The organism is Desulfacinum infernum DSM 9756 (assembly GCF_900129305.1).
Lineage (GTDB): Bacteria > Desulfobacterota > Syntrophobacteria > Syntrophobacterales > DSM-9756 > Desulfacinum > Desulfacinum infernum.
In genome coordinates, this window is record NZ_FQVB01000006.1 from 115,344 (window position 1) to 170,715 (window position 55,372).

Annotated in this window: 58 protein-coding genes, 1 tRNA gene and 1 pseudogene (2 of these 60 only partly in view); 28 read left to right on the forward strand and 32 right to left on the reverse strand. The window is 62.4% G+C overall.

The window, feature by feature from the left end:
• From BUB04_RS03530 to BUB04_RS03545, 4 genes are all read right to left on the reverse strand, one after another.
• A protein-coding gene (locus BUB04_RS03530) for a hypothetical protein (protein WP_143156335.1) crosses the window boundary here: on the reverse strand, positions 1 to 415 show its 5' portion. It extends 275 nt beyond the left edge of the window; only the first 415 of its 690 coding nucleotides appear in the window; the start codon lies at positions 413 to 415; the stop codon falls past the left edge of the window.
• Between the two features lie 409 nt (positions 416 to 824).
• Positions 825 to 1,886 carry a hypothetical protein gene (locus BUB04_RS03535; RefSeq protein WP_218588358.1) on the reverse strand — a complete coding sequence of 354 codons (1,062 nt, stop codon included), beginning with the start codon at positions 1,884 to 1,886 and terminating at the stop codon, positions 825 to 827.
• Between the two features lie 421 nt (positions 1,887 to 2,307).
• Positions 2,308 to 2,904 (reverse strand): MarC family protein, encoded by a 597-nt coding sequence (locus BUB04_RS03540; protein WP_073037000.1) that lies wholly within the window; start codon positions 2,902 to 2,904, stop codon positions 2,308 to 2,310.
• Between the two features lie 49 nt (positions 2,905 to 2,953).
• Positions 2,954 to 3,271: a hypothetical protein gene (locus BUB04_RS03545; protein ID WP_073037002.1), complete on the reverse strand. Its 318-nt coding sequence runs from the start codon at positions 3,269 to 3,271 to the stop codon at positions 2,954 to 2,956.
• Positions 3,272 to 3,551: 280 nt separating this feature from the next.
• Here BUB04_RS03545 and BUB04_RS20235 point away from each other — a divergent pair.
• The 7 genes and pseudogenes from BUB04_RS20235 to BUB04_RS03580 all read left to right on the forward strand — a co-directional run.
• Positions 3,552 to 4,286 (forward strand): annotated as a pseudogene (locus BUB04_RS20235) (mechanosensitive ion channel family protein); the annotation flags it as partial.
• Positions 4,287 to 4,645: 359 nt separating this feature from the next.
• Complete coding sequence (locus BUB04_RS03555; protein ID WP_073037004.1) at positions 4,646 to 5,740, forward strand: sulfurtransferase; 1,095 nt, start codon at positions 4,646 to 4,648, stop codon at positions 5,738 to 5,740.
• A 6-nt stretch (positions 5,741 to 5,746) separates the two neighbouring features.
• The gene (locus BUB04_RS03560; RefSeq protein ID WP_084076095.1) at positions 5,747 to 6,301 is read left to right on the forward strand and encodes a YeeE/YedE thiosulfate transporter family protein; all 555 of its coding nucleotides are present in this window, start codon (positions 5,747 to 5,749) and stop codon (positions 6,299 to 6,301) included.
• Positions 6,298 to 6,840, forward strand: a complete 543-nt coding sequence (locus tag BUB04_RS03565; protein ID WP_073037005.1) for a YeeE/YedE thiosulfate transporter family protein — start codon at positions 6,298 to 6,300, stop codon at positions 6,838 to 6,840. Before BUB04_RS03560 ends, BUB04_RS03565 begins: the two co-directional genes overlap by 4 nt.
• Positions 6,833 to 7,459 (forward strand): hypothetical protein, encoded by a 627-nt coding sequence (locus tag BUB04_RS03570; protein ID WP_073037007.1) that lies wholly within the window; start codon positions 6,833 to 6,835, stop codon positions 7,457 to 7,459. The genes BUB04_RS03565 and BUB04_RS03570 overlap by 8 nt, the downstream gene beginning before the upstream one ends.
• A 95-nt stretch (positions 7,460 to 7,554) precedes the next feature.
• Positions 7,555 to 7,776, forward strand: a complete 222-nt coding sequence (locus BUB04_RS03575; protein WP_073037009.1) for a hypothetical protein — start codon at positions 7,555 to 7,557, stop codon at positions 7,774 to 7,776.
• A gap of 3 nt (positions 7,777 to 7,779) precedes the next feature.
• Positions 7,780 to 8,037 carry a type II toxin-antitoxin system RelE family toxin gene (locus BUB04_RS03580; protein ID WP_073037011.1) on the forward strand — a complete coding sequence of 86 codons (258 nt, stop codon included), beginning with the start codon at positions 7,780 to 7,782 and terminating at the stop codon, positions 8,035 to 8,037.
• Between the two features lie 205 nt (positions 8,038 to 8,242).
• On the opposite strand, the gene BUB04_RS03585 is transcribed toward BUB04_RS03580, so the two are convergent.
• The 4 genes from BUB04_RS03585 to BUB04_RS03600 form a co-directional block, all read right to left on the reverse strand.
• Positions 8,243 to 8,554 (reverse strand): hypothetical protein, encoded by a 312-nt coding sequence (locus BUB04_RS03585; RefSeq protein WP_073037013.1) that lies wholly within the window; start codon positions 8,552 to 8,554, stop codon positions 8,243 to 8,245.
• Between the two features lie 27 nt (positions 8,555 to 8,581).
• Positions 8,582 to 10,276 carry an ABC transporter permease gene (locus tag BUB04_RS03590; protein ID WP_073037015.1) on the reverse strand — a complete coding sequence of 565 codons (1,695 nt, stop codon included), beginning with the start codon at positions 10,274 to 10,276 and terminating at the stop codon, positions 8,582 to 8,584.
• The gene (locus tag BUB04_RS03595; protein WP_073037017.1) at positions 10,273 to 11,361 is read right to left on the reverse strand and encodes an ABC transporter ATP-binding protein; all 1,089 of its coding nucleotides are present in this window, start codon (positions 11,359 to 11,361) and stop codon (positions 10,273 to 10,275) included. Before BUB04_RS03595 ends, BUB04_RS03590 begins: the two co-directional genes overlap by 4 nt.
• Before the next feature lie 67 nt (positions 11,362 to 11,428).
• A complete protein-coding gene (locus BUB04_RS03600; protein WP_073037020.1) occupies positions 11,429 to 12,427 on the reverse strand; it encodes an ABC transporter substrate-binding protein in 999 nt (332 codons plus the stop codon).
• A 379-nt stretch (positions 12,428 to 12,806) separates the two neighbouring features.
• Here BUB04_RS03600 and BUB04_RS03605 point away from each other — a divergent pair, with 379 nt between their 5' ends.
• On the forward strand, positions 12,807 to 14,045 hold the full coding sequence (locus tag BUB04_RS03605) for a cation:proton antiporter (protein ID WP_073037022.1): 1,239 nt from the start codon (positions 12,807 to 12,809) through the stop codon (positions 14,043 to 14,045).
• A 592-nt stretch (positions 14,046 to 14,637) separates the two neighbouring features.
• Complete coding sequence (locus BUB04_RS03610; protein WP_073037024.1) at positions 14,638 to 15,888, forward strand: MFS transporter; 1,251 nt, start codon at positions 14,638 to 14,640, stop codon at positions 15,886 to 15,888.
• Positions 15,889 to 16,303: 415 nt separating this feature from the next.
• Here BUB04_RS03610 and BUB04_RS03615 read toward each other — a convergent pair whose 3' ends face one another.
• Positions 16,304 to 16,990, reverse strand: a complete 687-nt coding sequence (locus BUB04_RS03615) for a thermonuclease family protein (protein WP_073037026.1) — start codon at positions 16,988 to 16,990, stop codon at positions 16,304 to 16,306.
• Between the two features lie 188 nt (positions 16,991 to 17,178).
• On the opposite strand from BUB04_RS03615, the gene BUB04_RS03620 reads away from it, so the two are divergent.
• From BUB04_RS03620 to BUB04_RS03655, 6 genes are all read left to right on the forward strand, one after another.
• Positions 17,179 to 17,679: a hydrogenase maturation protease gene (locus BUB04_RS03620; protein ID WP_073037028.1), complete on the forward strand. Its 501-nt coding sequence runs from the start codon at positions 17,179 to 17,181 to the stop codon at positions 17,677 to 17,679.
• Between the two features lie 163 nt (positions 17,680 to 17,842).
• Positions 17,843 to 20,893, forward strand: coding sequence for an FAD-dependent oxidoreductase (locus BUB04_RS20045; protein WP_281246576.1), 3,051 nt, complete (start codon positions 17,843 to 17,845; stop codon positions 20,891 to 20,893).
• A 278-nt stretch (positions 20,894 to 21,171) separates the two neighbouring features.
• Positions 21,172 to 21,603 (forward strand): hydrogenase iron-sulfur subunit, encoded by a 432-nt coding sequence (locus BUB04_RS19775; protein WP_245795116.1) that lies wholly within the window; start codon positions 21,172 to 21,174, stop codon positions 21,601 to 21,603.
• Positions 21,604 to 21,646: 43 nt separating this feature from the next.
• Positions 21,647 to 22,759 carry a Coenzyme F420 hydrogenase/dehydrogenase, beta subunit C-terminal domain gene (locus BUB04_RS03645; RefSeq protein ID WP_073037038.1) on the forward strand — a complete coding sequence of 371 codons (1,113 nt, stop codon included), beginning with the start codon at positions 21,647 to 21,649 and terminating at the stop codon, positions 22,757 to 22,759.
• 6 nt (positions 22,760 to 22,765) lie between these two features.
• Positions 22,766 to 23,704, forward strand: coding sequence for an NADH-quinone oxidoreductase subunit B family protein (locus tag BUB04_RS03650; RefSeq protein ID WP_073037040.1), 939 nt, complete (start codon positions 22,766 to 22,768; stop codon positions 23,702 to 23,704).
• 3 nt (positions 23,705 to 23,707) lie between these two features.
• On the forward strand, positions 23,708 to 25,162 hold the full coding sequence (locus BUB04_RS03655) for a Ni/Fe hydrogenase subunit alpha (protein WP_084076104.1): 1,455 nt from the start codon (positions 23,708 to 23,710) through the stop codon (positions 25,160 to 25,162).
• A gap of 68 nt (positions 25,163 to 25,230) precedes the next feature.
• On the opposite strand, the gene glpK is transcribed toward BUB04_RS03655, so the two are convergent.
• The 3 genes from glpK to glpA form a co-directional block, all read right to left on the reverse strand.
• Complete coding sequence (gene glpK / locus BUB04_RS03660; RefSeq protein ID WP_073037044.1) at positions 25,231 to 26,742, reverse strand: glycerol kinase GlpK; 1,512 nt, start codon at positions 26,740 to 26,742, stop codon at positions 25,231 to 25,233.
• A 174-nt stretch (positions 26,743 to 26,916) separates the two neighbouring features.
• Complete coding sequence (gene glpB, locus BUB04_RS03665) at positions 26,917 to 28,200, reverse strand: glycerol-3-phosphate dehydrogenase subunit GlpB (protein ID WP_073037046.1); 1,284 nt, start codon at positions 28,198 to 28,200, stop codon at positions 26,917 to 26,919.
• Positions 28,197 to 29,774: an anaerobic glycerol-3-phosphate dehydrogenase subunit GlpA gene (glpA, locus tag BUB04_RS03670; protein WP_073037048.1), complete on the reverse strand. Its 1,578-nt coding sequence runs from the start codon at positions 29,772 to 29,774 to the stop codon at positions 28,197 to 28,199. The genes glpB and glpA overlap by 4 nt, the downstream gene beginning before the upstream one ends.
• A 259-nt stretch (positions 29,775 to 30,033) precedes the next feature.
• Between glpA and BUB04_RS03675 the strand changes: the two genes are divergently transcribed.
• From BUB04_RS03675 to BUB04_RS03730, 12 genes are all read left to right on the forward strand, one after another.
• Positions 30,034 to 30,849, forward strand: coding sequence for a DeoR/GlpR family DNA-binding transcription regulator (locus tag BUB04_RS03675; RefSeq protein WP_084076107.1), 816 nt, complete (start codon positions 30,034 to 30,036; stop codon positions 30,847 to 30,849).
• 213 nt (positions 30,850 to 31,062) lie between these two features.
• A complete protein-coding gene (locus BUB04_RS03680) occupies positions 31,063 to 32,166 on the forward strand; it encodes an ABC transporter ATP-binding protein (RefSeq protein ID WP_073037049.1) in 1,104 nt (367 codons plus the stop codon).
• 15 nt (positions 32,167 to 32,181) lie between these two features.
• On the forward strand, positions 32,182 to 33,267 hold the full coding sequence (locus BUB04_RS03685) for an ABC transporter ATP-binding protein (protein ID WP_073037051.1): 1,086 nt from the start codon (positions 32,182 to 32,184) through the stop codon (positions 33,265 to 33,267).
• A gap of 166 nt (positions 33,268 to 33,433) precedes the next feature.
• Positions 33,434 to 34,306, forward strand: coding sequence for a carbohydrate ABC transporter permease (locus tag BUB04_RS03690; protein ID WP_073037053.1), 873 nt, complete (start codon positions 33,434 to 33,436; stop codon positions 34,304 to 34,306).
• Positions 34,303 to 35,106: a carbohydrate ABC transporter permease gene (locus BUB04_RS03695; protein WP_073037055.1), complete on the forward strand. Its 804-nt coding sequence runs from the start codon at positions 34,303 to 34,305 to the stop codon at positions 35,104 to 35,106. The genes BUB04_RS03690 and BUB04_RS03695 overlap by 4 nt, the downstream gene beginning before the upstream one ends.
• Positions 35,107 to 35,203: 97 nt before the next feature.
• Positions 35,204 to 35,476: a DUF2160 domain-containing protein gene (locus BUB04_RS03700; protein ID WP_073037142.1), complete on the forward strand. Its 273-nt coding sequence runs from the start codon at positions 35,204 to 35,206 to the stop codon at positions 35,474 to 35,476.
• Positions 35,477 to 35,642: 166 nt separating this feature from the next.
• A complete protein-coding gene (locus BUB04_RS03705; protein ID WP_143156341.1) occupies positions 35,643 to 37,340 on the forward strand; it encodes an ABC transporter substrate-binding protein in 1,698 nt (565 codons plus the stop codon).
• 518 nt (positions 37,341 to 37,858) lie between these two features.
• Positions 37,859 to 37,935, forward strand: a tRNA-His gene (locus BUB04_RS03710).
• A gap of 236 nt (positions 37,936 to 38,171) precedes the next feature.
• Positions 38,172 to 39,200, forward strand: coding sequence for a potassium channel family protein (locus tag BUB04_RS03715; RefSeq protein WP_073037058.1), 1,029 nt, complete (start codon positions 38,172 to 38,174; stop codon positions 39,198 to 39,200).
• 190 nt (positions 39,201 to 39,390) lie between these two features.
• The gene (locus BUB04_RS03720; RefSeq protein ID WP_073037060.1) at positions 39,391 to 40,569 is read left to right on the forward strand and encodes an acetyl-CoA C-acetyltransferase; all 1,179 of its coding nucleotides are present in this window, start codon (positions 39,391 to 39,393) and stop codon (positions 40,567 to 40,569) included.
• 38 nt (positions 40,570 to 40,607) lie between these two features.
• Entirely contained in the window at positions 40,608 to 41,399 is a 792-nt protein-coding gene (locus BUB04_RS03725; protein WP_073037062.1) for an enoyl-CoA hydratase-related protein, read from the forward strand.
• Between the two features lie 54 nt (positions 41,400 to 41,453).
• Positions 41,454 to 42,602 carry an acyl-CoA dehydrogenase gene (locus BUB04_RS03730; RefSeq protein ID WP_073037063.1) on the forward strand — a complete coding sequence of 383 codons (1,149 nt, stop codon included), beginning with the start codon at positions 41,454 to 41,456 and terminating at the stop codon, positions 42,600 to 42,602.
• A gap of 138 nt (positions 42,603 to 42,740) precedes the next feature.
• Here the strand turns inward: BUB04_RS03730 and BUB04_RS03735 are convergent, their stop codons facing one another.
• Positions 42,741 to 42,932 (reverse strand): hypothetical protein, encoded by a 192-nt coding sequence (locus BUB04_RS03735; RefSeq protein ID WP_073037065.1) that lies wholly within the window; start codon positions 42,930 to 42,932, stop codon positions 42,741 to 42,743.
• Between the two features lie 180 nt (positions 42,933 to 43,112).
• Entirely contained in the window at positions 43,113 to 45,167 is a 2,055-nt protein-coding gene (fusA, locus tag BUB04_RS03740) for an elongation factor G (RefSeq protein ID WP_073037067.1), read from the reverse strand.
• Positions 45,168 to 45,336: 169 nt separating this feature from the next.
• Here fusA and BUB04_RS03745 point away from each other — a divergent pair, with 169 nt between their 5' ends.
• Positions 45,337 to 45,552, forward strand: a complete 216-nt coding sequence (locus BUB04_RS03745) for a hypothetical protein (RefSeq protein WP_073037069.1) — start codon at positions 45,337 to 45,339, stop codon at positions 45,550 to 45,552.
• A 100-nt stretch (positions 45,553 to 45,652) separates the two neighbouring features.
• Here the strand turns inward: BUB04_RS03745 and rplQ are convergent, their stop codons facing one another.
• The 18 genes from rplQ to rplE all read right to left on the reverse strand — a co-directional run.
• Positions 45,653 to 46,135 carry a 50S ribosomal protein L17 gene (gene rplQ, locus BUB04_RS03750; protein WP_073037071.1) on the reverse strand — a complete coding sequence of 161 codons (483 nt, stop codon included), beginning with the start codon at positions 46,133 to 46,135 and terminating at the stop codon, positions 45,653 to 45,655.
• A 2-nt stretch (positions 46,136 to 46,137) separates the two neighbouring features.
• A complete protein-coding gene (locus BUB04_RS03755) occupies positions 46,138 to 47,148 on the reverse strand; it encodes a DNA-directed RNA polymerase subunit alpha (RefSeq protein ID WP_073037072.1) in 1,011 nt (336 codons plus the stop codon).
• Between the two features lie 126 nt (positions 47,149 to 47,274).
• Positions 47,275 to 47,901 carry a 30S ribosomal protein S4 gene (gene rpsD, locus BUB04_RS03760; RefSeq protein WP_073037144.1) on the reverse strand — a complete coding sequence of 209 codons (627 nt, stop codon included), beginning with the start codon at positions 47,899 to 47,901 and terminating at the stop codon, positions 47,275 to 47,277.
• A gap of 83 nt (positions 47,902 to 47,984) precedes the next feature.
• The gene (gene rpsK / locus BUB04_RS03765; RefSeq protein WP_073037074.1) at positions 47,985 to 48,377 is read right to left on the reverse strand and encodes a 30S ribosomal protein S11; all 393 of its coding nucleotides are present in this window, start codon (positions 48,375 to 48,377) and stop codon (positions 47,985 to 47,987) included.
• A 19-nt stretch (positions 48,378 to 48,396) separates the two neighbouring features.
• On the reverse strand, positions 48,397 to 48,768 hold the full coding sequence (rpsM, locus tag BUB04_RS03770; protein ID WP_073037076.1) for a 30S ribosomal protein S13: 372 nt from the start codon (positions 48,766 to 48,768) through the stop codon (positions 48,397 to 48,399).
• A gap of 15 nt (positions 48,769 to 48,783) precedes the next feature.
• Positions 48,784 to 48,897, reverse strand: coding sequence for a 50S ribosomal protein L36 (gene rpmJ, locus BUB04_RS03775; RefSeq protein WP_073037078.1), 114 nt, complete (start codon positions 48,895 to 48,897; stop codon positions 48,784 to 48,786).
• A 38-nt stretch (positions 48,898 to 48,935) separates the two neighbouring features.
• Complete coding sequence (gene infA / locus BUB04_RS03780; protein WP_073037079.1) at positions 48,936 to 49,157, reverse strand: translation initiation factor IF-1; 222 nt, start codon at positions 49,155 to 49,157, stop codon at positions 48,936 to 48,938.
• Between the two features lie 88 nt (positions 49,158 to 49,245).
• Positions 49,246 to 49,998, reverse strand: coding sequence for a type I methionyl aminopeptidase (gene map, locus BUB04_RS03785; RefSeq protein ID WP_073037081.1), 753 nt, complete (start codon positions 49,996 to 49,998; stop codon positions 49,246 to 49,248).
• An 8-nt stretch (positions 49,999 to 50,006) separates the two neighbouring features.
• On the reverse strand, positions 50,007 to 50,648 hold the full coding sequence (locus BUB04_RS03790; RefSeq protein ID WP_073037082.1) for an adenylate kinase: 642 nt from the start codon (positions 50,646 to 50,648) through the stop codon (positions 50,007 to 50,009).
• A 110-nt stretch (positions 50,649 to 50,758) separates the two neighbouring features.
• Positions 50,759 to 52,066 carry a preprotein translocase subunit SecY gene (gene secY / locus BUB04_RS03795; protein ID WP_073037084.1) on the reverse strand — a complete coding sequence of 436 codons (1,308 nt, stop codon included), beginning with the start codon at positions 52,064 to 52,066 and terminating at the stop codon, positions 50,759 to 50,761.
• An 18-nt stretch (positions 52,067 to 52,084) separates the two neighbouring features.
• Complete coding sequence (gene rplO, locus BUB04_RS03800; RefSeq protein ID WP_073037086.1) at positions 52,085 to 52,525, reverse strand: 50S ribosomal protein L15; 441 nt, start codon at positions 52,523 to 52,525, stop codon at positions 52,085 to 52,087.
• A gap of 31 nt (positions 52,526 to 52,556) precedes the next feature.
• Positions 52,557 to 52,739 carry a 50S ribosomal protein L30 gene (gene rpmD / locus BUB04_RS03805; RefSeq protein ID WP_073037088.1) on the reverse strand — a complete coding sequence of 61 codons (183 nt, stop codon included), beginning with the start codon at positions 52,737 to 52,739 and terminating at the stop codon, positions 52,557 to 52,559.
• 19 nt (positions 52,740 to 52,758) lie between these two features.
• Complete coding sequence (gene rpsE / locus BUB04_RS03810) at positions 52,759 to 53,250, reverse strand: 30S ribosomal protein S5 (protein WP_073037146.1); 492 nt, start codon at positions 53,248 to 53,250, stop codon at positions 52,759 to 52,761.
• A gap of 41 nt (positions 53,251 to 53,291) precedes the next feature.
• Positions 53,292 to 53,666, reverse strand: a complete 375-nt coding sequence (rplR, locus tag BUB04_RS03815; RefSeq protein ID WP_073037090.1) for a 50S ribosomal protein L18 — start codon at positions 53,664 to 53,666, stop codon at positions 53,292 to 53,294.
• 11 nt (positions 53,667 to 53,677) lie between these two features.
• Positions 53,678 to 54,217: a 50S ribosomal protein L6 gene (gene rplF / locus BUB04_RS03820; protein WP_073037092.1), complete on the reverse strand. Its 540-nt coding sequence runs from the start codon at positions 54,215 to 54,217 to the stop codon at positions 53,678 to 53,680.
• Positions 54,218 to 54,291: 74 nt separating this feature from the next.
• Positions 54,292 to 54,690, reverse strand: coding sequence for a 30S ribosomal protein S8 (gene rpsH / locus BUB04_RS03825; RefSeq protein ID WP_084076110.1), 399 nt, complete (start codon positions 54,688 to 54,690; stop codon positions 54,292 to 54,294).
• Positions 54,691 to 54,718: 28 nt separating this feature from the next.
• A complete protein-coding gene (locus tag BUB04_RS03830; protein WP_073037093.1) occupies positions 54,719 to 54,904 on the reverse strand; it encodes a type Z 30S ribosomal protein S14 in 186 nt (61 codons plus the stop codon).
• A gap of 23 nt (positions 54,905 to 54,927) precedes the next feature.
• Positions 54,928 to 55,372, reverse strand: partial view of a 50S ribosomal protein L5 gene (gene rplE / locus BUB04_RS03835; protein ID WP_073037095.1) — the 3' portion only. It continues 95 nt past the right edge of the window; only the last 445 of its 540 coding nucleotides appear in the window; its start codon lies off the right edge, out of view — the gene reads right to left on this strand; the stop codon is at positions 54,928 to 54,930.

Below are 55,372 nucleotides of genomic sequence, written 5' to 3' on the forward strand. Positions count from 1 at the left end.
TGGCCCACTCGCCCACGTTCTTTACGGTCACCCGGACGGAACCGTCCTCCGGATTCACGCGTTCGATCCCGATCCGGGCCACGGGGGATCTCTCGATCGGATCGGGCAGTCGCGCTTCGGACCATCCGGCACGTCCCCCGCTCGGACTCGCGTATTCCAGATGGATGAACGGCTCGTCAGGCTTTCTCATGCACATGAAAGCCACGCTGCGCTCCTCTCCCGCAGGGATCTCGACGAGAGGCGCTGCGCCGACCTTGGAGAACCCGGAAATGATGCGATCTCCCTCGCGCCTGTAAACCATGACGTTCAGGCGGCCGAGGAAACGCCCTCCGGATTCATTTTTCAGGGTGACCGCCACCGCCATCTTGTCACACGACCGGGGAACCTCCCGAACACAGTATTTCGCGACCTTCACCCACCCCTCGTTCCGAAGCATCTGAGAGCCGTCAAAACAGTCCCAGGCGCTCCGGTAAGCAAGGCCTGCGGAAGCAGTGCTTAAAACCAGTAGCAGAGCCGCCAACCCAAGAAAAGTTCCCCGCCTTCCCATGGACCACTCCCTTCCGCTTCTCACCCATTCGCCGCGAGCAAGGTTTCATCCATCCCAACAAACCGATTTCTTATTGGTTTTCTCTGCCTCCGCGTTCCTGGCGGGCGGGGTCAAACCCCGTCCCTATCCCAAGAGGTCCGTACGTTCCTGCAGGGCCGGCTTGACGTCCGCCTTTCAGGACCGCGCCGTGAAAAGGGATCGTCCGGTTCCCCGAGCTTGTCGGACGTTGGATCCGCATCGTGGGCCGCCCGCACTTCACCTTTTTCCCGGCACCTCCTCATACAGGCTCATACAGGGCCCGCCGCTCGGGCGGCATGGCGTCCAGGATCGTCCGGGCCTCCTCCGGCGAGACGGCTTTTCGACTCCCGTCGGCCGTCTGCACCACCACCCCGGAATCCCTGAGCAGCTGGTAGCGGCGCTTTCTCTCTTCTTTGGTCGGCGCGCACACCAGCATGCAATGGGCGCAGGAGAACCGGAGCTTTTCGTCCATGAAGAAGAAGTAACGACCTCCCTCCGATGCGGGCCATTTCCCATGGGCTTCCTGCACGCGGTCGTAGGCGGCCGGAAGGTCTTCGTCCCGATCCGGCACGGGGAACCTGCCGGGAGACCAGGTGGACCACCTTCCCGACGGATGCAGCCCCGTATAGCCGCTGCAAACCAGATCGCAACGGCCGTAATGGCGCCTTTTGGAATAGGAGATTTCCACGCCGCCCAGCACCACGGTGGTGTTGCGCTTGAAATCCATGAATCCGGAAGCGCAGGCCGCCAGGCACAACCCGCATCGATCGCAATAGTTTTCTTCAGGCGGCAGGGGGGGAGTCGGCACCAGGTCCGCGGCAGTGGCCACGGAAGCCAGGATCACCGTAGCGCCATGGTCCGGGATGATCAGGTTGCCGGAAAAGCCCATGTGCCCCACGCCGGATCGCACCGCCAGATAGCGGTGGGCGATGTCCGGGTAGTAGGAGTAGGTGTCGGCCAGGCAGGTCTCTTCCTTTCCGGAAGGCACGGGCCGGAAGACGTTGTTGGCCGCCACGGGAACGGACGGATATCCCTTCTGGGTGAGGTAGTTGGCCAGATGGAGGGCGATGCCGCTCGCCAAGGTGTTCGCCCGCACGTAGGCCCGTTCCAGGGAGAGGCGATCTTGCTTTTTCAGGTAGGGCTCGATGGGCGCCGGATCCATGGGCACGGCAAAAACCACGGCCGACCGCGCGCCCGGAAGCACGTAGGACAGATCCGTGGACGGCGGCCCTCCGGCCAGGGTCTCCGTGGAGACGATCCCGGTGGCGCAAGCCCCCTCGATCTCGGCAAACTCCCTCACGATCCGACTCAGCTTCGTCATGGATTCTCCTTGCGCCTTCATATCCTAACAGTCTTGGGAGGCTGTCCGTGAACTCCGCAAACCGTCACTCCCGCGCAAGCGGAAGTCCATAACTCACTGAAAATTCTGGATCCCCGCTTCCGCGGGGATGACGAATGGGCGTTGAACGGCGCAAATCTGCCGTTTTCAGAGACGCTCCTAGCTCCCTTTGCGCCACCACCATGAAGGCAGAAGGCGGATTCGCGTTAATTCGCGGCATTCTTTCACGTCACGCCCCATCTCGAACAACCCGTGACAACGAAGGATGAAACGCATCTTTGCCAAGCAGACACCTGTAGGGGCGAATGATTATTCGCCCCTACAGGCCGTGGGCACGAACGGAATTAGCTCGCGTCCCTACAAATCAATAGTGGTTCCCCGAGGCACATCCCGTCTCTTCTGGTCACGCACCCGGCATTCGGAAGTAGGCGTTGAGACCCGTCAGGAGCATCTGGATGGAGATGGCGACGAGAATCATGCCCATGAGTCGTTCGATGGCGATGAGACCCCGTGCCCCCAGCCGGGCCGCCATCCGGCTGCCGAGGAAGACGATCACGGCCGTGATGGCCCACGCCAGGGTGAGGGCCATGAGCCACTCGGGCCATCGGTGGGGCTCCCGGCTCATGAGCAGCAGTTCCACGGCCAACAGGGACGGTCCGGCTATGTAGGGGACCGCCAACGGCACCACGAAAGGCTCCCCCTCCACCTCCTCCTTCCAGGCATGGGGAGACGGAGGGAAGACCATTCGAACGGCGATGAGAAAGAGCAAAACGCCTCCCGCCAGGGTCAGGGCCGGCTCGGAGATGCCCAACAGGGCGAGAAGCGGCCTTCCCGAAAAGAGGAAGAGGACCATCACCACATAGCCGATCAGAAGCTCCCGAAGGATCACCCGGTTGCGGCGCTCCGGTGCCACGTTGGCCAAGGCGGCGACGAAAAAGGGGACGTTCCCGAACGGGTCGATCACCATGAAGAGCAGCACGAAGGCGGAATAGAAGGTCATGGGGCCTCACGCAGGGCGGGAGTTGGAGATTCCATGGAACCCGTCGGACCTAGCGGCACACCTCGCGCTTGCACAGTCTCTGGACCTGCTCGTTCACGATGGGCTCACACAGGGAACAGTCCTTTTTCTTCCAGGCCAGCCGGTAGTAGCACCACCCGTGGACCCCGTGGGCGTCCGGCCAGTAGCGAAGGATGTTTTCACACAGCTCCGGCCGCTGGAGTCTTTCCACCTCTTCCTGGTAGCACCACGGCTCTCTCGGCTCCCCCCGGCATTTTTCATAGATGGGATCGTCCGACTGCGCCCCGGCGGGACCCGGGGAGGCGACAACCATCATGAACAAGGCGGCGATAAGTGGAAGGAGCTTCAAGGCTGGTTCCTCCATGCGGTTGTGATGGATACCCTGTCGGGCTATACTACACCTCACGCGCGGGGCTATCAAGGCGCTCCGGTTCCCGCCGGGCGGGCACCCCCCATGGGCCGCACCTTGCCTGATCGGACGTCGTCATCGCCGCTTTTGCACGCAAGGCGCCCGCGGTTTTTCCGTTTGCCCGCGCAATCGGCCCGGGATAAAGAAGGAGTCACTGAAGGCCTCGCCCCGACCAGTCTTTGAACCTTCTCCTGTGGAGAACCCTCCGATGACCCCACTGATGGAAAGCCTCCTGTCCCGCTTGCGGGAATACTTCAGCCTTGAGCGGCTGGGGGACCTCCTCGGCGAACTCCTGGTCAACCTCGTCATTTCGGCCATTGTCCTAACCCTGTTCTACCTTTTCTGGCGGGTGGTGAATCGCCTGGTGGCGCCCCGTCTGAGAATTCATCTCGACAAGACCAGCGCCGCCTTCGCGGAAACGATCATCAAATTCGGCCTTTTCGCCCTCGGGCTCATCGCCGCGCTCAGCGCCGCCGGCGTTCAGACGGCGGCCCTCCTCGGATCTCTCGGCGTGGCCGGACTTACCCTGGGATTCGCCCTGCGCGATACTCTTTCAAACATCATTTCCGGCATCCTCATTTTCCTGGATCGCCCCTTCACCATCGACGACCTCGTGGAAATCGACGGCCGCTACGGACGGGTGGAGCGAATCAGCCTCCGGACGACACGGATCATCACCAACGACGGCAAGATGCTCGCCGTACCCAACGCCGAAGTCATGAACAAGACTGTCATCTCCTACACCAACTTCCCTCACCTGCGGTTGGATATTCCGGTCACCGTCGCGGTCACGGAAGACCTGGACCGTGTGAAGCGGATCCTGATCGCCCTGGTGGAAGACGACCCGGATTACCTGAAGGATCCCCCTCCGTGCGTGGTGGTGGCGCAGTTGAACGACTACAACGTCTGTTTGGAGCTCCAGGCGTGGATCGACGATGAACGCCGACATGTGCCCAAGCGCTATGAACTGAGGGAAAAGATATTCAAGGCCCTGACCAAGGCCGGAGTGGAAATGCCCTTTGAAACCATTCAGCTCGCCCCCCACAAGATCGTGATCGAGCCGGCGGAAAGGGCCACGGAGATGGGAAAGCCGGTCGTTGCCGGAAAGGATTTTTCGGATGGGGGGTCGGCGGTGGATTCCCGCCGCCGACCGCGGGAAGAAAAACCGGGAGAAAACCGGACAGGGGCCGGAACGCAACCGCCGAAACAGTCCCTTCGCCCCTGCGGAACGATACCGGCCCGGAATTTGACCTTTTCGACAACCTGGTGTGGGACCAGAACCGCGCAGACCCAAAACAGACAAAGGAGAGGCGTATGGCGCAAAGGAAAAGTCCCCGATGGTGGCTCGTTCCCCTCTTTCTCCTGGCGGGAGCGGCCTGGGCCATGGCTTCGGCCCCTGCCGCCAAAGGCCCGACGGAAGACTACCCCTGCCGCAACTGCCTGGCCACCCCCCAGTGGCTCCTGGAACACCGAAACGATCCCGACGTGGTCCTGGTGGATGTCCGGGAAGACAAGGACCTGGACGGAAGGTACCTTCCCGGCGCCGTCCGGCTACCCTGGAAGAGTTTCCAGCGCCACGACACGGTTCGGGGCGTGGGAGCGGTCTTCGTGGGAGCGGCCGAGGCCCAGGAAATCCTCGGCCGGGCGGGCATCGCGCGGACGGACACCGTCATCGTCTATGATTCCGTGGCACGGGACGGCGGCGCCACGGCCTCCTACGTCTTCTGGGTGCTGGACTACCTGGGGCATCCGTCCAAGAGGATCCTGGAAAGGGGCCTGGACGGGTGGGTGGAAGCCGGAGGCGAGACGGTTTCGGAACCAGCCCGGCGCGAGCCGGTCTTCTACCAGGCTCCGTCCGAAGAGATCCGGCCGCTTCGCCTGGCGGACGGCCCCTTCGTTCAGAGTCGGCTGGGAGATCCCTACTACCAGATCCTGGATGTGCGATCTTCGGAAGAATACCTGGGCCTCAAGCAAAACACCGCCCTGGACGGAACCCCGCTGGCTCCAGGCCACATCCCGGGCGCCTACAACGTGGACTACCGGTCCAACTGGCGGGACGCCGCCACCAAGGCCCTTCGTCCCTACTCCGAACTTCAAAAACTTTACGCCGGACTCGACCCCAACCGGGCGGTCATCGTCTATTGCCATTCGGGACGGCGCGCCTCCTTCGGCTATTTCGTGCTGCGCCTCATGGGCTTTCAGGACGTGCGTCTCTATGAAGCCTCGTGGAACGAATGGGGAAACAGCCGCTTCTACTATCCGGTGGAAAAGAAGGCCAACCGGCTTGAGGGCGCCGTTCCCATGCCCACGGCCGGTCCCGCCGCCCCGGTGAAGGCCCCGCAGCCCGCGGAAGAAAAGCGCGAAACCCGGCCCGCGTCGACCGGCGGCTACGTTTCCTGCGGAGGGTGAAAAACGATGGAAAAAAAGTCCATGATCCGAAACGCGACCGTCGAGGAGACGGCGCGCACCTGGCCGGTGCTCCCGGCGGCCCTGGCCCTGGCGGGCATCATCGTCTTCATCTTCGCCACCTTCGGCCCTCCCGCCTCTTCCAGCGGGTTCGTGAGCCTTCTCAAGGGCTTTCTGGGGCCGATCCTTCCCGACTACATCGCCCGGAAGGAACACTACCGGATCATCCCGGGGCCGGGTTCCTGGCTCTTCGCCTTCGTCCTGGGCATGGCGGCCGGCGGATACCTGGGCGGCCTCACCTTGGGAAAGCCCATTCGAAACGTTCCGGCCATTTGGGAGCGGCGTTTCGGAGCCCGGCCGGCCCTTCGATATGCGGCGTCCTTTCTGGGCGGGTTCCTCATCCTTTTCGGAGCCCGCCTGGCCGGCGGATGCACCCTGGGGCTCTTCATTTCCGGGTCCGCCCAACTGGCCGTGAGCGGCCTTTACTTCGGAGCGGTCATCTTCGCCGTGGCCATGATCACCAGCCGCCTGGTGTACGGATCGCCAAAGGGAGGAAAGAAATGACGCAGGTCCTGCTGGGTCTCTTTTCCGGTATCGCCTTCGGGTTCGTCATTCAACGGATCGGGGCCACGGACCCCGACCGGATGGCCCGGGCGCACCTCATGGTGGAACCTCAGATCCCCCAGTTCATGATGCTGGCGGTGGCCTTTTCCGCCCTGGGCCTGGCGGGCCTCCAGGCCGTGGGGGTGGGCCGAACGGTGATTCTGCCCACCAGCCTGGTGGCCACGGGAACCGCCGCGGTCCTCTTCGGCATCGGATGGGGATTGTGCGGGTATTGTCCCGGAACCTGCTGGGCCGCCGCGGGGGAAGGACGCCTGGATGCGGTCTTCGCCCTGCTGGGAGGACTTGCGGGAACGGCCGTCTTCGCCCATTTCCACGAACGGATCATCCCGGCGCTCTATCTTCCCACCAACAAGGGACCGCTCACTCTGACCGACTGGGTGGGAAACCGTTTCGCCGCGGCGTGTCTGTTGGCCGCAGCCTTCGCAGCCGCCGCCTGGGTCATCGGCCGGGTGTGGAAGGCGGAAGACGACGATGCATGAGAAGAAGAAATGGAATCTCCGCTGGCTTTGGGGCCTCGTGGTGTGCCTTCTGTGGGGTTGTTCCGACGGGAGGACGACGCAGGATGAGGCCCTGCGGGTGCCGAGGGGCTACGTTCCGGTGCTGGAATTCGTCCACAACGGGCGGCTCCTTCGCTTCGGGCCCTTCGTGGGATACTATTTCCGGCCGGAAGTCCCGGGAGACATGCGCCGCATCCGCCTGGTCTGCTTCAACGAACGGAATTTCTATTCTTCGGACGCCCCCGAAAACGCCCTGCTCTACGAAGGCGACGGGATTCTCACCGATCTCCCTCCAGCCGAAGCGCCCCTTCCCCGAGGAAAGGAGAGAATCCAACCCGTCTTTTTCCCGGACGCCCCCGCGGCGTGGCTCGAGTCGCGCCCGGAACCCCGCGACGCCTATGTGCATTTCCATTCGTGTCACGACGCCTCGGGGCCGGTCTCAACCGGATTTTGGATCCGGCACGTGGCCGTTCGGGACTTCTCCTACGACATGGGCGGCCGCGTCGGGCCCGGTAGTCCTCTCTACCATGCGGTGCGCAAGGGAGAAGACAGGGACTTCGCCCGGATCATCGAGTTCGACCGCGGCAAGAAAAAACCGTAAAGGGGGCCACGGGAAGATTGGCTGATCCACCCCTTTCCCGTGTGATAAAATATGATCCCGAAATCGTTCACCAGACAAAACAAGGAGAGGGCGCAATGGCCGACTCAACGATTTCCGACTTGACCGTTGATGAGTTCAAGAAACTCATCCGAGAGGTGGTCCTTCAGACACTCTCGGAAATCTTCGGCGATCCAGATCAGGGTCTGGAACTTCGAGAAGAGTTTGAAGTCGAACTTCGGCGTGCTCTTGCTGCGGATGGCACACGCCAGACCAGACCCGCACAGGAAGTTGCCGCGAGACTCGGACTCACGTGGTGAGATATGTTCCAGGTGGACTTCACCGCCGCAGCGGAAACCGATCTGGCGCGTCCAGACAAGCCGATTGCGCAACGGGTACTGAAAAAGTTGCGCTGGCTGGCCGAAAACTTTGACCTTATCACGCCAGAGACATTGACGGGGCCATGGACCAACCTGTTGAAGCTTCGCGTCGGCGATTACCGCGTGCTTTACTCCTGCGATCAAGACAAACAAAGGATTGTTGTCCTCTTCGTAAGGCATCGGCGCGAAGTCTACAAGTAGCGAACCGGCCTTCGAGCGTCCTCACACAGTAGCGCCCCGGGCATCCAAACGCGGCATCGGCCTAGGACCTTGTCCGAGAACTCCCCCAACCGTCACTCCCGCGCAAGCGGGAGTCCATAAGTTGCCGGAAATCCTGGATCCCCGCTTCCGCGGGGATGACGAATGGGCGTTGAATGAGGCAAATTTGCCATTGCCGGACAGGCCCCTAGTCGTCCTCTTCGTCGGCGTTCCACCAGTCGTGGCAGGCGTCCTCGATGGCCTCCCGGGTTTCCGGGTCCACCCGGTCCCGGAGGCTCCAGGCCATCTCCACCCATTCTTCCATGATCCGGTGGGCCTCCACCTCGTCGCCCGCATCGTCCAGATCGCTCACCAGGTCCATGAGATCGGTGAGGGCCTCCCGCACCGGCCGGGGCCCCTCGCTGGAAGCCATGGGGACCCCCGCCTTCACGTATTCCCAGCCCAGGAGCCCCGTCTCGGGTTCCCAGGACCACACGATGCGCTTCTTGCGTCGTCCCACGCTCCCCTCTCCTTTCGCAATGATCGCTCAGGCGCCTTCCGCCCGGACCTTCGTCAGTTGATTCCCCACGACCGTGGCCAGGACCACCAGGCCCGTGGACAGAAAGATCATGAGAATTCCCAAGGCCGACAGCCTCCCCCACAGCCCGTCTTCGGCAAACCGGAGGATCTGCACCGCCAGCACTTCCGTCCCGGGCCTGGAGAGAACCACCGACAGGGTGAGTTCCCGAACGAACATGGTAGCCATCAGAATCCAGCCGGACACGATGCCGGGAACCAGCAGCGGAATGACGATGCGCCGAAGGGTCATCACGGTGCCCGCGCCGCACACCCTCGACGATTCCTCCAGGTGATCGTGGATCTGGACGAAAGCGCTGGTCATGGGACGAACCCCGTAGGGCAGGTAGGTGGCGATGTATCCGATGAGAAGCGCCCAGATGGTGGCGTAGAGCGGGGTCTTGACGAAAAACCACATGAACCCCACGCCGATGACGATCCCTGGAAAGGAAAAGGAAAGAAAGGTCAAGGATTCCAGAAGACCCGCCGCCCGGCTCTTGATCTTCACAATGGCATAGGCGGCGAAGATGGAAAGGAGGGTTCCCAGGCTGGCCCCCACGACCCCGAGAAAGAGGCTGTTCTTGAGGGACAGGAGGGAGATGGGGTCGTGGAGGACCTCCGCATAATTCTTCCAGCTCATCATGGAAAGGGCCTTGGCCCCCGGCACCATGGAATAGGGCAGAACCGACGTATAGAAAAGCACCAGGACCGGAACCACGATGAGCACGAAGGACAGAACCCCCACCACGAAAAAGAGCGGCATGCGGGCCCCCTTGAGGTCGATGACCGTGGGCCGATAGCCGCGGCTGGAGATGGTGACGTATTTTTCACTTTCCGAGGTGAGGTAGCGGTAGAGGTAGATGAGGGAGACGGACGCCGCCAGGGCGCTCATGCCGATGGCCGCCGCCTTTCCGTAGTCCGCCACGTACCCGGTGGCGATCACCCGATAGATCTGGGTGGCCAGCACGTAGATCCGCCCCGGCATGCCGATGACCGACGGGACGGCGAAGGACGCCAGGCTGCGCACGATGACCAGAATAAAGGAAGCCAGGATGGCGGGCCGCAGGACCGGCAGGGTGACCCGCACCAGGGTTCTCCAATTGGACGCCCCGCACACTCGGGACGACTCCTCGAGAGAGACGTCGAAGGAGGCCAGGGCCGGCGCCAGAATGAGATAGGCGATGGGCAGGTCCAGCAACCCCTCCACCAGGATCATGCCCCGGAGGGTGTAGATGTTGAAAGGCGAATGCGACAGGCCGAAAAGATCGCGTGCCAGAAGGTTCAGGAGCCCGTTGCTGGGATTGAGGAGCAGCACCCAGCTCACCGAAAAGAGGATGTGGGGGATCATCATGGGCACGATGGATAGCACCCGAAAGAGGAACTTGAAGGGGATATTGGTGCGCGTGTTGAGATAGGCCAGAAACAGGGCGAGCACCGTGGCGAAGATGGCCGAACCCACGGTGAACACCGCCGTATTGACGAGGATCTCCCTGAAGTCCGGGTCGGTGTAGGCTTCCACATACTTTTGGATCGTGAAGCTCCCGAAGGCCCCCAGCCCTTTCGAGAAACTTCCCAAAACGAGCATGACCACAGGACAGACCGTGAGAAAACCCACCACGGCGATGAGCGACGGGGTGAGAAGCGTTCGTGCAGTGGGTCTTGTCATCGCGTCACCAGAAAACAGTAGTTGGGATCAAAACGCACCCCGACCCGGTCCCCGCGGCGGACCCGGACGTCCGGATCGATCCGCGTGTTCAGGAGGGTTTCCCCCACCCTCACCTCGCCTTCGTGGGCCTCGCCCACAAAAACCAGAGACTCCACGACGCCGGAAAAGGTGTTGATTCCCTCGGCCAGCGGATCTGCAACCACCCGGATGAACTCGGGCCGGACGCACACCGTCACCTCATCCCCCCGGGCGACCTTGGGCCCCCTGGCCGCCAGGACCTTCCCGATGGGGGTTTCCACCGCCACCAGGTCCTCCTCCCGGGTCTCCACGGTTCCGGGAATGAGATTGGCCCGACCGATGAAATCGGCCACGAACGGATGCTCGGCCTGGAAGTAGATCTTTTGAGGCGATCCGATCTCCACGATCTGCCCGTCCTTCATGACCGCGATGGAATCGGAAAGCGACAGGGCCTCCACGCGGTCGTGGGTCACATAGACGGCCGTGATGCCCAGTTCCGTCAGGAACTGCCGCAGCTCCTTTCGGGTTTCCTCCCGGAGCTTGGCGTCCAGGTTGCTCAAGGGCTCATCGAAAAGGATCACCTTGGGCTCCGCCACCAAGGCCCGGGCCAACGCCACCCGCTGCTGCTGGCCGCCGCTCAGCTTGGTGGCCGGACGGTTTTCCAGGGCGTCCAGCTGCACCAACTTGAGCACCGCGGCGACCTTGGAGCGGATTTCGTCTCGGGGCAGACGCCGCACCTGGAGCGGATAGGCCACGTTGTCGAACACGGTCATGTGCGGCCAGATGGCATAAGTCTGGAAAACCATGCCCAAGCCCCGCTTTTCGGGAGGCACGAAGACTCCCTTCTCCCGGGACCACACCACCTCCTCCCCGATGGAGATCTCTCCCTCATCGGGAGATTCCAGCCCCACCAGGCACCGAAGGAGGGTCGTCTTGCCGCAGCCGCTGGGACCGAGGAGGGTGAAGATGTGGTTGGCCGGAACGGTGAGATCCACACGATCGAGGGCGTGGATCTTTTTGCCTTCCGATTCGTAGATCTTGGTCAGACCCGTGATGCGGATTTCCATGGGGGTGTGTCGCCCTTCACTCGGCCGGTCCGGCACCGGACCCGGACCGGCCGCTGCGTTGGATCCGTCAGGAAGCTTGGAAGATCTTCTTGAACTCGGCTCCCCACTGCTTGATCTCATCATCGGAAAGGATGCGCACGGGAAGCACCTTCGCCTTGTCCATTCCCTCGATGGGCGGGAAGACCCCCGGATGGAGCACGTATTCGCCCACCTTGTCCGCCAGAAGCTGCATGGCCTTCTTGGAAAGCCAGTAGTCCATGAAGAGCTTGGCCGCGTTGGGATGGGGAGCGGTCTTGGCGATGGCGATGCCTCGGGGCGTGCCCAGAAGGGGCTGGTCCACCTGGGCCCACGCCAGGGGCGCCGGCGCCTTGGTGATGATGTACTTGGGCATGGAGATGGCGATCTTTTTCTGGCCGCTTTCCACCGGTGCCGGGGTGGGCCCGAAGGACTTGACGAACATGGGCCGGTTGGCGGCCAGGCCCTTCAGGAAGTCGCGCCACGCCGCCTCGCTGGGAAAGACCTTTTCCTTCAAGCCCACCAGCCAGGAAATGGTGGTGGCGTGGGTGGAGGGATCGGGCATGACGATCTGGTCCTTCCACTTGGGATCCGTCAGGTCTTCATAGCGCTTGGGGACATCTTCCGGCTTCACCAGCTCCTTGTTGTAGATGAGGGCCACGTATTCGATGCCGAAAATCTGGATCGTATCGTCCTGGCGGGTCCAGTCCGGATAGGACTGGGCGGCCGGAGGCGCGTAGGGGGCCAGAACGCCCTGTTCCTTCAAATAGTTCATGATGGGAAGGGGCGCCTGAAGAACGTCCGCCATGAGTTTTCCCGCCTGGAACTCGGTGAGCACCGTGGCCAGGTACTTGGAGGTGGACACCCGGGTGTAGAGCCCCTTCACGCCCGTATCCTGACTGAAGGTCTCCACGATGGGCTCGATGGCCGTGATGTTGGCGTAGAAATTCACCTCCCCTTCCGCCTTGGCCTTTTCCAGCAAGGCCGGATCCTGGGCCAACGCCGTGGACGAAACAAGGAAAACCATCAAGAGGAAAAGGATCTTCTTCATGGCCGGACCTCCTTCCTAAAGGTTTGAGACATCCCGAGCCCTTTTCCAGCATCCTAAAGGAAACCCGCCCGGCGCACAAGAACGGCCGCATCCCGGCGTCGATTTGCCAACCGTCTGTAAAGGAGCGACCGCATTGCAATTCCCGACGTGCGAAAAAGGCATCCGGGTCAAGCGCCCGGCCGAAAGGCGCCCATGAGGCGCCGCACGCGTTGACACCGGGCGCCTTTCGTTCCAAGGTAAGGGCTCGGGGTGCCCAGAGGATGTTTCCCCTGTCTGCGTTTTTTCGCGTTCGTTCGCGGCTCCCTTTGACTTGACCGGCAGGGCGACCCGTTCGCTCTCCCGGAAAAAACCCTCGACTCACGGAGGTGACGAGCCGGCCATGACGCTTTTTCAGATCATCTCCATCCTCATCACCGTTTCAGCGCTCTTCAGCTATCTCAACCACCGCTTCATCCGGCTTCCCACCACCATCGGGGTCATGGCCATCTCGCTTCTGGGCTCCCTGGCGCTCGTGGCGGCGGGCCCCTTTTCCTTGGGACTGCAGCAGGAAGCGGTCCGGCTCGTTCGGAGCATCGATTTCGACGAAACCTTGCTCCACGGCATGCTCAGCTTTCTCCTCTTCGCCGGAGCCCTCCACATCGACCTGGAGGCTCTGGCCCGCCGAAAGTGGATCATCACCGTTCTGGCCACCGTGGGAACGGCCCTGGCAACGGTCCTGAACGGCCTGGGCACCTGGTTCGTGTCCCAATGGCTCGATTTGAACCTTCCGTTTCTCAGCTGCCTTCTCTTCGGGGCCCTCATCGCCCCGACGGACCCCATCGCGGTGCTGGGCATCCTGCGAAAGGCGGGCGTTCCCGAAAGCGTGGAGACCAAGATCTGCGGGGAGTCCCTCTTCAACGACGGGGTGGCCGTGGTCATCTTCATCATCCTCTTGGAACTGACCCGAGATCCCGCCGCCGCCACCCTGTCCCACGCCCTGGGCCTCTTCGTCAAGGAAGCCCTGGGAGGCGTCGCCTACGGCCTCGTGATCGGGTGGATCGCCTACCTCATGCTCAAGAGCATCGACGAGTATCAGGTGGAGGTGCTCATCACCCTGGCGCTGGTGTCGGGAGGCTACGCGCTGGCCGATGCACTGCACATCTCCGGGCCCATCGCCATCGTGGTGGCGGGCCTCCTCATCGGAAACCCCGGCCGCATGCTGGCCATGTCGGAACAAACCCGCCGGCACCTGGACACGTTCTGGGAACTGGTGGACGAGGTGCTGAACGTGGTGCTCTTCGTGCTCATCGGCCTGGAAGTGCTGGCGCTTGACTGGACCCGCCTCCACCTCACGACGGGCCTCCTGCTGATCCCCCTGGTCCTCGCGTCCCGGCTTGTGAGCGTCTCGCTTCCGGTGGTTTTGCTGCGACCCTTCACCAGATTCAGCCCGGGGGTGATTCGCATCCTCACCTGGGGAGGCCTGCGCGGCGGCATCTCGGTGGCCATGGCCCTCTCGCTGCCTCCGGGGCCCGCCCGGGACCCGATCCTGACGGCCACCTACGTGGTGGTGGTCTTTTCCATCCTCGTTCAGGGCCTCACGGTGGAAAAGGTGGTGCGCTCGGTGGAACATCGCGAATGAGCGGGCGGGGATAAACCCCGCCCCTACCCGAGAGGTCAACGTATTTCTGCTGGGGCGTGCTTTATGCCCGCCCATCGGAACCGCGCGTTAAGAAAGAGTCAGCCAACTAATATGAAAGAGAACCGCGAATGAACGCGAATAGACGCAAATCTTTTTAGTTGTAGGAACTGCGAAGGCTGCAATGAGGATGCCCGGCAATGCAAGGGGCGCGCAGCGACTCATAGAGAATGGCATATCGCGGCGTTCCGACAAATGCCCGTGCTCCGGCCCGCTCTTTCATCCATGCGGGGTGGCGCAAGGGGGACCATGACCGTTAATGTGAAAGAACGGCATAGGCCCGACTCGCAATCTGTAGGAGCGGCGCAGGCCGCGATGAGGGTGGCCGACAACTCAACAACCGCGCGGCCACGCAAAGAAAATCGCGCCTTGCGGCGCTCCCACAAAAAGCCCTTGCTTGGACCTGCTCTTTCATCCATGGGGGGTGGCGCTCGGACGACCATGATCGTTAGAAAAGAATCTCTTGCAGGGCGGTGATCAAAAGCTGTTTCAGGACAACCCACTGGGCGGTGTCCCGGCGAGAAAGGAGGAGGAGTTGAGAGGTCGGGATACGGGGGAACGTTCCAAAGGACGGTGGACCGTTTTCGGCCTGTCGTCTCTTCTCTTTATCCTCTCCCAGTTCTACCGGGTCTCCAACGCCATCATTGCGCCCGATCTGCAAAAAGACCTGGAGCTTTCCGCCGAAAAACTGGGACTTCTGAGCGCCGCCTTCTTCTACGCCTTCGCCCTGGTTCAGGTGCCCCTGGGCATCGCCCTGGACCGGCTCGGCGGCCGCCGGACCATGACCCTTCTTTCTCTCGTGGGGGCGGGAGGCGCCCTTCTTTTCGCCACCGCCCATTCCTTCGGAACCGCTTTTGCGGGAAGGGCCCTTCTGGGACTCGGCATGGCCGGAAACCTCATGGGCTCCATGAAGCTCCTCACCCGCTGGTTTTCGCCACGGGAATTCGCCACCCTCTCCGGCCTCATGCTGGCCATGGGAACCCTTGGCAACATGCTGGCGGCCACTCCCCTGGCAGCCGCCAAGGAGATGATCGGCTGGCGGGGATCCTTCGCCATGCTGGGGCTTTTCACGGCCGCCGTGGCCTTCTGTTTCTTCGCCCTGGTCCGCGAACGGCCGTCCGGCGAAGATCAGCCGGGGGCTCCCGATCCGACACCGGGCCCTTCCTGGAGAGAAGCCCTGACAACCCTTTGCCGCAACGCCAACTACTGGATCATCTCGCTGGGAACCTTCTTCCGGTACGGCACCTTCGTGGCCATCCAGGGCCTGTGGATCGGCCCTTACATGATCCAGCAGCTCCGCATGAGCCCCATCGCCGCCGGAAACCTGCTCCTTCTGCTCAACACGGGCCTCATCTTGGGATCCCCCCTGGGCGGATGGCTTTCCGATCGGGTGTTTCGTTCGAGAAAGAAGGTCATCGTGCTGGGGCTCGCCATGATGGTGCTGGTGCTTTCGGCCCTGGGTACCGGCTGGGGCGAAACCGGAACGGCCGTCCTGCCGGTGCTTCTTTTCGCCTTCGGACTTTTCGGATCCTTCGGAATCGTCATGTACGCCCACATCAAGGAACTCATGCCGCCGGAAATGAGCGGAACGGCCCTCACGGGAATCAACCTCTTCACCATGCTGGGCGGAGCCGCCATGCTCCAGGGGCTGGGCTGGGTGGTCGACCACGTGGTGGCCGTCGGGGAACGGACGGGGCCCGACTACCATCCGGCGTTTCTCATCTGCGCCGGGGGCACGGCCCTGGCCCTGCTGGGCTATCTCTTCGCCACCGACACCCGGCCCTAAAGGGCTATGGACAAACCGGCAACGGCAGCCTGTAGAATGGAGGCCCGCCACCATTTCGTATCTGACGGTCATGGCCCACTCTGCGCCACCCTGCATGGATGAAGGAGCGAGCCAGGAAACATCTCCAGTAGGATCCGGCTTGCCGGCGATCCGAGACGCGGCCAAGGCCGCTCCTATCATTGAAAAGATTAATTTGCGTCCATTCGCGTTCATTGGCGGTTGTCCTTTACTCCAGCCCCCATCACGCGGGGCCCGGAACACTGCAGGACGAAACGCACCTTTGGGAAGGCAGCCCCTGTCGGGGCCAATGATTATTCGCCCCTACAAAGGCTTATGGACTCCCGCTTCCGCGGGAGTGACGGTTTGAGGAGTTCTCGGACAGCTTCCTGGGGCGCCCTTCGTAGTGCGGCCCCTTTCAGCGGAGTCCTTCGCACGCCCGTCCGTTCCCGTCGCGGTCCAGGCGGTGCACGTCCCGGCCCGTGACCCGGAGGCACTCTTCGAAGCAGCGCTGGGCCTCCTGCCACGACGAAAAATCTCCGCAGTCCAAGTCCACATCGCAGCGGCACGAACCGCGAGTGGATGCTCCGGATGCGATGGATGCCGAGGCCAGCTTCGCGCCGTGGCGGTATTCCCAGGGAGGCACGGGATCCATCCCGGCCCAGAGCCCCAGGGCCCGGTCCCTGGCCGCTTCTTCCAGCTTCAGCAGACGCCGGCACCGGTCCCCATCCTTGCAGTACCGGCGATACACCCAGGCGTGGCCGGACGCCACCAGCTTTTCGTTGAGAAGCCCCCCGTCCGCCTGGACCCAGGCCACGGTACGCCCGTACCGGTCCCGGGTGACGGGTCGGACCGAAACGTCCCGTCCCTGTACCATCCGTACCACAAAGGCCATGGCTTCCGGACCGCCTTCCTGGGACTTTTCCGGGCAGTCCACCCCGTAAAGCCGCACCTTCACCGTTTCCGAGCCCCGAAGGACCGTGAGCGTGTCCCCGTCGTGGACCTCCACCACCCGGCCGGTCCAGGCCCAAGCCGGAACCCCCAGAAAGAGCACGCCGATTCCCCAAAGCCCCAAGAAAACCCCGATCCAATGTCGCCGTCTCATGGAACCTCCTCCCCAAGAGCGGTTCGCATCCCGGAGCGCGGCCCTCCCGCGCCAACACCACCCCATCCCCTGTGGACCGTATCGGCAGAAAGGGCCTGGGACTGAAGCCTTCGGGGAGGGTGTGCAAAAAGGGCTTGCACATTTGCACAAATTGCATAAGATGCACAGGATACCTTGCGGAGGCGCCCATGAATCACCCCCTCTTTTCCCAAAAATGTGTGGTCCTCGGATGCGGAAACCCGCTTCTGGGCGACGACGGCTTCGGCCCCAAGGTGATCGAACACCTGGAGGCCCTGGGGCCTCCGCCCCCGACCACGGCCTACGTGGATGCGGGCACGGCCGTTCGGGACATCCTCTTCGACCTCCTCCTCTCCCCCGAAAAACCGCAGCTGCTGATCATCGTGGACACCGGTCATCATCCCGAAAAGGCGCCCGGAGAAATCTTCGAAATCCGCGTGGACCAGGTTCAGCCGGCCAAGATCCACGACTTTTCCCTGCACCAGTTCCCCACCACCAATCTGCTCAAGGAGCTGAGCGAACACACGGACGTGAGGGTCCGTGTGTGGGTGGTGCAGCCGGCCGTCATTCCCGACCGGGTGTCGGAAGGCCTGTCCGAGCCGGTGGCCCGGGCGGTGCCGCGCATGGCCGAGCGGATCCTGGAGCTCATCCGACAAGAGGGCTGTGCCTGAGAGGCGGGCGGGGCCTGGCGGAGGGAAAATCCCGGGGGCTGACAATGGGCTCAGAAAGGGCGCGGCGGACCACCTGCGCTCCTCGCAGGTTCTTTCGGGATACGCAGGTTCTTTCGGGATACGGCAACGGAGTTCAAATCCTAGACTTTCGGGAGGTAACCTCATGAACCATGATCCCAGCGGATCGGTCCTGGTGGTGGGCGGCGGCATCGCCGGCATGCAGGCCGCGTTGGATCTGGCGGACTCGGGCTACCGGGTCCACCTGGTGGAACGGACGGCCGCCATCGGCGGGGCCATGGCCCAACTGGACAAGACCTTTCCCACCAACGACTGCGCCATGTGAATCATCGCTCCCAAACTGGTCGAGGTCGGCCGGCATCTCAACGTGGAGCTGATGACCCTTTCCGAAGTGACCCATGTTTCCGGATCTCTCGGCAACTTCCAGGTCACCATCCGCCAAAAACCCCGCTACGTGGACATGGAAAAGTGCATCGCCTGCGGCCTGTGCGCGGAAAAGTGCCCCAAGAAGGTGGACGACCCCTTCAACGCGGGCATGGGAAAACGCAAGGCCGCCTACATCCCCTACGGCCAGGCGGTGCCGCTCAAGTACGCCATCGACCCCGAGCACTGCATCTATCTGACCCGCGGCAAGTGCCGGGCGTGCGAGAAGTTCTGTCCCACGGGCGCCGTCAACTTTGAGGACGAGGAACGAACCGTCACGGTGAACGTGGGGGCCGTCATCGCCGCTCCGGGCTTTCGGACCTTCGACCCCCAGGGCCTGGACGTCTACGGCTACGGCAGCGTGCGGGACGTGGTGACCAGCCTGGAATACGAGCGGCTTCTGGCGTCCAACGGTCCCCACATGGGCCACCTCATCCGTCCGTCGGACCATGAGGAGCCCCGGAAGATCGCCTGGATCCAGTGCGTGGGATCCCGCAACATCAACCGGTGCGACAATCCCTACTGTTCCGGCGTCTGCTGCATGTACGCCATCAAGCAGGCCCTGGTGACCGCCGAACACCTGAACGGCGGCGAGGTGGAGCAGGCCGTCTTCTACATGGACGTCCGAAGCCACGGCAAGGAATTCGAACGCTATTACGAATCGGCCAAGGAAAAGGGCGTTCGCTTCATCCAGGCCCGGCCCCACAGCATCTCGCCGGGCGAAAAGGGCAAGGGTGCGGTTCTCGAATACGTGACCCGGGACGGCCGCCCCGTGCGGGAAGACTTCGACCTGGTGGTCTTGTCCGTGGGCCTGGAAGCCCCCGGGAATGCCGAGGACCTGGCCCGTACCCTCGGGATCGACTTGAACGAAAGCCGATTCGCCCGCACCTCCGGATTTTCCCCCGTGGCCGCCACCCGCCCCGGGATCTTCGTCACCGGCGCCTTCCAGTCCCCTAAGGACATTCCGCAATCGGTCACGGAAGCGTCCACGGCGGCCTGTGAGGCGGCACGAGCTCTGGCGGCGGCCCGCGGAACCCAGGCGCGGGAAAAGACCTATCCGCAGGAACGGGACGTGTGCGGCGAGAAGCCGGTCATCGGGGTCTTCGTCTGCTCGTGCGGCATCAACATTGCCAACACCGTGGACGTTCAGGCCGTGGCCGACTACGCCCGCACCCTGCCCCACGTGGCCCACGTGGAAAACAACCTTTTCACCTGTTCCGCGGACACCCAGAACCTGATCGCCCGGAAGATTCAGGAACTCGGCCTCAACCGGATCGTGATCGCGGCCTGCACCCCGCGCACCCACGAGCCGCTCTTCCAGGACACTCTGAGAGAAGCGGGCCTCAACCCGTATCTCGTCGAAATGGCCAACATCCGGAATCAGAACGCCTGGGTCCACCAGCAGGACCGGGAGAAGGCCACGGAAAAGGCCAAGGATCAGGTGAGGATGGCCGTGGCCAAGGCGGCCCTGAACGAACCCCTTCACCGCCTCAAGGTGAACGTGATCCAGCGGGCTTTGGTGATCGGCGGCGGCGTCGCCGGCATGAACGCCGCCCTGGCCCTGGCCGACCAGGGCTATCCCGTGACCCTGGTGGAAAAGTCCGACCGGCTGGGCGGAAACGCCTGGAAGCTCATCACCAACGATGCGGGGGAACCCGTGGAGCCCTACCTGGAGGCTCTCATCCGAAGGGTGAACGAGCATCCGCGCATCGGCGTCCACACGCGCACCACCCTGCGCTCCGTCACCGGATCGGTGGGCAACTTCCACGGCATCCTGGAAGAAGGCGGAGCCGAGAAGGAGATCCGCTTCGGCGTGGCGGTTCTGGCCACGGGAGCCCGGGAATCGGAACCCGCCGAATACCTTTACGGCCAGGATCCCCGCGTGCTCACCCACCAGCAGTTCGACACCCTGCTCCGGGAGCGCCCCGAGGCGGCCGGGCAGGCCCGGAGCGCGGTCTTCATCCAGTGCGTGGGATCCCGGGAGCCTGAACGGCCCTACTGCTCCCGCGTCTGCTGCACCCACTCGGTCAAGGCCGCGCTTCGTTTGAAGGAAGCAAACCCGGAGATGGACGTCTACGTCCTCTACCGGGACATGCGAACCTACGGGGAGCGGGAGCGGCTCTATCAGGAAGCGCGCCGCCGGGGAATCCTCTTCATCCAGTACGGCCTGGACGCCAAGCCGCACGTGGAAAAGGACGGCGCGGATCTGTTCGTCACCGTGACGGATCCCATCCTGGGCCGGCCCCTCAAGATCCCCGCCGACTACCTGGTGCTGGCCGCCGCCATGGTGCCCCACGACACGGCGGACCTGGTGGAGATGTTCAAGTGCGGCACCAACGCCGACGGCTTTTTCACCGAGGCGCACCCCAAGCTCCGGCCGGTGGATCTTTCCGTGGACGGTCTCTTCGTGGCGGGCCTTTGCCATTACCCCAAGCCCATGGACGAATCCATCGCCCAGGCCGGAGCGGCGGCGTCGCGGGCCGCCGTGGTCCTGGCCCGGGATGAGATGCTGCTGGACGCGGTCAAGTCTTTCGTCACCGAAAAGTGCGACGGCTGCGCCCTGTGCGTGGACGTGTGCCCGTACCAGGCGATCCGGCTGGACACCGTGGAAGAGACGGGGCGCCCCACGCGGCGGATCGTCACCGATCCGGCTCTATGCAAGGGCTGCGGCTTGTGCGCCGCCACTTGCCCCAAGGGCGGCGTCATGGTCCATGGGTTCACCTTGAACCAGCTGGAAGCCCAGGTGGAGGCCGCGCTGGGAAAGGCGGTCTAGGAGCCTGTCCGACAATGGCTCTCCAGGACAAGAGCCAGGGCTATGGCCCCTCTTTTCGTAGCCGCGGGGCTTCCGCCCCGCGGAAAGGACCATCGCAACTTCATGGAGCGACAGGAAATTCGCGATGGCCCATCCAACGTTCGGGGGTTCTTCCGCAGCCCTAAAGGGCTGCGCTACGGGAAAAAAGATCATCCGCGACGTTTTCGGACAATCTGCCAGGAGCCTGTCCGATTCCGCAGCCCGAAGGGCTGCTCTACCCTGAAATACGGAGGGAAATCATGTCTCAGACCTTCGAACCCGTCATCATCGGCTTTTTGTGCAACTGGTGCGCTTACGCCGGGGGCGACCTGGCCGGCGTCTCGCGCCTGCAGTATCCCCCCAACATGCGCCCCATCCGGGTCATGTGCTCGGGCATGGTGCACCCCGATCTCGTGGTCAACGCCCTGAGAAAAGGCGCCGACGGCGTTCTCGTCATGGGGTGACACCTGGGCGAATGTCATTACCTGGATGGTAATCAAAAAGCCCTGGCCCGAAGTGAAGGCATCCGCATCGCCCTGGAAACCGCCGGCATCGATCCCGAACGGTTCGCCCTGGAATGGGTGTCCTCCGCGGAAGCACCGCGGTTCGCCCAGTTGGTCACCCGGTTTGTGGAAAAGATCCGCCGATTGGGCCCCAATCCCCTGTCCATGGACCAGGCCGCCAACGCCTGAGGGGATTTGACCCGCAAGCCGGCACTTTGCCAACGGAGGGATCATGAAGACCTTTTTTCATCTCAAGCAGGAAGTGATCGAGCCGGGCCTGTGCCACCGGTGCGGAGGCTGCGTGAGTCTGTGCACGGCGGTCAACTACGGCGCCCTGGAACTGGACGCCGACGGCCGGCCCCGCTACAGGGACCCCGACCGGTGCATTGAATGCGGCCTGTGCCATGCGGCCTGCCCGGAAAATCCGGAACTGGAAGCCGAAACCAGGCAGCGCCTGGCCTGGAGCGCCCCCGTGGGCAGGGTGCTGAGCGTGCGGGTGGCTCGGGCCCTCGACCCCCAGGTGCGGCAAAAGGCCACCGACGGCGGCGTGGTCACCGCCCTGCTGTTGCACCTGTTGGATACCGGCCACATCGACGGGGCCATCGTGGCCCGCCCCAAGGGATCCTTCCGGCGCGAACCGCACCTGGCCGTCTCCCGGGAAGAGATTCTGGAGGCAGCCGGGTTCCATTTCGACACGACCCAGTCCATGGCGGGGCTCGGCAGGGAGTATTCCCATCGCCACGGCTTGGAACTGGTCAGCCCCCACGTGCTCAAGGGACTCCGCCGCGTGGCCCTGGTGGGTACCCCGTGCCAGATCCACGCCTTCCGAAGAATGGAAACCCTGGGGGTCGTGCCTTCGGAATCGGTCACCTTGTGCCTGGGCCTCTTCTGCTCCGGAAACTTCGCCTTCGGCGAAGAACAGCGCGCGCGCCTGGCCGAAGCGGGCGGCTTTTCCTGGGACGATGTGGTAAAGATCAACGTCAAAGAAACGTTCCGGGTGCATCTGCGCTCGGGTGAGATCCGCGCCCTGGACCTCCAGGTTCTGGACGGCCTGAAACACCACGCGTGTCGCTACTGTGAAGACTACGCGGCGGAAGTGGCCGACGTCTCCTTCGGCGGCATCAGCGCTCCGGAAGGCTGGACCAGCGTGGTGACGCGCACCCCCAAGGGCCGTGCGGCCTTTGTGGACGCCCTGGGGCGCACCTTGGAAGAACACGACCGCACCGGGCAGCCGGATCTGGCGGACAGGGTGCTGGAGCAACTCATGGGCGCCGCGGCCGCCAAGCGCCGCCAGGCCCAGGCCTTCCGCAACCGGCTGACGCCCGGGGCGTCGCAAAGGAGGTAACCATCCATGTCGGTAAAGGTAGCGAGCGAATGGCTGAACTCCTGTTCCGGCTGTGAAATATCCGTCGTGGACATGGGGGAACGCCTGTTGGACGTGCTCCAGATGGCCGAATTCGTGCACATCCCCGCCCTCATGGACCACAAGTATTTCGGGCAGCTGGGGGACGGACGCCATCTGGAGATCCCCGAGGCGGACGTGGGCCTCATCAGCGGGGGGATCCGTAACGAGGAACACCTGGAAGTGGCCAAGGAGATGCGGGCCAAGTGCAAGGTCATCATCGCCCTGGGCACCTGCGCCACCCACGGGGGCATCCCGGCCCTTTGCAATTCCTATCGGAACGAAGAGATCCTGGAGCGGGCCTTCGGGACCGAGACCACCGATCCCAACGCGTTCGAACCGGAAGAGCCCCTGCCGCACCTTCTGGACGCCTGCCACGCTCTGGACGAACACATCCAGGTGGATCTCTACATGCCGGGCTGTCCTCCCCATCCCGACCACGTCTTTTCGGCCCTGACGGCCCTGGTGCGGGGCACGGCGCCGGAACTTCCGGGAAAGAGCGTGTGCGACACGTGCCCCACCGTCCGTGAAGGCAAGGGGCAGCTCAAGGCGCTCCGCCGCTTCGTGCAGTCCCCGCACTACGGCGCTCCCGATGAGCCGCTGGAAAAGATGCGCTGCCTGCTGGAGCAGGGCTTTCTGTGCATGGGTCCCGTGACCCGGGCGGGCTGCGGAGGCGACAAGGTCACGCCCCGCTGCATCTCGGCCCGCGTGCCCTGCCGCGGCTGCTACGGCCCCGTTCAACACGACGGCAACCAGATGGTGGACATGCTCAACGCTCTGGCTTCCAACGGCATCGACGTGCGGTCCCTTCCGGAACACGTGTCATTGCTTCGGTTTTCGGGAGCGCACCGGCGACTGCGACCCAAGCGCCAGCGAAAGGAGGCGTAATAGATGGCTCGGGAAATCCACATCCAACCCATCACGCGCATCGAGGGCCACGCGTCGATCCAGATCCAGCTGGACGATGCGGGCGAGGTCCGGGATGCCCGCGTGAACATCATGTCCCTAAGAGGCTTTGAAAAGTTCATCGAGGGGAAACCGGCCGAAGAGGTCCCCCGCATCGTGAGCCGTATCTGCGGCATCTGCCCCTGGATGCACCATCTGGCATCCAACAAGGCCGTGGACCGCTGCTTCGGGGTCACGCCGCCTCCGGCCGGCCGGAAGCTGCGGGAGCTCATGCAGACCATCGCCCACGCCGAGGACAAGCTCCTGCACTTCTTCTTCCTGGCCGCCGCCGATTTTGTGATCGGCCCCGACGCGGACTATGCGGTCCGAAACGTGATCGGCATCGCCAAGGCCAACCCGGAACTGGCCCAAAAGGTGGTGCAGATGCGCTACAAGACCAAGATGATCCTGGAAAAGTTCGCCGGAAAAGCCATCCACCCCGTGGCGGGCGTGGTGGGCGGCTTCGCCAAGCCCATGACGGAAGAAGACCGCCGGGAGATCCTGGCCCAGATGCGGGAGCTCCTGGACTTTGCCCTCTTCACCCTGGAGTTCGCCAAGGAGAAGGTCTTTCCTCCCTATCTGGACGCCATCCAGACCCTGGGCGTCATCCGAACGGGCTTCATGGGCACGGTGGACGACGACGGAGCCCTCAACCTGTACGACGGCAAGATCCGCCTCATGAAGGCCGATGGTTCCTACACCGACTTCGACGCCCAGGACTACACCGACTACCTGGGCGAGCACGTGGAGCCCTATTCTTACGGCAAGATGCCCTACGCCAAGGCCTGGAACGAGGGCTTCAGCCTGGATTTGGAAGAGCCCAAGGGGATCTATCGGGTGAACACCCTGGCCCGGATCAACGTGGCGGACAAGATGGCCACGCCAAGGGCCCAGGCGGAATTGGAGGAATTCCGCGAACGGTTCGGACGCCCCGCCCAGGCCACGCTGCTCTACCACTGGGCCCGGCTCATCGAAGAGGTCTACGCCTGCGAGCATGCCATCGAGCTGCTGGAGGATCCGGAGATCTGCAGCCCGGAGGTGCGCACTCCCGCCGAGCCCAAGGCCGGCCGGGGCGTGGGCTGCGTGGAGGCGCCCCGGGGAACCCTCATCCACGACTATTCCACCGATGAGAACGGTTGCATCACCCGGGCCAACCTGATCGTGGGCACCACCCACAACATCGGCCCCATGAACATGAGCGTCAAGCAGGCGGCCAAGTCCCTTATCCATGAAGGCAAAGTGGACGAGGGGATGCTCAACCGCATCGAGATGGCCGTTCGCGCCTACGACCCGTGAATTTCCTGCGCCACACATCGCCTGGACGGCGATTACGGCATGACTGTCACCATTACGGACGCTTCCAACCGGGTGGTGACCCGCTGGCCCAAGGTTTCGACCTAACCAAAAAAAAGGGGCGGCCTTCCAAGCCGCCCCTTCTTCTTTTGGCTCCACGCCCCGATCCGGGCCGATCATTCCAACCAGCCGAAGGTGCGTTCCACGGCCTTTTTCCAATAACGATAGCCTTCCTCACGGCGGGCCTCGTCCATGGCGGGAGTCCACGTCTTGTCCATGGCCCAGTTCCGGGAAAGCTCCTGGAAGTCGGACCAGTAGCCCACCGCCAGTCCGGCCGCGTAGGCGGCGCCGAGCGCCGTGGTTTCCGTGACCTTGGGGCGCACCACGGGCACATTGAGCACATCCGCCTGGATCTGCATGAGCAGATCGTTGGCCACCATGCCGCCGTCCACCTTGAGTGTGGTCAGAGCCACACCGGAATCGGCGTCCATGGCCTCCACGATGTCCCGCGTCTGGTAGGCCGTGGCCTCCAGCACGGCCCGAGCCAGGTGGCCCTTGTTGACGAAGCGGGTGAGGCCCACCAGCACGCCCCGGGCGTCGGACCTCCAGTAGGGAGCGAAGAGCCCGGAGAAGGCCGGCACCAGGTAGGCTCCGCCGTTGTCTTCCACGGTTCGGGCCAGGTCCTCCACCTCCGCCGCCGTTTGGATCAGTCCCAGATTGTCCCGGAGCCATTGCACCAGCGCCCCGCCGATGGCGATGGACCCTTCCAGGCAATAGACCGGGTCGTGCCCCCGCATCTGGTAGCCCAGAGTGGTCAGGAGTCCCCGTTGGGAAACCACCGGCGAGGTGCCCGTGTTGAGAAGCAAAAAGCAGCCCGTCCCGTAGGTGTTTTTCGCCTCCCCCGGCTGAAAGCAGGTCTGTCCCACCAGGGCCGCCTGCTGGTCGCCCAAGGCGCCGCACACGGGCACCGTGGCCTGAAAGACACCGGTGCGCACCGTGTGTCCCCAGGTGTTGGGGTCGATGGACGGCACGATGCGCGGAAGCATTTGAACGGGGATTTCCAGGGCGTCCAAGATCTCCGGATCCCAGTCCAGGGTTTCCAGGTTCATGAGCAGCGTGCGGCTGGCGTTGGTCACGTCGGTCACATGGGCCCCGCCATGGGGTCCTCCTGTGAGCCACCAGATGGCCCAGCTTTCCACGGTGCCGAAAAGAGCCGTTCCGTTGCGGGCCGCTTCGGCGGCTTCCGGAACGTTCTCGAGAATCCAACGGATCTTGGGTCCCGAAAAATAGGTGGCGATGGGAAGGCCCGTCTTCTGCCGGAAGCCGTCCTGGCCGTAGGTCTTTTCCAGGCCCCGGCAGATGTCCGCGGTGCGGGTGCACTGCCAGACGATGGCATTATAAAAAGGCCGGCCCGTGGTCTTGTCCCACACCACCGTGGTCTCCCGCTGATTGGTGATCCCGAGGGCGGCGAGATCCGACCCGCTGAGTCCCGTCTTGCTCAACGCTCCCCGAATCACGGCCTGGGTGTTTGCCCAGATCTCCATGGGGTCGTGTTCCACCCAACCCGGATTGGGAAAGATCTGGCGATGTTCCTTCTGATCCAGGCCGACGATGCGGCCTTCACGGTCGAAGATGATGAATCGGTTGCTGGTCGTTCCCAGGTCCAACGCCCCGATATACGCCCCCATCGGTCACCTCCGTCTTGCGGTTAGGGTCTGAACGGATTTCGCTCGTCTTTTACAGGATTCGCTCCCGCCCCTACAAGAACGCATTGCCCGTTGGGCAGGGGCGGGGTTTATCCCCGCCCGCCAGCCGTGCGGCGACACCGAAACCTGATAAAAAACGCTGCGGCCGGGTTTGAATCAGCCCAGAAGGTCCGCCAGGGAGGCCACAGCCGACCAGGCGGTGGTCACCGCCAACCCGGCCCCGCACTTTTCCCGCATCCAGTCATGATGGGCCAGGATGGTCCCGGCGGCCACCAGGGTGGGAAAGGCCGGTTGCCCGGATTCGTCCAAAGGGCGCCACCGTTCATCCACCCTCACGCCGCTTCGGTTCACCGGGTGGCCCTGGGGATCGAAGAAATCCTTCCGGTGCCAGTCGTTTCGCGTCTCCGGTTGCACCACGGGAAGGCCGAAGACCGCCTCCCGGATGGCCCCGCGCTCCGCCTGCAGCCCCCGGCCGAAAAAGCGCCCCGTGGCCAATACGGCGCCCCGGCATTCGATCTGAAAGGAAGGGCGTTCCGCACCGCAATCGAAGAGAAATCCCCCGTCGTCCGTAACGGAAAATCCCAAAACCTTGTGTTGAAGGCGACAGTCGATGCCCTCCCGGGGGAGGGCTTCCTCGAAGAGGTTCTTCAAACGAAGGCCGGGAAGGGACGGCGGCATGGTGGGTATTTCGAAAAGCGGCCGCCCCAAGGCCGCCTCCAGCCGTCGAAAGACTTGTCCTCGATCGTGAATGCCGCACACGGCGGGAAGCCCCACGGCCCGGGCGTCTCCCAGATGGGGGAGGATAAGACCGGCCAGGCGTTCGCAGCCTCCGTCCGCCGCCAGATCGCCGGCGATCTGCTCCGGAAAGACCTCCCGGCCCGGCTGGGGAAAGGAAACGGTGCAGGCACGCACCCCCCGCCAGAACCGCTGGAGGTTCGATGCGGCCTGCCGGGCGCTGAAGCCCTTGAGACCCTCCAGGCCCACCAGGAGGCACGGAGCCTTTTCGTCCAGAGCCGTCACGGCGTTCTTCATGGTGGCGGGGACCGCATAGGTGGGTTTCAGGGTGCCGGCCGCCGTCACCACCCGAAGGTTGCGGCCCTTTTCCCGGTGGTAGGCAAGGCCGTTGTCGCCCAGAAAGTCCAGGAAGACCTCCAGGGCCCCTTCCACCTCCTCTTTTTTCAGCCGCGCATAGGGATGGTCGGGGAGATCCCGGCTCAGCGCCTCCAGGGCCGCCCAAGGATCGTCCCAGACGCGGCCCTCCGAAACCGGGTGCACCCCCAGAAGATCCACGAACCCGCTGGAAAAGATGAGAGGTCCCGTGGTGCCCACCACCGACACCCGAAAACCGTGGCGGGCGGCAAACAAGGCGGCGGAAAGGCCCGCCATGCCGGCTCCGATCACCACCACATCCGCGAAGCTGCGTTCCAGCCCGTCCGTCATGATCCCGCCTCCCCGCCGTCTTCACGCCGCGCTTCCAGATCCAGGCTGAACAGGGCACAATAGAGAGCCTCCTGGAATTCGTACTGCACCATGGGCTGGCCCCACAGGAGGGGACGCTTGCCCCGCCACCTTTCCCGGAGAAACCCCATGAGGCTCTCCATCCCTTCCCGACCCCGGTACACACCGGCCTCGTAGAGGTGGGCGGCAATCCGCTGACTGCAGAAATTGCCCTGACACGGTCCCTTGCCCACGCGGCTTCGCACCCCCACCGCCTCCAGCGTGGGGGCTTCCCCTTCGCGGCGGATCTGGTCCACCAGGGAATCGACCGTGGATCGGGGCACCATCTCGCATTCGCACAAGACCAGATCCGACGGATCGGCGCGCTTCACCCAGTGGCGCGGCGCCTTGCCGGGCTCGGTCCACCGCCCCCATTCGCTGGCCGGAAGGGGCTCCACATGGGTTCGGCACGGGGTGTCCAGCCCCAGGAGATCGCAAACCCGGTCGGCGGTCTTTTCGGCCATGAGCCGGTAGGTGGTGAGTTTTCCGCCCGTGATGGTGATGAAGTTTCCCAGGCCGCACACGTTGTGATCGATCAGATGGTAGCCCCGGCTCACCGTGCGATCGGCCCGCTTGCTGCCTTCCGCCAGGAGCGGCCGCACACCGCAGTAGGCGCGGATGTAGCGGGCCGAAGCCAGGGACGGCACCATGCGCGCGCATTCGTCGATGATCGTGTCGATCTCGTGCACTTCGGGATAAATGGCGTCGGGAGACGCCACCCGAACGGACGTGGTGCCCAGGATGGACACGGTGCCGCCGGGCACCACGATGTCCGCATCGGACGCGCGTCGGAGCCGGTGGATCACCCGATCGCTCACCCTCTGCTGGGTCACCACCAGGCTTCCCTTGGAATAGAGCATGTCGAAGCGAAGGCCGGCCAGGGCTCCCACCTGCCCCGCCCAGGCTCCCGCCGCGTTGACCACCACCCGGGGTTCCAGCACCGTCTCCTCACCCGTTCGGGTGTGCCGCAGCCTCACCCGCACGATCCGGCCATCGTCCCGCTCCAGGGCTTCCACCCGGGTGTGGGTCATGAGGCGCGCGCCCAGAGCGCAGGCCTGGGCCATGTTGTCCAGGGTGAGCATGAAAGGATCCACGGCGGCGTCCCGCAGGCCATAGGCCGCAATCACCCGATCCGAGAGCTCGGGCTCCATCTCCCGGGCTTCCGAAACCGCAACCGGCTCGACCTCCACCCCGCAGCGGGCGCACAACTGTGGGAAATCCGCCACGTACCTTTCGTCGTCGCCCTCCAGCGCCACGTAGATGCTTCCCGTATCTTCGATGCACTGGGGCGCCAGGCGTTTCAAAAGCGCGCTCTCCTGCGCACATTCGCGCGCCGCCTCCAGATCGTTTCCCACGTAGCGGCCGCCCCCGTGGAGCAGCCCGTGGTTCGCTCCCGACGCGCCGGCGGTGAGGTCCTTCTTTTCCACCACCACGCACTGAACGCCGCGAAGCGCCAGATCCCGGGCCAACCCCGTCCCCGTAACGCCGCCTCCGATGATGACCACCTGCGTTTCCACCGACCCCGCCCCTCCTGCGCCCGCCGTCTCTGCTGGGAAGACCCTCACCTTTTCGCTTGAGAACCTTTCCGACGGGTGCTACCATGGGTTTCGCTTCAAGTGCCCGGATTAAGGCACATCTTTCCATCACTTTTCGGTAGCACAACGGCCCGGGGATGTCACCCATTATTTTCGCATTCCAACATGACGGCCCGGGTGGGTTCGTTTGAGAACACCAAACACCCCAACGGCTCCGGTCGAGTTTGAGAAAGGCTCATCCATGACCCAGTCCCCTCCTTCCCCACACGGTGCGGCTGACGGGGCGGCCACCCGGGACCGACACCAGCGCATCCTGCGGCTCATCCGGCAGCGCGGTTTCGTGACGGTGAACTTTCTGGCCAAAGAATTCGGCGTGACCCCGCAGACGGTGCGCCGGGATATCAACGCCCTGAGTCGGGCGGGCAAGGTCATTCGCTACCGGGGCGGCGCCGGAGCGGCCCCCAGTACGGAGAACGTGGCCTACAGCCAGCGAAAGATCCTGTGCCAGGAAGAAAAGAGGCGGATCGCCCGCATGGTGGCCCAGGCCATTCCGGACAACGCCTCTCTTTTCATCAACATCGGCACCACCACCGAGGAGATCGCCAAGTTCCTGGTCAACCACCGCCGCCTCCGCATCATCACCAACAACCTGCACGTGGCCTCCATCCTGAGCGCCAACGAGGACTTCGAGGTGATCGTGGCCGGCGGCATGGTGCGTCACCGGGACGGCGGCATCGTGGGCCCCATGACCATCGACTTCATCGAACAGTTCCGCGTCGATTACGGCATCATCGGCATCAGCGGCATCGACCTGGACGGCACCCTGTTGGATTTCGACTACCGGGAAGTGCGCGCGGCCCGGGCCATCATCGACAACTCCCGCACCACCTTTCTGGCCGCCGACCACACCAAGTTCGGTCGAAACGCCATGGTGCGCCTGGGAAGCATCGCCGAAATCGACGCCTTCTTCACAGACCAGCCGCCCCCCGCCCCGCTCATGGACGTGCTGCAGACGGCCCAGGTGGAGCTCCACGTGGCCTCCCAGGAAGGCGACTGACCCGCGCGTTCTCCGTTTTTCGGAAACGAAAGAAAGAGCCTTGGGAAAGCGCGTCTTGGGCGCGCGAACGGATTTCGCGGGTGATTATTTTCTCTTGCGAAAAGCCCCAAAGGGTGCTAGCGTGCCTTCGGCTTCATCCGACCGTGCGAACCTCGGGGCTCGTTTCCAGCATCCGAATAGTGGCGACAAGAGATCAGACCGGGAGTGCGTTTCATGGGGTTGACCCTGGAACATGTGGACCGGATAGTGGACGGGGAGACCCATCTTTCCGACATCAACCTCGAATTTCCATCGGGATCGCGCAACATTCTGCTGGGCCGAACCCTGGCGGGGAAGACGACGCTGTTGCGCATCATGGCGGGCCTGGACCGGCCCACGCGCGGTCGCGTCCTGGTGGACGGAAAGGATGTGACCGGAGTTTCCGTTCGCAAGCGCAACGTGGCCATGGTTTACCAGCAATTTATCAACTACCCCTCCTTTACGGTCTACGACAACATCGCCTCCCCGTTGCGCCTCCAGGGAGTGCCCCGCCGGGAGATCGACCGGAGGGTGCGGGATGTGGCCGAGATGCTTCGCCTTACGCCTTTTTTGGACCGTCTCCCTTCCCAGCTTTCCGGCGGCCAGCAGCAGCGCACGGCCATCGCCCGGGCCCTGGTCAAGGAAGCGGATCTGCTGCTCCTGGATGAGCCCCTGGTGAACCTGGACTACAAACTGAGAGAAGAACTTCGCGAGGAACTGACGGCCATCTTCGAGCGGGGCCGTTCCATTGTGGTCTATACCACCACGGAACCCACGGAAGCCCTCATGCTCGGGGGCAACGTGGTGATCCTGGACGAGGGCCGCGTGCTTCAGAGCGGCCCCACGGACCGGGTGTATCACCGGCCGGAGAGCATGCGGGCCGCGGAGGTGTACAGCGATCCTCCCATCAACTACCTGGATGCGGTGGTGGAAGGCGGTCAGGCCCGAATCGGTGAACGCATCACCTTTCCGCTGGTCGCCCATCTCGAGGGGCTCGCGCCCGGCCGCTATCATCTGGGCCTCCGTGCCAACCGCTTCTTCCTCAAGAAGCGAACCGACCGGGATGTGGCCCTGGAATCCGTGGTGGAGCTTTCGGAGATCAACGGATCGGAAACTTTCGTCCATGTCTCCCACCAGGGATTTTCTCTCGTGGTGCACGAGACGGGAATCCGAAGCCACAAGATGGGCGCCGCGGTGACGGTCTATGCCGACCCGGCCCAATTTTTCGTTTTCGATCAAGAAGGAACCCTGGTGGCCGCACCGGACCCCCATCCGGCGGGACCGTCGGCTCGAGGATAGGCGGAGGAGACGGGAATGGCCCGAATCACACTCCAGGAGGTGGCCCACAGTTACAGGCGCCACCCCAAGGATCCATCGGACTACGCCCTGAAAAACATCGATACGGTCTGGGAAGACGGGGGCGCCTACGCCCTTCTGGGACCGTCCGGATGCGGCAAGACCACCATGCTCAACATCATCTCCGGACTTCTCACCCCCACCCGGGGCCGGGTCCTCTACGACGATCGCGACGTGACCCGACTTCCCCCGGAGCAGCGAAACATCGCCCAGGTCTTCCAGTTTCCCGTTCTCTACGACACCATGAGCGTTTTCGACAACCTGGCCTTCCCCCTCCGGAACCGGGGGCTGGATCCCCAGACGGTGCGCCGGCGGGTGCAGGAGGTGGCCGAGGTTCTCGATCTGACGGCGGATCTCAAGAAGAAGGCGGCGGGGCTGAGCGCCGACGCCAAGCAGAAGATTTCCCTCGGGCGCGGCCTGGTGCGCGAGGACGTGGCGGCCATCCTCTTCGACGAACCCCTCACGGTGATCGATCCCCACCTGAAGTGGCACCTCCGCCGGAAACTCAAGGAGATCCACGAAAGGCTCCGATTGACACTCATCTACGTCACCCACGACCAGGTGGAGGCCCTCACCTTCGCCGACAAGGTGCTGGTGATGTACGAAGGGGAAGTGGTGCAGATGGGCACCCCGACGGAGCTCTTTGAGGAGCCGAGGCACAAGTTTGTGGGCTATTTCATCGGCAGTCCCGGCATGAATTTCATACCGTGCAAGCTGGACGGAGCGCGGGCGGTGTTCGACGGGGCGGCGGTGCCCCTGGATGAGGAAACGGCGCGCCGAGCCCGGGAAAAGGAAGGTCCCTTCGAATTGGGGATCCGCCCCATGTATCTGGAAGTGCACGACAGCCCGGGGGACGATCGGCTTCCGGTCAAGGTTCTCAAGGTGGAGGATCAGGGCATTTTCCGAATCCTCACCGTTCAGCTGGCCTCCAACACCCTCAAGGTCCGTCTGCCGGAAGAGAAGCCGGTACCCAGCGGCAACGCCTGGGTCCGCTTTCCGCGCCGCTGGACCAAGCTCTACGCCAACGGCCGCCTGGTGGCCTAGGAGCCTGTCCGGGAACTCCGCAAAGCGTCACTCCCGCGCAAGCGGGAGTCCATAACGTACTGAAACTTCTGGATCCCCGCGTTCGCGGGGATGACGGATGGACGTTGGAAGGGGCAAGCAAGCTATTTGCAAACAGGCTCCTAGCATCGCACGGCAAGGGGGAATCATGGACAAATGGGAAAGCAACCGGGCGTGGTTCCTGATCCTGCCCGTCTTCGTGATCGTGGCCTTCAGCGCCATCATCCCGCTCATGACGGTGGTCAACTACTCGGTGCAGGACATCTTCGGTCCGGGCCAGCGCTTTTTCGTCGGCATGGAGTGGTTCCGGGAGGTGATCCACGATGAAAGGCTCCACAACGCCCTGGTGCGCCAGTTGGCCTTCTCGTGCATGGTGCTGCTCCTGGAGATCCCGCTGGGGGTTCTCATCGCCCTGGCCATGCCCAAGAAGGGGTGGGGCGTGGCCGCCTGCCTCGTCCTGCTGGCTCTTCCGCTTCTCATTCCCTGGAACGTGATCGGAACCATCTGGATCACCTTTACGCGGCCGGACATCGGTCTTTTGGGAAAGACCATCAACGACATGGGGATCGCCTTCGACCACACGGCACGCCCGCTGGATGCGTGGATCACGGTGATGGCCATGGAAGTGTGGCACTGGACGCCCCTGGTGGCCCTGCTGGCCTATGCGGGCCTCCGGGCCATTCCGGACGCCTACTACCAGGCGGCCAAGATCGACGGGGCGTCCAGCTGGGCGGTTTTTCGCCACATTCAGCTTCCCAAGATGCGCGGCGTGCTCACCATCGCCGTGCTGCTGCGCTTCATGGACAGCTTCCTCATCTACGCGGAACCCTTCGTGCTCACCGGGGGCGGCCCGGGCGACACCACCACCTTTTTGTCCATCTATCTGGTCAAGATCGCCGTGGGCCAGTTTGATCTGGGCCCCGCCGCCGCCTTTTCGCTCATCTACTTTCTGATCGTTCTGCTCTTTTGCTGGCTCTTCTATCAAGCGCTCCAGAACGTGGGAACCGGGGAGTCCAAATGAGAGTGCAAAAAAGAACCATCGCCCTGAGCTTCTACTTCTTCCTTCTGATTCTGCCGATCTACTGGATGCTCAATATGTCCCTGAGAACCAATGCGGACATATTGGCCAACTTTACCCTGTTTCCCCGAAACCCCACCCTGGCCAACTATCTGAAGATTTTTACGGATCCTTCGTGGTACTCGGGCTACATCAACTCCATGATCTACGTGAGCCTGAACACCATCATCTCGCTCACCACCGCCCTTCCGGCGGCCTATGCCTTTTCCAGGTTCCGCTTCATCGGGGACAAGCACGTCTTCTTCTGGCTTCTCACCAACCGCATGGCCCCTCCGGCCGTCTTTCTTCTGCCCTTTTTCCAACTCTACTCCACCTTCCATCTCATCGACACCCACATCGCCGTGGCCCTGGCCCACTGCCTTTTCAACGTGCCCCTGGCGGTCTGGATCCTGGAAGGCTTCATGTCCGGCATCCCGAGGGAGATCGACGAGACCGCCTTCATCGACGGGTACAGCTTTCCCCGGTTCTTCCTCACGGTCTTCGTCCCGCTCATCCGCGCGGGCATCGGGGTGACGGCCTTTTTCTGCTTCATGTTCAGCTGGGTGGAACTGCTGTTGGCCCGCACCCTCACCATCACCAACGCCAAGCCCATCGTGGCCACCATGACCCGGACCGTGAGCGCCACGGGGCTCGATTGGGGCCTGCTGGCCGCCGCCGGCGTGCTCACCATCGTGCCGGGGGCCCTGGTCATCTGGTTTGTGCGAAACCACCTGGCCAAGGGCTTTGCCTTGGGCCGCGTATAGGAGGGAAAACCACCCGAAGGAACCACGAGGCAGCACCCATCGACACCAACGCTTTCGGGCCGGACGCGGCCCCCTTTGAAGGAACGACGCCATGAACCTGGAATGGATGGCCTGGACGCTCCCCACCGCGATCTTCTTCATCGTCATCGCTTCCATGCTCGTTGCCATGACCATCTGGCAGATCCTCTCCCCCAGCATCCCACGTCGCGGCTTTCTGCCCATCGAAACGACCCGCGGAGATCGACTCTTTATCGGCCTTCTCGGCAGCGCCTACATCCATATCGCCTGGATCGCCTTGACAAGCCTGTCCCTTTGGATCGCCTTGGCCATCGCTTTGGTGTGGCTGGTGGTCGTGATGCGTTGGGGATAGGTTTCTAGGAACCGGCCCACGCTCCCCGGTGGCTTCGGCCTTCCCGCCGGAGTGGCGTGGCGTGCCGGCAAGGGAACCCCTCTGAGGAAGGCCGAGAGGAGCGAGATCTATGAGAGGTGTGAAGCGAAGGAAAAGGTTCGGGTATCCTGAGTGGTGGGCTTTGGTCATGGCGGCCTTCGTCGCCTTCTTCGCCGCCCCGGCGCATGCGGACATGGAGGCGGCCAAGCGTTGGGTGGAAACGGAGTTTCAGCCCTCCACCCTGAGCAAGGAAGAGCAGCTCAAGGAGATGGAGTGGTTCATCAACGCCGCCAAGCCTTTCAAGGGCATGGAAATCCGGGTGGTGTCCGAGACCATTCCCACCCACGAGTATGAATCCAAGGTCTTGACCAAGGCTTTCGAAGAAATCACCGGCATCAAGGTGGTCCATGATCTCATCCAGGAAGGCGACGTCATCGAGAAGCTCCAGACCCAGATGCAGTCGGGCCGGAACGTCTACGACGCTTACGTCAACGACTCCGACCTCATCGGGACCCACTGGCGCTACGGGTTCGTGGTCCCCTTGAGCGACTTCATGGCCGGTGAAGGAAAAGACGTGACCCTTCCCACCCTGGATGTGGACGACTTCATCGGCAAATCCTTCGTGACCGCTCCCGACGGCAAGCTCTACCAGCTTCCCGACCAGCAGTTCGCCAACCTCTACTGGTTCCGTTACGACTGGTTCACCAATCCCGAGTTCAAGAAGAAGTTCAAGGAGATCTACGGCTACGAACTGGGCGTGCCGGTCAATTGGTCCGCCTATGAAGACATTGCCGAATTCTTTACCGAGCACGTGAAGGAAATCGACGGCAAGCGCGTCTACGGCCACATGGACTACGGCAAAAAGGCCCCCGACCTGGGCTGGCGCTTCACGGACGCCTGGTTGGTGATGGCCGGCGCCGGGGACCCGGGTCTTCCCAACGGGAAGCCCGTGGACGAGTGGGGCATCCGCGTGGATGAAAACGACCGTCCGGTGGGATCCAGCGTGGCCCGGGGCGGGGCCACCAACAGCCCGGCGGCTAAGTACGCCCTGAGAAAGTACATGGAATGGCTGCGCAAGTACGCTCCGCCGGGAGCCCTGGGAATGGACTTCTATCAGTCCCTTCCCAGCCTGGCCCAGGGCAACGTGGCCCAGCAGATCTTCTGGTACACCGCCTTTACAGCCTCCATGGTCCAGCCCGGAACCCCCGTGGTCAACGAGGACGGCACACCCAAGTGGCGCATGGCTCCGTCCCCTCACGGTCCCTACTGGCAGGAAGGCATGAAGCAGGGCTACCAGGACTGCGGTTCCTGGACGTTGCTCAAGTCCACTCCCCTGGAACGCCGCAAGGCCGCCTGGCTCTACGCCCAGTTCACGGTCTGCAAGACAGTCTCCCTGAAGAAGAGCCACGTGGGCCTCACCATCATCCGCGACAGCGACATCCGTCATGAATCCTTCACCAAGCGCGCTCCGTACCTGGGCGGTCTGGTGGAGTTCTACCGGAGTCCCGCCCGGGTGGCCTGGACGCCCACCGGCACCAACGTGCCGGATTACCCCAAGCTGGCGCAGCTGTGGTGGCAGAACATCGGGGAAGCCGTGGCCGGTGAGGTCACCGTGGACCGCGCCATGGACAACCTGGCCGCCGAGCAGGACCGCGTCCTCGAGAGGCTGCAGCGTTCCGGCGTGCAGGGCGAACACGGCCCCAAGCTCAACCCGGTGAAAGACGAAAGCTACTGGCTCAATCAGCCCGGAGCTCCCAAGCCCAAGCTGGCCAATGAAAAGCCCAAGGGCGAGACGGTGGACTACGACCAGCTGATCCAGGCCTGGCGCGAAGGCCGGGTCCGCTAGGAGCCCCTCGCCTAGATTGGACGATTCTTTCTCATGGACAGATCCCGAAGGGCGGGCGTAAAGCCCGCCCCTACAAAAGGTACGGACCCGTTTGGGTAGGGGCGGGGTTTATCCCCGCCCGCCAATCACGCGGCGTAAGAGACAGCCGAAGAAAAGATCTCTTTCTTTGGGTGTCCGAAAACGCGAGGGATGAGCGCTTTTTTCGTAGCGCAGCCCTTTAGGGCTGCGGAAGATCCCCGACGTTGGACGGGCCGACGGGCGCCCGGGTTGGCATGTCATGGGCTTACGATGGCCCTTTTCCGCGGGGCTGAAGCCCCACGCATACGAAAGAAGACGGAGCCCTGGTCGATGGATGGAACTTGTTCTCAGACAGGCTCGGAGGAATCCAGCCCGGCCCTATCAAAACCCCTGGCGTCGGGGCGAAAAGGCTTCCGCCCCGACTTTTCCCTTGCCGTTTCGGGTCCGTTGTGTTAGAGAACCTGCGCTCCGGCTGAGAGGTCGGCGCTGCGAATGGAATGGTGGGTGTAGCTCAATAGGTTAGAGCACTGGGTTGTGGCCCCAGAGGCTGGCGGTTCGAGTCCGCTCACTCACCCCAGGAACAAGAAGCCGCTATCTTTTCGAGATAGCGGCTTTTTTGCTTTTCATTCCCGCCTGCATCCAGGAAGGGCCTTTACAACCTTCCCGCCCACGGCGACTTCCCTACCGGGAAGGAGATCTTAAATGGGACTCCTTCGTGCGCAAATCCCTTCTTCCGTCTCTTGCACGCAGAAAGGCTTTCGCCTACACTCATCTCCTCGAAGCCAATCCCCGCAACCCCGGACGTGAGGCGCCATGCGATCCCTTCACCAAGTGCTCGGGCAGCGCTTTTTCATCGTCGCCCTGTCTTCCCTCTTTATTTTGGGTTTCGGCGTGTCGGGCTACATGGTCATCGCCGACTACTCCTTCCTGGACGCCCTCTACATGACGGTCATCACCCTCACCACGGTGGGATTCATGGAAGTTCAGCCACTGGACACGGACGGGCGCCTCTTCACCATCATCCTGATCATGGTGGGGGTGGGGTTTGTGGCGTACCACGTGGCCTACGTGGGCCAGATGATTATCGAAGGAAGTTTCCTGGAAGTCTATCGGAGGCGGCGTGTGAGACAAAAACTGACCCGCATGAAGGACCACTACATCATCTGCGGCTTCGGCCAGATGGGACGCTACATCGTCCGCCAACTGCTTCGCCACGAAGTTCCCATGGTGGTGATCGAAACCGACGAGGCCCAGGCGGGGGAATTGCAAGAACTGGGGGTTCCTTTCCTGATCGCCGACGCCAAGGAGGAGGAAAACCTTCTGGCCGTGGGCATCCGGCAGGCCAAGGGGCTGGTGGCGGTGGTCCACAGCGATACAGACAACGTCTTCATCGTTCTCACGGCCCGGGACCTGAACCGGGATCTGTTCATCTGCGCCCGGGCCAGCTCGTCGGGAACCGAAAAGCGCCTGCGCAAGGCGGGCGCCAACCGGGTGGTCTCCCCCTATGCCAGCGGCGCCATGCGCATCGCCCAGAACATCCTGCGCCCCACGGTCACCGACTTTCTGGAGCTGGCCCTTTCGGGCGACGGCATGGAGCTTTCCATGGAAGAGCTGGTTATCCCTCCGGGGGCCGACCTCATCGGCAAAGACCTTCTCCACTCGGGCATCCGTAGCGACTACAATCTGATCATCGTCGCCATCAAGCGCCGAGAGGGCAGCATGATCTACAATCCTTCGCCGAGAGAGGTTTTGGAGCTGGGCGACACCCTGGTGGCCATCGGTCCCAGGGAAAACCTGGATCGCTTCGCCACGGCCCTTTTCGGCACCTCCAAGCGCCACTGAGCGTCCCATCCCCCTTTGGTTGCGTGCATGCAGCCGGGTTTCATCGAGGGGATCCTAAAGTTTGACAAGCACAAAAGCATCCCGTATATGTGGCGGTGATTCACAGGTATCGCCCTCCTTTGTGCAGTCACGACCTGCGGCAAATCCAGAGCCATGGCCCACATGAAACCCATTCCCCACGGAGGTGGACATGCAGCGAGCGGTTATCGTCAGTGCGGTTCGAACTCCCGTCGGCAGTTTCGGTAAATCCCTGGCGGCCATCCCGGCCGTTGCCCTCGGTGTGACGGCCGTGCGGGAGGCCCTGAAGCGGATCGCCCTTTCCCCCGATCAGGTGGATGAAGTCATCTTGGGCAACGTCCTGCAGGCGGCCCAAGGTCAGAACCCGGCCCGGCAGGTGGCGGTCCACGCCGGCATTCCCCACGAAGTCCCCGCCTTCACCATCAACAAGGTGTGCGCCTCCGGCCTTAAATCCGTGGTGCTGGCGGCCCAGGCCGTCCTGGCCGGGGACGCCGAGGTGGTGGTGGCCGGCGGTATCGAGAACATGAGCGCCGCTCCCTACGCCCTCCCCAAGGCTCGTTGGGGCCAGCGCATGGGTCACGGGGAACTGGTGGACCTCATGATCCTCGACGGCCTCTGGGATATCTTCAACGGATACCACATGGGAATCACCGCTGAAAACGTGGCGGAGCGCTTCGGGATCAGCCGCGAGGAGCAGGACGCCTTCGCTCTCGCCAGCCAGCAGAAGGCCGAAACCGCCATCAAGGAAGGGCGATTCAAGGACGAGATCGTTCCCGTGGAGATCCCGCAGCGAAAAGGCGATCCTGTTCTCTTCGATACGGACGAACATCCCCGGTTCGGAACGACCCTGGAGGCCCTGGCCAAACTTAAGCCCGCCTTCAAGAAGGACGGTACGGTCACGGCCGGAAACGCTTCGGGAATCAACGACGGCGCGGCCATTCTCGTGGTCATGTCGGAAAAGAAAGCCCAGGAGTTAGGCCTGACTCCCTTGGCGGCCATCCGCTCGTACGCCTCCGCCGGCGTGGACCCCGCCATCATGGGCACGGGCCCCATCCCCGCCAGCCGCAAGGCCCTGGAAAAGGCGGGATGGACGGTGGACGACCTGGACCTGGTGGAAGCCAATGAGGCCTTCGCCGCCCAAGCCATCGCAGTCAACAAGGAGCTGGGCTGGGATACGGCCAAGGTGAACGTGAACGGCGGCGCCATCGCCATCGGCCACCCCATCGGGGCGTCCGGGGCGAGGATCCTCACCACGTTGCTGTACGAAATGAAGCGACGGGACGCCAAGAAGGGGCTGGCCACGCTTTGCATCGGCGGCGGCCAGGGCACGGCTCTCACCGTCGAACGCTAGCACTACTTCTCACACAACCTGCAAGGAGGCGCTGAGTCATGGATTTTCAAAACATCCTTTTCGAAGTTCGGGACGGCGTGGCCCTCATCACTTTCAACCGTCCCAAGGCCCTGAACGCGCTGAATCCCCAAACCCTGGAAGAACTGGCTCGCGCCGTGGCTGCGGCCCGCGATGACGACGCCGTCCGGGTGGTGGTGCTCACAGGCGCCGGGGACAAGGCCTTTGTGGCCGGCGCCGACATCACGGAACTCCAGAAGATGAACCCCCTGGAAGCGCGCCTTTTCGCCCAGAAAGGGCAAGACGTCTTCTTCAGCCTGGAAGACCTGCCGAAACCCGTGATCGCCTGCGTGAATGGATTCGCCCTGGGCGGCGGATGCGAACTGGCCATGAGCTGCGATTTTATCTACGCCTCCGACAAGGCCAAATTCGGACAGCCTGAAATCAATCTGGGCATCATCCCCGGCTTCGGCGGCACCCAGCGGCTCGCCCGGCTGGTGGGGCGAGCCAAGGCCAAGGAATTGTGCATGACCGGGGAGATGATCGACGCCCAGCAGGCCAAGGAGTTGGGTCTCGTGGCCAAGGTCTTCCCCCACGAGGCCCTTCTGGAGGAAACGCTCAAGGCCGCCACGGCCATGGCCGCCAAGAGCTGCACGGCCCTTCGGGCCATCAAGCACGTGGTGGACCGGGGCATGGATGCGGACCTCAAGACGGGATGCGCCCTGGAAGCCGAAGCGTTCGGCGTCTGTTTCGCCGGCCAGGACGCCAAGGAAGGTACCACGGCGTTTCTCGAGAAGCGAAAGCCGGTCTTCAAGGGTTCCTTCACCAGCTGACCCGGCGATGTGCCGAGAGATTTTGTCCAACCCTGTGCGCGCGGAGGACGATCGATGCATTTCGAACTGACCGAAGAACAACGCATGATCCAAGACATGGCCCGCAAGTTTGCCGAGCGGGAGATCGCGCCCGTGGCGGCCGAATTGGACCGCACCCACAAGCACCCGGAAGAGATCGTCAAGAAGATGGGCGAACTGGGCCTCATGGGCATCACCATCCCGCCGGAATACGGCGGAGCCGGCATGGACTACGTGAGCTACGTCCTGGCCATGATCGAGATCTCCAAGGCCTGTGCTTCCTGCGGCGTGATCATGAGCGTCTGCAACAGCCTCTACAATTTTCCCGTCTACACCTACGGCACGGAAGAGCAGAAGCAGCAGTTCCTCACTCCGGTGGCCAGTGGCGAATACCTGGGCTGCTACGGCCTCACGGAAGCCGGGGCCGGATCGGATCCCGCCAAGATGCGCACCACGGCCGTTCTGGACGGGAACGAGTGGGTCATCAACGGTGAAAAGAAGTTCATCACCAACGGCAACGTGGCCCGCTACTGTGTTTTGGCCGCCGTGACCGACAAAGAGAAGGGATACAAGGGAATCAGCTCCTTCCTGGTGGACCTGCACAACACGCCGGGCTTTAAGGTGGGACGCGTGGAGGAAAAGCTCGGCATCAACGCTTCGGGGACGGCGGAGCTCATCTTTGAAGATGCGCGCATCCCCAAGGAGAATCTCCTGGGAAAGGAAGGCGAAGGCTTCAAGCAGATGCTTACCACCCTGGATGGAGGCCGGATCGGGATCGCCTCCCAGGCCATCGGCATCGGCCGGGCCGTTCTGGAAGAGGCCATCGAATACGCCAAGACCCGCGAGCAGTTCGGTCGGCCCATCGCCTCTTTCCAGGCCATCCAGTGGAAGCTGGCGGACATCGCCACGCAGTTGGATGCCGCCGAACTGCTCACCCTGCGCGCCGCCTGGCTGGAGCAGAACGGCCGCGGCTATGAAAAGGAAGCGGCCATGGCCAAGCTCTTTGCATCGGACACGGCCATGTGGGCCGCCGTGGAGGGCGTGCAGATCCTGGGCGGCTACGGCTACTGCAAGGAATACCCCATGGAACGGCACATGCGCGATGCCAAGATCACCCAGATCTACGAAGGCACCAACGAGATCATGCGTCTGGTGATTTCCCGAAACATCCTGGGCAAGCTTTAGGCGGAAGGGTACTCCCCCAAAAGAAAACCCCGGAAGGCATCTTCGCCTTTCGGGGCTTTTCTTTGGGGAAACCGCAGGCCGCTCAACGCAAATTGGATACTGCCCGGCGAAGGCCCCGCGAGGCCCTCGCCGGCAAAACTACATGCCCTGCAGCCGACGCATACGGCGCTGGATCCTCTTGATGGCCTTCTTCCGCTTGATGCGGCGGCGCTCACCCTTGGAGAGGTAGTAATTGTGGCGTCGCAACACCGGCTGGACGTTCTTTTGAAAATCCTTCCGGAGCTTGCGAATCTTTTTCTCGAAACTCTCCCTGCTCTCCGGCTCCGTCATTCAGATTTCACCTGCCTTTCAAGAACAAAAAGACCCAAAAGGGGATCTTCTTGCATAAAGTTGCCTTCCCGGCCGGAAGGTCATGGGAAGGCACGTCTCCATTTGCAGCCTGACGGTATCTTGCGATCTTAGGGCATTTACCATGGTCCGCCGCTTCTGGCAAGCCCTTTAAGCCGAAAGTCACTTGCCGCCCAATGGTTCACACAACACATCATAGCGCGCGAACTGCATGGTGAAGGTGGCCCTCCCCTGAGTGGCCGAACGCAAGGCCGTGGAGTAGCCGAACATCTTGGACAGGGCCACGGTGGCATCCACCACCTGGATGGCCTTTTTGGCCGTGATCCCCTCAATTCGGGCCTTGCGCAGGTTGAGGTCCCCGATGACCTCCCCCAGGAACTCTTCCGGCACCAAAACTTCCACCGCCATGTACGGTTCCAGCAGGGTGGGCTGAGCTTTCTGGCAAGCATCCCGAAACGCCATGGTCGCCGCCACACGGTAGGCCAGCTCTGTGGAAGCCCCCTCCCGATGCTCCCCGCCGACGATGCTCACTTCCACATCCACCACGGGGTATCCCATGAGTTCGCCGCTGGTGAGAGCATCGGATACTCCCTGCTCAACCGCCGCCAGGAACTCTTCCGGGATGGAGGCATCCCGCACCCGGTGCACGATCCGATTCCCCTTCCCGCGCTCCCGGGGCTCCACGTGCACTTCCACCACCGCGAAGTGCTTGGTGCCTCCGATGTCCCGATCGAAAACGCCGCGGCCCAGGGCCGGCTGTTGAACCGTCTCCCTGTACACCACCTGAGGCTTGCCGGCGTTGACCCCCACACCGTAGTCGCGCTGCAGCCTGGTGACGAGGATCTCCAGATGCAGTTCACCCATGCCGCGAATGACGATCTGGCCCGTATCCTGATCCTCGTAGAATCGAAACGTGGGATCCTCTTCGGCCAGCTTTTGTAGAGAATCCATGAGCTTTTCCTGGTCGCCCCGGGTCTTGGGCTCCACGGCCACCGAGATCACGGGCTCATACACATCGATGGCTTCCAACAGAATCGGGTGCTTTTCATCGCAAAGAGTGTCTCCCGTGCTGGCGGACTTGAGACCCATGAGGGCCACAATGGCGCCCGCACCGGCCTCTTCCAGGCGCTCCCGCTTGTTGGCGTGCATCCGAAAGATACGCGAAAGCTTTTCCCGCGTACCCTGCCGCGCGTTGTAGATCACATCCCCCGCCCGCATCTTCCCCGAGTAGATCCGGGTATAGGTCAACTTGCGACCCTGATCCATGAAGATCTTGAACGCCAGGGCGGCCAGAGGCTCTTCGTCGCTGGTGAGCCGTTCCAAGGGCGCCTTGGTCACCGGATCGATCCCCCGCACGGGCGGCACGTCCAACGGGCACGGCAGATAATCCACCACGGCGTCCAGGAGTGGTTGAATCCCCTTGTTGCGGAGCGCTGCGCCGCAAAGCACCGGGACCACTTTCAGCTCCAAGGTGAGGCGGCGAAGGACCATCTGGATCTCAGGGATGGTTATCTCGGCGCCTTCCAGATACTTCTCCATGAGCTCGTCGTCCCATTCCGCCACCTGGGAGACCAACTGCTCCCGGGCCTCCAGAGCTTGATCCATCAGGGCGTCGTCGATGGGAACATGGATGAACTCGGCTCCCAGCGTCTCGTCCTTCCAGACGATCTGCTGCATGGTCAGCAGGTCCACCACGCCGCGAAAATCCGATTCACTCCCCACGGGGATCTGGACCGGCACTGGGTTGGCCTGGAGTTTCTCCTTCATCTGCTCCAGGACCTGATGAAAATCCGCGCCGATCCGATCCATCTTGTTCACAAAAGCGATCTTGGGAACACCGTACTTGTCCGCCTGGTGCCACACGGTCTCCGACTGCGGTTCCACGCCACCCACGGCACAAAAGACGGCCACCACCCCATCCAGAACCCGCAGGGACCGCTCCACTTCGATGGTAAAGTCCACATGGCCGGGCGTGTCGATGAGCTGGATCTGATGACCTTTCCACTCGCAGGTGGTCACGGCGGAGGTGATCGTAATCCCGCGCTCCTGCTCCTGCTCCATCCAGTCCATGACGGCCGTGCCTTCATGGACCTCGCCGATCTTGTAGGAGCGTCCGGTGTAGTAGAGAATGCGCTCGCTGACCGTCGTCTTGCCCGCGTCGATATGGGCGATGATTCCGATGTTTCGGATCTTTTTTAGCCGGGATGGCGCTGGCATCTCTTCTCTGCTCCTTCCTTGTCAAGGCCTGGCGCAAACACGCGGGCCAACACTATGGAAACTCAGGGGAAGTGTCAAGAAATCACCACCCCCTCTTGCAGTGGACGATTTTCTGCTTAATTTATCAGTTTAAGGCAATCCAATAACATCGCAAGGAGGAGCGGATCCCATGATGATGGCAAAGCCTCAACGCACCCGCCGACAGGAGCCCCCAACCAACGGTGTGGATTTGGTCCCGAATCCCGTCCTTTGCCGGGAAGGACGCGGCATCCGTCATTTTGCCTGCGTCCACTACGATGCCTGCCTGGACAAGGCCGCCAAGGGCATGTGGACCGGCTTTACCTGCGCCGAATGCGGCTTTTACAATTCCCGCGAACGCGAATGACCCGCCGGCCTGTTATGGGAAGCAAAGAGCCCAACGTCCCCCGGGACGTTGGGCTCTTTTTCTATCGACCTCAGGAAAGACGTCTCCACCGCAGGCCGGGTTATTCCGACTCCTTATCCGCCCCACCCTGGGCTTCGGCTTCCGCTCCCGCGCCATCCGCGGCCGCCTTCGGCCGGCTCTCTTCTGCGGCCTTTTCCGCCTTGGCGGGCTTGTTGGCCTTCTGAACCTCGCCCCCCACCAACTCAATGAGGCACATGGGAGCCGCATCGCCACGGCGGTATCCCATCTTCACGATCCGCGTGTATCCCCCGGGCCGGTCCTGGTAGCGTGGCCCCAATTCGGCGAAAAGCTTGTGAACCACGGCCTTGCTTCGCACCACCGCCAAGGCCTGGCGCCGAGCATGCAGATCGCCGCGTTTGCCCAGCGTGATCATGGAGTCGGTCCAACGGCGAATCTCTTTCGCCTTGGGCACGGTGGTGTAGATGCGCTCATGTTCCAGCAGCGAAGTCACCATATTCCGAAACATGGCCAAGCGGTGACTGGAAGTCCGATTCAGCTTCCGACCAGATTTCCTGTGGCGCATGGCTATTCCTCTTCCTTTCTTCTCTGCTCAATCTCCTCGCGACTCGGAAAGTTTTCCAGCTGCATCCCGAGGGAGAGTCCCATCTCTGCGAGAATTTCCTTGATTTCGTTGAGGGATTTGCGGCCGAAGTTCTTCGTCTTGAGCATCTCCGCTTCCGTCTTCTGCACCAGCTCACCGATGTAGCGAATGTCGGCGTTCTTGAGGCAGTTGGCACTGCGAACGGAAAGTTCCAGCTCGTCGACGCTCCGAAAGAGGTTTTCGTTGAATACGGGTTCCTTTTCCTCCTCGGCCTCCTCCACAGGTTCTTCGTACTCCTCGAAATTGATGAAGACCGCCAACTGTTCCTTGAGGATCTTGGCGGCCAAGGCCAGGGCGTCTTCCGGACTTACGCTGCCGTCGGTCCAGATCTCCATGGTCAGCTTGTCGTAGTCCGTGCGTTGACCCACCCGGGCCTGGGTCACGTTGTAGCTAACCTTTCGAACCGGCGTAAAAATGGCATCGATGGGGATCAACCCGATCGTTTCCGTGGCGGCCGAATCCCAGTCGGCAGGCACGTATCCTTTGCCCTCGTCCACGGTGAGTTCCATGCGGACCTTTCCGTCCTTGGCCAGAGTGCAGATAGGCAGATCCTTATTGAGAATCGTTACGGAAGAGTCCCCCTGGATGTCCCCGGCGGTAACCAGTCCCTCGCCTTCCTTTTCCAACACGAGCCGCTTCGGACCATCGCCGTCCAAACGCAGCCGCACCTCCTTGAGGTTCAGGATGATGTCGGTCACGTCTTCCACAACGCCCGGCGCCGAGGAAAATTCATGCAACACTCCGTCGATCTTCACGGCCGTGATGGCGGCCCCCCGAAGCGATGAGAGCAAGACCCGCCGAAGGGCGTTGCCGAGCGTGGTTCCAAAACCCCGTTCCAACGGCTCGCACGTAAACTTGGCGTATCGGGTCGGATCCTCTCCCGCCTCGATCTCCAAACGCTTCGGCCGAATCAACTCGCGCCAATTCTTTTGCATACCTGTCCCCATTCCTTCAATAAAACGCAGCCGCCGTCGGCGGCTTCTCCCGTCCCTTCAAGAAAAAAAACCCGCACGGCCGGCGGCCCCCAGGGGGCCTCCAGCCGGCCGGTTAGAAATTCATCGTTACTTGGAGTAGAACTCCACCACCAGGTGTTCCTGGACGGGCATCGGGATCTCTTCGCGTGTTGGAAGAGTACGGAAAACACCCTGGTACTTGTCCTTGTCCAGCTCCAGCCACGGCATCAGCCCGCGCCGGGGCAGCGCCTCCAGGGCCTCGTTGATGACGCCCACCTGCCTGCTCTTTTCCCGAACCGCGATCACGTCCCCGGGACGCAGCAGGTAGGACGGAATGTTCACCTTCCGGCCGTTCACCAGGAAGTGCCCGTGGCGAACCAGCTGGCGCGCCTGGGACCGGGAGTTGGCAAAGCCAAGCCGGAAGACCGTGTTGTCCAGCCTTCTCTCCAGGAGGATCAGGAAGTTGGTACCCGTCACGCCCTTCTGGCGGTCCGCTTCCTTGAAGTAGGACTTGAACTGTTTTTCCTGGAGTCCGTAGATTCTCTTGATCTTCTGCTTTTCCCGAAGCTGGATGCCGTAGTCCGAGAGCTTGCCGCGCCGCTGACCGTGTTGTCCCGGTGCATAGCTCCGACGTTCATAGGCACACTTGTCCGAAAAGCACCGGTCGCCCTTGAGATAGAGCTTCATGCTTTCGCGCCGACACAGCCGACACACAGGACCAGTATATCGAGCCAAAACCGAATCCTCCTCTTCCACCCACAACGTATCCGCCCGGGCGCCCCCTCAAGGGCCCGCTCCGGACGGCAACGGTTCTTTACCTAAACGCGTCGTCTCTTGGGAGGACGGCACCCATTGTGCGGGATGGGAGTCACGTCCTTGATGAGCGTCACATTCAACCCGGCGGCCTGCAAGGCCCGAAGCGCTGCCTCACGGCCCGACCCCGGACCCTTCACGTACACCTCCACGTTCTGCAGGCCATGCTCCATGGCGGCCTTGGCCGCAGCCTGGGCCGCCACCTGAGCCGCAAAGGGCGTGCTCTTGCGGGACCCCTTGAAGCCCTGATTCCCCCCGCTGGCCCAGGATATGGTGTTACCGCTCATGTCCGTAATGGTAATGATGGTGTTATTGAACGTGGATCGAATATGAGCGATGCCGTTCTGGATGTTCTTCCGCTCTTTCTTCTTGCGAGGACCACCTCTGCCCCGTGCCATGGTTATTTCACCCTCTCAATCACTTTTTCTTCTTGCCGATAACAGACCGTCTGGGACCCTTCCGCGTGCGAGCGTTGGTGTGAGTCCTCTGGCCACGCACAGGGAGACCCCTGCGGTGCCGCAGTCCCCTGTAGCAACCCAGATCCATCAAGCGCTTGATATTCATGGAGACTTCCGCCCGCAGGTCACCTTCCACCTTGTACTTGGCGTCGATGACACGGCGAATGGCGGTGATCTGCGCTTCCGTGAGATCGTCGGATTTGACTCCGGGATCCACGCCCGCTTCCGCCAGGATCTTGGAGGCGGTGGTCCGCCCGATGCCGTAGATGTAGGTCAGGGCAATCTCAATGCGTTTGTTCTTGGGTAAATCGATACCTGCAATACGTGCCAATGCGAACTCCTCCCGCTAGCCTTGACGCTGCTTGTGCTTGGGGTTTTCACAGATCACCCGCACCTGACCGTGCCGACGAATGATCTTGCACTTGCGGCAGATGCGCTTCACCGACGCTCGCACCTTCATGCCAAACTCCCTTCCCGCAACTCGCTTTCGTTACGAAATCATTTCTTGGATCGATATACGATGCGGCCACGCGTCAGATCGTAAGGGGAAAGCTCCACTGTCACCTTGTCCCCGGGCAAAATGCGGATGAAGTGCATGCGCATCTTTCCCGAGATGTGAGCGAGCACGCGGTGCCCGTTTTCCAGCTCAACGCGAAACATGGCGTTTGGAAGAGGCTCAATGACAGTGCCTTCAACCTCGATCGCTTCTTCTTTGGCCATAAATCAATCCCTTCGAACCTATAGAGTCCTCACCTGGCTCCTGCAAAACGCTGCATTATAAACACGCCCCGGGGGCCTGTAAAGGCTTTTATGAGGCCACGGACAGCACGTCCGGGCCGTTGGCCGTGATGGCCACCGTATGCTCGAAATGGGCGGAAAGCTTCCGATCCACGGTGACCGCCGTCCACTGATCGTCCAGGATCTCGATGTCCGGCCGCCCCTGGTTGATCATGGGCTCGATGGCCAGAACCATCCCCGCCTGCAGCTTCACACCGCGCCCCGGGGGCCCGTAGTTGGGAATCTGAGGACTCTCGTGGAGATTCCTTCCAATACCGTGTCCAACAAATTCCCGCACAACGGAAAATCCGTGTTCTTCCACGTGGGCCTGAACCGCATGGGAGATGTCCGAAAGACGGTTGCCCACCATCGCCTTGGCGATTGCCTTGTCCAGAGCTTCCCGGGTCACGCGGCACAGCCTGAGGGCGTTGTCGTCGATCCGCCCCACCGGAATGGTGACGGCCGCATCCCCGTAGTAGCCGTCCACGATCACTCCGAAGTCGATGCTGATGATGTCCCCTTCCTGGAGCACCCGCTTCTTGGACGGCATGCCATGGACCACTTCCTCGTTCACGGACGTGCACAGGGCGTAGGGGAATCCGTGGTAGCCCTTGAAGGCCGGCTTGGCCCCGCGGGCCTCCGCCAGCTCTTCACTCATGGCGTTGAGGTCCCATGTGGTCACGCCCGGCTCAACGGTTTCTTCCAACCGGGCCAAGACCTCGGCCACGATGCGGCACGCCCTACGGATCTTTTCGATCTCTTCCCGGGTCTTGAGAATAATCAAAACAACCTCTAACCGAGCACCGCTTTAATGCGCGCGAAGATTTCGTCGATGGAGCCCACGCCGTCGATCTTTCGAAGCTTGCCTTGCTTCTCATAATAGTCGATCAACGGCTTGGTCTGGTCCCCGTATACCTTCAGTCGCGACTTGACGGTGGTTTCGTTGTCATCATCCCGCTGGTACAGCTCGCCGCCGCACTTGTCGCAAACCCCGTCCTTCTTGGGAGGATCAAACATCACGTGAAAGCCGGCGCCGCAGTCCCGGCAGGTTCTCCGCCCCGTGAGCCGTTTGACCAGCTCCTCGTCGGGTACGTCGATGCAAACCACGTGATCGATGGACTGGCCCAACTCGCTGAGCATCTTGTCCAGCGTCTCGGCCTGGCTCACGTTCCTCGGGAATCCGTCGAGCATGTAGCCGTTCTTACAGTCGTCCTGCTGAATCCTTTCCTTCACCAGGCCCACCACGACCTCGTCGGGAACCAGAGCGCCCTTGTCCATGTACTTCTTGGCCTCCAGCCCCAGTGGTGTTCCTTCCTTGAGGGCGGCCCTGAGCATATCACCGGTCGAAATCTGCGGAATACCGTAGGCGTCGATCAGTCGCTTCGCCTGAGTCCCCTTTCCTGCACCCGGAGGCCCCAACAAGATGATGTTCATTCTCTTCCTCCCTTTCGATCTCTCACCACGCACCCTTCGGACATCACCCAAGGCACGAAAGGGAACAGAAACACCTCCTCTGTTCCCTTGTCTCTTCATCCTCGCCGGGCCTAACGCCGTCCCCGAATCCGCCCGCTTTTCAAGAAACCTTCATAGTGACGCGTGAGCATGTGCGCCTCGATCTGGCCCACCGTGTCCATGGCCACGCCCACAACAATCAACAGGGCCGTCCCCCCGAAGTAGAAAGGCACGTTGAAGTTCTGGATGAGCAGTGTGGGCAGAACACACACGGCGGAAACGTAGATGGCGCCGCCCAGGGTGATCCGGCTCAGCACCTTGTCGATATATTCCGCCGTGGGCCGTCCCGGACGGATGCCCGGAATGAAGCCGCCGTACTTCTTCATGTTATCAGCCACATCCACAGGGTTGAAGACGATGGCCGTGTAGAAGTAGCAGAAGAAGATGATGAACCCCACATACAAGACGCTGTAGAGCCAGTGGCCGGGCATGAGCATGTTGGCCACGTTCTGCACCCAGGGAACCTGGATGAAGTTGGCCACCGTGGCCGGAAACATGATGATGGACGAGGCGAAGATGGGCGGGATCACCCCCGAAGTGTTGATCTTCAGGGGAAGATGCGTGCTTTGGCCTCCGTACATCCTGCGGCCCACCACCCGTTTGGCGTACTGCACCGGGATGCGCCGCTGCCCCCGTTCCATGTGGACGATGAAGGCCACCACGGCCACCATGAGGATCAGCAGCACCAGGATCTTAAAGAGGCTAATTTCCCCGGTTTCCATAAGCCGCGCAGTGTTGACCACGGCTCCGGGCATTCCCGCCACGATTCCGGCGAAAATGATGAGCGAAATTCCGTTTCCAATCCCACGCTCGGTGATCTGCTCACCCAGCCACATGATAAAGGCCGTTCCGGCCGTGAGCGTGATCACGGTCACCAGCCGAAATCCCCATCCAGGATGGAGAACCACCGGCTCGCCGCCGGGCCCAGTCATCCCCTCGAGACCGAAGGCGATCCCGAAGCCTTGGATGATGCTGAGCACCACCGTGCCGTAGCGCGTGTATTGGGTGATCTTTTTGCGACCCGCTTCGCCTTCCTTGCTTAGCCGCTCCAGGTGGGGGATCACCACGGTCAGCAGCTGCAGGATGATGGACGCACTGATGTAGGGCATGATCCCCAGCGCAAAAACAGACAGCTGCTCCAGCGCCCCTCCGGAAAACATGTTGAACAGCCCCAAAAGTGTTCCCTGGGCGGCGCTGAAAAAAGCGGCCAAAGCTTCCCGGTTGATCCCGGGCGTCGGTATATGAACCCCCACTCTATAAACTGCAAGAAGAAGCAGGGTGGCCCCGATCCTCTTCTTCAGCTCCGGGATCTTGCCAATATTTTGAAAACCTGTCAGCACGCTCCGCTTCCCCTTCTCTTAGAGCAGCTCCACCTTGCCCCCGGCCGCCTCGATCTTCGCCACCGCCGAGGCGCTGGCCTTGTGGACGCGCAGAGTGATACCCGGCGCCGCCTCTCCGTTTCCCAGAAGCTTCACCAGCTTGGCGTTCTTCCGCACCAATCCGGCCGCCTTGAGTTCTTCGGGCCCCACCACGGCTCCCGCCTCAAAACGGCCCAAGTCCCCCACATTGACCACCTGGTATTCGGTCCGGAACAGATTGTGAAATCCCCTCTTGGGCACCCGGCGCTGCAACGGCATCTGGCCGCCCTCGAACCAGGGAGGCACACCGCCGCCGGACCGGGACTTCTGGCCCTTGGTGCCCCGGCCGGCCGTCTTGCCAAGGCCCGACCCCGAGCCCCGGCCGACACGTTTCTTGTTCTTCTTCGCACCCGTTGCGGGCTTCAGTTCGTTCAGTCGCATCGTCCTTACCACCTTCCACAGTCAGCCGAGCTTAAGCTTCGCTCACTTCCACCAAGTGGTTGACCTTCTTGACGGCACCCACGACGGGCGGGGTGGCGTACAGGGTCACTTCCTTGTGCATCTTCGTCAGTCCCAGCGCCTTCAAAATCTTGCGGTGCTTTTCCGGGCGCCCGATGGGGCTTCGAACAAGCTTCACCTTAATGGGCTTTGCCATGGATCTTCCTCCTGCCATGCTACGCTCGCAGCTCGTTCACGTCCATGCCGCGAATCCTGGCGATCTGTTCCGGGCTGCGCAGCGCCTTCAGTCCCGCCAGGGTGGCCTTCACCACATTGTGGGGATTGCGCGAGCCCAAGCACTTGGTGAGCACGTCCGTCACTCCCAAGGCTTCCATGATGGCACGCACGGCCCCGCCGGCGATCACACCGGTACCCGGGGAAGCCGGCCTCAGCACCACGCTGGAAGCACCGAACCGCCCCAGCACTTCATGGGGCAGGGTCCCATCGATGATGGGAACCTGGAACATGTCGCGCTTGGCCGCTTCCAAACCCTTGCGGATGGCTTCCGGAACTTCGTTGGCCTTGCCCAGGGCAAAGCCCACCCGGCCGTTGCCGTCGCCCACCACGACAATGGCGCTGAAGGAAAAGCGGCGTCCGCCCTTCACTACCTTGGCGACGCGGCTGATGTGAACGATCTTGTCAATCAATTGGACTTCGTTGGACTCCAGAGCTGCCAAGTTATGCCTCCTCTTCCCTTTGTCGGGTCCCATCAGAACTCCAGACCGGCGGCCCGGGCACCATCGGCAAGGGCTCGCACCCGCCCGTGGTAGATGAACCCGTTGCGGTCGAAGACCACCCTCTTGATGCCCTTTTCCAGGGCCTTCTTGGCCACCAGTTGTCCCACTTTCTCTGCCGCGCCGATCTTGCCCTTCAGTTCCTCGTCCACATTCTTGAATTCCGGAGACAGCGTAGAGGCGGCCGCCAGGGTGACGCCGGCGGTGTCGTCGATCACCTGGGCGTAGATGTGCTTGGCACTCCGGTAGACGGTCAGCCGCGGCCGATCCGGTGTCCCTTCAATCCTTCCGCGGATTCTCTTCTTCCGCTTCAGTCGAGCGACCACTCTCGGATGTGTTTTCGATCCCATTGTCTCAACCCCTATTTCTTGCCGGTCTTACCGGCCTTGCGTCGGACCTGTTCGTCGGCGTACCGAATTCCCTTGCCCTTGTAGGGCTCCACAGGCCGGAGGCCCCGGATGTTGGCCGCCGTCTGCCCCAACAGCTCCCGATCGATCCCTTCCAGGCGGATGACGTTCTGCTTTTCCACCGTGGCCTGGATCCCCTGGGGCAGGGTGTAGTTGATGGGGTGCGAATACCCCAAGGTCAGGTTCAGAACGTTGTTGTTCACATCGGCGCGGTAGCCCACCCCGTGGATCTCCAACACCTTGGTAAATCCCTGACTGACCCCCACCACCATGTTGCTGACGAGAGCCCGGACCAAGCCGTGCAGGGCCCTGGACTGGCGCGCATCGTCTTTCCTGCGGACCACGATCCGGCCTTCTTCCACGGCCACGTCTATCTCTTTCGGCAACTGCCGGCTCAAGGTTCCCTTGGGGCCCTTCACCGTAATCGTCGCACCGTCCAGTTTCACATCCACCCCTTTAGGGATGGGGACGGGGTTTTTGCCCACACGAGACATCTTGCATCTCCTTGTCTTGACTCCTCAAAACGGCCATCCCAAAGCCCGCGGCAAGCCCCGAAATGCCAGGGCGGTTACCACACCTGGCACAGCAGTTCGCCGCCGACGCCTTCCTTCCGGGCCTGCTTGTCGGTCATCACGCCCTTCGACGTGGAAAGGATCGAGATGCCCATCCCGTTCAAGACCCGAGGGATTTCCGTGTATCCCACATAGATGCGCCGGCTGGGCTTGCTCACGCGCTTCATATCCGTGATGGCCGCCTCGCGGTCGGGACCGTACTTCAGGTGGATCCTCAGCACGCCCTGCTTGTTGTCCTTGATCACCTTGTAGTGCTTGATGTAGCCCTCTTCTTTCAGGATCCGCGCCAACTCCGTCTTGAGGCGTGAAGCCGGGATGTCCACCTTATCGAAGCGCGCCCGATGGGCGTTTTTGATACTTGTCAGAAAATCGGCAATCGGATCGGTCATCACCATGAGGTATTCTCCTTCTCCTCCCAGCCACCTACCAACTGGCCTTGGTCACGCCAGGGAGTTCGCCGTTCAGCGCCATATTGCGGAAACAGATACGGCACATCCCGAACTTTCGCAGAAACGCACGGGGCCTTCCACACAGCGGGCAACGATTGTAGGCCCGAACCTTGAACTTCGGCGGGCGCTGCGCTTTTGCCATCATCGATTTCTTAGCCAAGGCTGCCTCCTCTGACCCTTCCTCTACTTCCTGAACGGCATGCCCAGCAGACCGAGAAGCTCACGGGCTTCCTCGTCCGTCTTGGCTGTCGTCACGATCGTGATGTTCATTCCCTTGATCTTGTCGATCTTGTCGTAGTCGATCTCGGGGAAAATGATTTGTTCCTTGATACCCAGCGTGTAGTTGCCCCGTCCGTCGAAGGATTTGGGCGATACGCCGCGAAAGTCGCGAACGCGGGGCAAGGCGATGTTCACGAGCTTGTCGAAAAACTCGTACATCCGATCTTTACGCAGCGTCACCATGCAGCCGATGGGCATACCCTTGCGGAGCTTGAAGGCCGCGATGCTCAGCCGAGCTCGGGTGATCACCGGTTTCTGGCCGCTGATGAGGGCCAGCTCTTCGGAGGCCGTTTCCAGGACCTTGACGTTTTGGATCGCCTCGCCCAGCCCCATGTTGAGCACGATCTTG

What these genes read in the sequence shown, in the direction of transcription:
- BUB04_RS03535 (WP_218588358.1), bottom strand. Translation starts at nt 1,886, where the DNA reads ATGACGAAGCTGAGTCGGATCGTGAGGGAGTTTGCCGAGATCGAGGGG.
- BUB04_RS03540 (WP_073037000.1), bottom strand. Translation starts at nt 2,904, where the DNA reads ATGACCTTCTATTCCGCCTTCGTGCTGCTCTTCATGGTGATCGACCCG.
- BUB04_RS03555 (WP_073037004.1), top strand. Translation starts at nt 4,646, where the DNA reads ATGGCGCAAAGGAAAAGTCCCCGATGGTGGCTCGTTCCCCTCTTTCTC.
- BUB04_RS03560 (WP_084076095.1), top strand. Translation starts at nt 5,747, where the DNA reads ATGGAAAAAAAGTCCATGATCCGAAACGCGACCGTCGAGGAGACGGCG.
- BUB04_RS03565 (WP_073037005.1), top strand. Translation starts at nt 6,298, where the DNA reads ATGACGCAGGTCCTGCTGGGTCTCTTTTCCGGTATCGCCTTCGGGTTC.
- BUB04_RS03570 (WP_073037007.1), top strand. Translation starts at nt 6,833, where the DNA reads ATGCATGAGAAGAAGAAATGGAATCTCCGCTGGCTTTGGGGCCTCGTG.
- BUB04_RS03575 (WP_073037009.1), top strand. Translation starts at nt 7,555, where the DNA reads ATGGCCGACTCAACGATTTCCGACTTGACCGTTGATGAGTTCAAGAAA.
- BUB04_RS03580 (WP_073037011.1), top strand. Translation starts at nt 7,780, where the DNA reads ATGTTCCAGGTGGACTTCACCGCCGCAGCGGAAACCGATCTGGCGCGT.
- BUB04_RS03590 (WP_073037015.1), bottom strand. Translation starts at nt 10,276, where the DNA reads ATGACAAGACCCACTGCACGAACGCTTCTCACCCCGTCGCTCATCGCC.
- BUB04_RS03595 (WP_073037017.1), bottom strand. Translation starts at nt 11,361, where the DNA reads ATGGAAATCCGCATCACGGGTCTGACCAAGATCTACGAATCGGAAGGC.
- BUB04_RS03600 (WP_073037020.1), bottom strand. Translation starts at nt 12,427, where the DNA reads ATGAAGAAGATCCTTTTCCTCTTGATGGTTTTCCTTGTTTCGTCCACG.
- BUB04_RS03605 (WP_073037022.1), top strand. Translation starts at nt 12,807, where the DNA reads ATGACGCTTTTTCAGATCATCTCCATCCTCATCACCGTTTCAGCGCTC.
- BUB04_RS03615 (WP_073037026.1), bottom strand. Translation starts at nt 16,990, where the DNA reads ATGAGACGGCGACATTGGATCGGGGTTTTCTTGGGGCTTTGGGGAATC.
- BUB04_RS03620 (WP_073037028.1), top strand. Translation starts at nt 17,179, where the DNA reads ATGAATCACCCCCTCTTTTCCCAAAAATGTGTGGTCCTCGGATGCGGA.
- BUB04_RS03645 (WP_073037038.1), top strand. Translation starts at nt 21,647, where the DNA reads ATGAAGACCTTTTTTCATCTCAAGCAGGAAGTGATCGAGCCGGGCCTG.
- BUB04_RS03650 (WP_073037040.1), top strand. Translation starts at nt 22,766, where the DNA reads ATGTCGGTAAAGGTAGCGAGCGAATGGCTGAACTCCTGTTCCGGCTGT.
- glpK (WP_073037044.1), bottom strand. Translation starts at nt 26,742, where the DNA reads ATGGGGGCGTATATCGGGGCGTTGGACCTGGGAACGACCAGCAACCGA.
- glpB (WP_073037046.1), bottom strand. Translation starts at nt 28,200, where the DNA reads ATGACGGACGGGCTGGAACGCAGCTTCGCGGATGTGGTGGTGATCGGA.
- BUB04_RS03675 (WP_084076107.1), top strand. Translation starts at nt 30,034, where the DNA reads ATGACCCAGTCCCCTCCTTCCCCACACGGTGCGGCTGACGGGGCGGCC.
- BUB04_RS03680 (WP_073037049.1), top strand. Translation starts at nt 31,063, where the DNA reads ATGGGGTTGACCCTGGAACATGTGGACCGGATAGTGGACGGGGAGACC.
- BUB04_RS03685 (WP_073037051.1), top strand. Translation starts at nt 32,182, where the DNA reads ATGGCCCGAATCACACTCCAGGAGGTGGCCCACAGTTACAGGCGCCAC.
- BUB04_RS03690 (WP_073037053.1), top strand. Translation starts at nt 33,434, where the DNA reads ATGGACAAATGGGAAAGCAACCGGGCGTGGTTCCTGATCCTGCCCGTC.
- BUB04_RS03695 (WP_073037055.1), top strand. Translation starts at nt 34,303, where the DNA reads ATGAGAGTGCAAAAAAGAACCATCGCCCTGAGCTTCTACTTCTTCCTT.
- BUB04_RS03705 (WP_143156341.1), top strand. Translation starts at nt 35,643, where the DNA reads ATGGCGGCCTTCGTCGCCTTCTTCGCCGCCCCGGCGCATGCGGACATG.
- BUB04_RS03715 (WP_073037058.1), top strand. Translation starts at nt 38,172, where the DNA reads ATGCGATCCCTTCACCAAGTGCTCGGGCAGCGCTTTTTCATCGTCGCC.
- BUB04_RS03720 (WP_073037060.1), top strand. Translation starts at nt 39,391, where the DNA reads ATGCAGCGAGCGGTTATCGTCAGTGCGGTTCGAACTCCCGTCGGCAGT.
- BUB04_RS03725 (WP_073037062.1), top strand. Translation starts at nt 40,608, where the DNA reads ATGGATTTTCAAAACATCCTTTTCGAAGTTCGGGACGGCGTGGCCCTC.
- BUB04_RS03730 (WP_073037063.1), top strand. Translation starts at nt 41,454, where the DNA reads ATGCATTTCGAACTGACCGAAGAACAACGCATGATCCAAGACATGGCC.
- BUB04_RS03735 (WP_073037065.1), bottom strand. Translation starts at nt 42,932, where the DNA reads ATGACGGAGCCGGAGAGCAGGGAGAGTTTCGAGAAAAAGATTCGCAAG.
- fusA (WP_073037067.1), bottom strand. Translation starts at nt 45,167, where the DNA reads ATGCCAGCGCCATCCCGGCTAAAAAAGATCCGAAACATCGGAATCATC.
- BUB04_RS03745 (WP_073037069.1), top strand. Translation starts at nt 45,337, where the DNA reads ATGATGATGGCAAAGCCTCAACGCACCCGCCGACAGGAGCCCCCAACC.
- rplQ (WP_073037071.1), bottom strand. Translation starts at nt 46,135, where the DNA reads ATGCGCCACAGGAAATCTGGTCGGAAGCTGAATCGGACTTCCAGTCAC.
- BUB04_RS03755 (WP_073037072.1), bottom strand. Translation starts at nt 47,148, where the DNA reads ATGCAAAAGAATTGGCGCGAGTTGATTCGGCCGAAGCGTTTGGAGATC.
- rpsK (WP_073037074.1), bottom strand. Translation starts at nt 48,377, where the DNA reads ATGGCACGGGGCAGAGGTGGTCCTCGCAAGAAGAAAGAGCGGAAGAAC.
- rpmJ (WP_073037078.1), bottom strand. Translation starts at nt 48,897, where the DNA reads ATGAAGGTGCGAGCGTCGGTGAAGCGCATCTGCCGCAAGTGCAAGATC.
- infA (WP_073037079.1), bottom strand. Translation starts at nt 49,157, where the DNA reads ATGGCCAAAGAAGAAGCGATCGAGGTTGAAGGCACTGTCATTGAGCCT.
- BUB04_RS03790 (WP_073037082.1), bottom strand. Translation starts at nt 50,648, where the DNA reads ATGAACATCATCTTGTTGGGGCCTCCGGGTGCAGGAAAGGGGACTCAG.
- rplO (WP_073037086.1), bottom strand. Translation starts at nt 52,525, where the DNA reads ATGCGACTGAACGAACTGAAGCCCGCAACGGGTGCGAAGAAGAACAAG.
- rpmD (WP_073037088.1), bottom strand. Translation starts at nt 52,739, where the DNA reads ATGGCAAAGCCCATTAAGGTGAAGCTTGTTCGAAGCCCCATCGGGCGC.
- rplR (WP_073037090.1), bottom strand. Translation starts at nt 53,666, where the DNA reads ATGGGATCGAAAACACATCCGAGAGTGGTCGCTCGACTGAAGCGGAAG.
- rplF (WP_073037092.1), bottom strand. Translation starts at nt 54,217, where the DNA reads ATGTCTCGTGTGGGCAAAAACCCCGTCCCCATCCCTAAAGGGGTGGAT.
- rpsH (WP_084076110.1), bottom strand. Translation starts at nt 54,690, where the DNA reads ATGGTGATGACCGATCCGATTGCCGATTTTCTGACAAGTATCAAAAAC.